Source organism: Aeromonas sp. QDB03, from assembly GCF_027707985.1.
GTDB classification, from domain to species: Bacteria; Pseudomonadota; Gammaproteobacteria; order Enterobacterales; family Aeromonadaceae; genus Aeromonas; species Aeromonas hydrophila.
This window is the reverse complement of the sequence record NZ_JAPCJG010000011.1, coordinates 1-57,051: the sequence shown is the minus strand read 5'-3', so window position 1 is coordinate 57,051 and position 57,051 is coordinate 1. Positions and strand designations below refer to the sequence as shown.

49 protein-coding genes, 4 tRNA genes and 1 riboswitch (1 of these 54 only partly in view) are annotated in these 57,051 nt (G+C 60.8%); of the genes, 21 read left to right on the top strand and 32 right to left on the bottom strand.

The annotated features are described in order from the left end of the window. The 6 genes from kdpA to PG900_RS19810 all read right to left on the bottom strand — a co-directional run. Positions 1–878, bottom strand: the 5' portion of a protein-coding gene (kdpA, locus tag PG900_RS19835; protein ID WP_270832103.1) for a potassium-transporting ATPase subunit KdpA. The gene continues 805 nt to the left of window position 1, outside the view; the window shows 878 of its 1,683 coding nt (coding positions 1–878); the start codon lies at positions 876–878; its stop codon lies off the left edge, out of view. A gap of 444 nt (positions 879–1,322) precedes the next feature. Next, positions 1,323–2,672, bottom strand: a complete 1,350-nt coding sequence (gene gorA / locus PG900_RS19830) for a glutathione-disulfide reductase (protein ID WP_017410503.1) — start codon at positions 2,670–2,672, stop codon at positions 1,323–1,325. A 76-nt stretch (positions 2,673–2,748) separates the two neighbouring features. Beyond that, positions 2,749–4,716, bottom strand: coding sequence for an ATP-binding protein (locus tag PG900_RS19825; RefSeq protein WP_270832120.1), 1,968 nt, complete (start codon positions 4,714–4,716; stop codon positions 2,749–2,751). Positions 4,717–4,838: 122 nt separating this feature from the next. Beyond that, positions 4,839–7,919 carry a multidrug efflux RND transporter permease subunit gene (locus tag PG900_RS19820; RefSeq protein WP_011704065.1) on the bottom strand — a complete coding sequence of 1,027 codons (3,081 nt, stop codon included), beginning with the start codon at positions 7,917–7,919 and terminating at the stop codon, positions 4,839–4,841. 15 nt (positions 7,920–7,934) lie between these two features. Beyond that, the gene (locus PG900_RS19815) at positions 7,935–9,041 is read right to left on the bottom strand and encodes an efflux RND transporter periplasmic adaptor subunit (protein ID WP_011704066.1); all 1,107 of its coding nucleotides are present in this window, start codon (positions 9,039–9,041) and stop codon (positions 7,935–7,937) included. A 32-nt stretch (positions 9,042–9,073) separates the two neighbouring features. Next, positions 9,074–9,637 carry a TetR/AcrR family transcriptional regulator gene (locus tag PG900_RS19810; protein ID WP_016348886.1) on the bottom strand — a complete coding sequence of 188 codons (564 nt, stop codon included), beginning with the start codon at positions 9,635–9,637 and terminating at the stop codon, positions 9,074–9,076. 260 nt (positions 9,638–9,897) lie between these two features. Between PG900_RS19810 and PG900_RS19805 the strand changes: the two genes are divergently transcribed. The 5 genes from PG900_RS19805 to PG900_RS19785 all read left to right on the top strand — a co-directional run bounded on the left by PG900_RS19805 (position 9,898) and on the right by PG900_RS19785 (position 11,050). Further along, positions 9,898–9,974: transfer RNA gene (locus PG900_RS19805), tRNA-Arg, on the top strand. A gap of 50 nt (positions 9,975–10,024) precedes the next feature. Then, positions 10,025–10,100, top strand: a tRNA-His gene (locus PG900_RS19800). 20 nt (positions 10,101–10,120) lie between these two features. Then, a tRNA-Leu gene (locus PG900_RS19795) sits at positions 10,121–10,206 on the top strand. 72 nt (positions 10,207–10,278) lie between these two features. Further along, positions 10,279–10,355: transfer RNA gene (locus PG900_RS19790), tRNA-Pro, on the top strand. Between the two features lie 185 nt (positions 10,356–10,540). Further along, entirely contained in the window at positions 10,541–11,050 is a 510-nt protein-coding gene (locus tag PG900_RS19785; protein WP_106553651.1) for an RICIN domain-containing protein, read from the top strand. An 83-nt stretch (positions 11,051–11,133) separates the two neighbouring features. Here PG900_RS19785 and PG900_RS19780 read toward each other — a convergent pair whose 3' ends face one another. From PG900_RS19780 to PG900_RS19750, 7 genes are all read right to left on the bottom strand, one after another. Then, positions 11,134–11,946, bottom strand: coding sequence for a Cof-type HAD-IIB family hydrolase (locus PG900_RS19780; protein ID WP_016348894.1), 813 nt, complete (start codon positions 11,944–11,946; stop codon positions 11,134–11,136). A 93-nt stretch (positions 11,947–12,039) separates the two neighbouring features. Further along, entirely contained in the window at positions 12,040–13,080 is a 1,041-nt protein-coding gene (locus PG900_RS19775) for an alpha/beta fold hydrolase (protein WP_270832101.1), read from the bottom strand. Further along, positions 13,070–13,813, bottom strand: coding sequence for a tRNA (guanosine(18)-2'-O)-methyltransferase TrmH (trmH, locus tag PG900_RS19770; RefSeq protein ID WP_270832100.1), 744 nt, complete (start codon positions 13,811–13,813; stop codon positions 13,070–13,072). The genes PG900_RS19775 and trmH overlap by 11 nt, the downstream gene beginning before the upstream one ends. Before the next feature lie 224 nt (positions 13,814–14,037). Further along, a complete protein-coding gene (gene spoT / locus PG900_RS19765; protein ID WP_011704079.1) occupies positions 14,038–16,155 on the bottom strand; it encodes a bifunctional GTP diphosphokinase/guanosine-3',5'-bis pyrophosphate 3'-pyrophosphohydrolase in 2,118 nt (705 codons plus the stop codon). 137 nt (positions 16,156–16,292) lie between these two features. Continuing rightward, on the bottom strand, positions 16,293–16,568 hold the full coding sequence (rpoZ, locus tag PG900_RS19760; RefSeq protein ID WP_005307060.1) for a DNA-directed RNA polymerase subunit omega: 276 nt from the start codon (positions 16,566–16,568) through the stop codon (positions 16,293–16,295). A gap of 79 nt (positions 16,569–16,647) precedes the next feature. Then, positions 16,648–17,274 (bottom strand): guanylate kinase, encoded by a 627-nt coding sequence (gene gmk / locus PG900_RS19755; protein WP_016348898.1) that lies wholly within the window; start codon positions 17,272–17,274, stop codon positions 16,648–16,650. 271 nt (positions 17,275–17,545) lie between these two features. Then, positions 17,546–18,628, bottom strand: a complete 1,083-nt coding sequence (locus tag PG900_RS19750; RefSeq protein ID WP_270832099.1) for a glycosyltransferase family 9 protein — start codon at positions 18,626–18,628, stop codon at positions 17,546–17,548. A 154-nt stretch (positions 18,629–18,782) separates the two neighbouring features. On the opposite strand from PG900_RS19750, the gene PG900_RS19745 reads away from it, so the two are divergent. Then, positions 18,783–19,496: a 3-deoxy-D-manno-octulosonic acid kinase gene (locus tag PG900_RS19745; RefSeq protein ID WP_039214098.1), complete on the top strand. Its 714-nt coding sequence runs from the start codon at positions 18,783–18,785 to the stop codon at positions 19,494–19,496. 70 nt (positions 19,497–19,566) lie between these two features. After that, entirely contained in the window at positions 19,567–20,430 is an 864-nt protein-coding gene (locus PG900_RS19740) for a GGDEF domain-containing protein (RefSeq protein ID WP_060390962.1), read from the top strand. A 7-nt stretch (positions 20,431–20,437) separates the two neighbouring features. Here PG900_RS19740 and PG900_RS19735 read toward each other — a convergent pair whose 3' ends face one another. After that, entirely contained in the window at positions 20,438–21,292 is an 855-nt protein-coding gene (locus tag PG900_RS19735; RefSeq protein WP_039214096.1) for a carboxylate/amino acid/amine transporter, read from the bottom strand. A 43-nt stretch (positions 21,293–21,335) separates the two neighbouring features. Here PG900_RS19735 and PG900_RS19730 point away from each other — a divergent pair, with 43 nt between their 5' ends. Continuing rightward, positions 21,336–21,794 carry a DUF6314 family protein gene (locus PG900_RS19730; protein WP_270832095.1) on the top strand — a complete coding sequence of 153 codons (459 nt, stop codon included), beginning with the start codon at positions 21,336–21,338 and terminating at the stop codon, positions 21,792–21,794. Between the two features lie 133 nt (positions 21,795–21,927). On the opposite strand, the gene PG900_RS19725 is transcribed toward PG900_RS19730, so the two are convergent. Together PG900_RS19725 and PG900_RS19720 are read right to left on the bottom strand one after the other, a co-directional pair. Further along, complete coding sequence (locus PG900_RS19725; RefSeq protein ID WP_016348904.1) at positions 21,928–22,089, bottom strand: hypothetical protein; 162 nt, start codon at positions 22,087–22,089, stop codon at positions 21,928–21,930. After that, entirely contained in the window at positions 22,074–22,973 is a 900-nt protein-coding gene (locus tag PG900_RS19720; protein ID WP_016348905.1) for a DMT family transporter, read from the bottom strand. The genes PG900_RS19725 and PG900_RS19720 overlap by 16 nt, the downstream gene beginning before the upstream one ends. Before the next feature lie 91 nt (positions 22,974–23,064). Between PG900_RS19720 and PG900_RS19715 the strand changes: the two genes are divergently transcribed. Then, positions 23,065–24,039, top strand: coding sequence for a LysR family transcriptional regulator (locus PG900_RS19715; RefSeq protein WP_011704088.1), 975 nt, complete (start codon positions 23,065–23,067; stop codon positions 24,037–24,039). Here the strand turns inward: PG900_RS19715 and trpS are convergent. After that, positions 24,018–25,031 (bottom strand): tryptophan--tRNA ligase, encoded by a 1,014-nt coding sequence (trpS, locus tag PG900_RS19710; protein WP_016348907.1) that lies wholly within the window; start codon positions 25,029–25,031, stop codon positions 24,018–24,020. The genes PG900_RS19715 and trpS overlap by 22 nt on opposite strands. A 191-nt stretch (positions 25,032–25,222) precedes the next feature. Further along, on the bottom strand, positions 25,223–25,657 hold the full coding sequence (locus PG900_RS19705; protein WP_010635648.1) for a universal stress protein: 435 nt from the start codon (positions 25,655–25,657) through the stop codon (positions 25,223–25,225). Positions 25,658–26,123: 466 nt separating this feature from the next. On the opposite strand from PG900_RS19705, the gene fabV reads away from it, so the two are divergent. After that, positions 26,124–27,311: an enoyl-ACP reductase FabV gene (gene fabV, locus PG900_RS19700; protein WP_270832094.1), complete on the top strand. Its 1,188-nt coding sequence runs from the start codon at positions 26,124–26,126 to the stop codon at positions 27,309–27,311. A gap of 15 nt (positions 27,312–27,326) precedes the next feature. On the opposite strand, the gene PG900_RS19695 is transcribed toward fabV, so the two are convergent. Further along, on the bottom strand, positions 27,327–29,117 hold the full coding sequence (locus PG900_RS19695; protein WP_270832119.1) for a GGDEF domain-containing protein: 1,791 nt from the start codon (positions 29,115–29,117) through the stop codon (positions 27,327–27,329). 209 nt (positions 29,118–29,326) lie between these two features. Here PG900_RS19695 and ftnA point away from each other — a divergent pair, with 209 nt between their 5' ends. Together ftnA and PG900_RS19685 are read left to right on the top strand one after the other, a co-directional pair. Beyond that, positions 29,327–29,851: a non-heme ferritin gene (gene ftnA / locus PG900_RS19690; RefSeq protein ID WP_016348910.1), complete on the top strand. Its 525-nt coding sequence runs from the start codon at positions 29,327–29,329 to the stop codon at positions 29,849–29,851. Between the two features lie 160 nt (positions 29,852–30,011). Beyond that, positions 30,012–31,196, top strand: coding sequence for an NAD(P)/FAD-dependent oxidoreductase (locus PG900_RS19685; RefSeq protein ID WP_270832092.1), 1,185 nt, complete (start codon positions 30,012–30,014; stop codon positions 31,194–31,196). Positions 31,197–31,374: 178 nt separating this feature from the next. Here PG900_RS19685 and PG900_RS19680 read toward each other — a convergent pair whose 3' ends face one another. Then, the gene (locus PG900_RS19680; protein WP_270832090.1) at positions 31,375–32,595 is read right to left on the bottom strand and encodes an MFS transporter; all 1,221 of its coding nucleotides are present in this window, start codon (positions 32,593–32,595) and stop codon (positions 31,375–31,377) included. 339 nt (positions 32,596–32,934) lie between these two features. Here PG900_RS19680 and leuE point away from each other — a divergent pair, with 339 nt between their 5' ends. Beyond that, complete coding sequence (leuE, locus tag PG900_RS19675) at positions 32,935–33,573, top strand: leucine efflux protein LeuE (protein WP_041216145.1); 639 nt, start codon at positions 32,935–32,937, stop codon at positions 33,571–33,573. A gap of 43 nt (positions 33,574–33,616) precedes the next feature. On the opposite strand, the gene PG900_RS19670 is transcribed toward leuE, so the two are convergent. From PG900_RS19670 to ecpA, 5 genes are all read right to left on the bottom strand, one after another. Beyond that, positions 33,617–34,303: a fimbrial biogenesis chaperone gene (locus PG900_RS19670; protein ID WP_270832088.1), complete on the bottom strand. Its 687-nt coding sequence runs from the start codon at positions 34,301–34,303 to the stop codon at positions 33,617–33,619. Between the two features lie 2 nt (positions 34,304–34,305). Then, positions 34,306–35,931, bottom strand: coding sequence for a hypothetical protein (locus tag PG900_RS19665; RefSeq protein ID WP_270832086.1), 1,626 nt, complete (start codon positions 35,929–35,931; stop codon positions 34,306–34,308). Continuing rightward, on the bottom strand, positions 35,931–38,378 hold the full coding sequence (locus PG900_RS19660; protein ID WP_270832085.1) for a fimbrial biogenesis outer membrane usher protein: 2,448 nt from the start codon (positions 38,376–38,378) through the stop codon (positions 35,931–35,933). The genes PG900_RS19665 and PG900_RS19660 overlap by 1 nt, the downstream gene beginning before the upstream one ends. An 81-nt stretch (positions 38,379–38,459) precedes the next feature. Continuing rightward, a complete protein-coding gene (locus PG900_RS19655) occupies positions 38,460–39,125 on the bottom strand; it encodes a hypothetical protein (RefSeq protein WP_201887395.1) in 666 nt (221 codons plus the stop codon). Positions 39,126–39,184: 59 nt separating this feature from the next. Beyond that, the gene (gene ecpA, locus PG900_RS19650) at positions 39,185–39,757 is read right to left on the bottom strand and encodes a common pilus major fimbrillin subunit EcpA (protein WP_043851709.1); all 573 of its coding nucleotides are present in this window, start codon (positions 39,755–39,757) and stop codon (positions 39,185–39,187) included. A 598-nt stretch (positions 39,758–40,355) separates the two neighbouring features. Between ecpA and PG900_RS19645 the strand changes: the two genes are divergently transcribed. Together PG900_RS19645 and PG900_RS19640 are read left to right on the top strand one after the other, a co-directional pair. Continuing rightward, complete coding sequence (locus PG900_RS19645) at positions 40,356–40,979, top strand: response regulator transcription factor (protein WP_041216171.1); 624 nt, start codon at positions 40,356–40,358, stop codon at positions 40,977–40,979. Positions 40,980–40,981: 2 nt separating this feature from the next. Continuing rightward, a complete protein-coding gene (locus PG900_RS19640) occupies positions 40,982–44,569 on the top strand; it encodes an ATP-binding protein (RefSeq protein ID WP_270832084.1) in 3,588 nt (1,195 codons plus the stop codon). Positions 44,570–44,604: 35 nt separating this feature from the next. Here the strand turns inward: PG900_RS19640 and PG900_RS19635 are convergent, their stop codons facing one another. Further along, positions 44,605–45,045, bottom strand: a complete 441-nt coding sequence (locus PG900_RS19635; RefSeq protein WP_166464658.1) for a hypothetical protein — start codon at positions 45,043–45,045, stop codon at positions 44,605–44,607. Between the two features lie 172 nt (positions 45,046–45,217). On the opposite strand from PG900_RS19635, the gene PG900_RS19630 reads away from it, so the two are divergent. The 3 genes from PG900_RS19630 (at position 45,218) to PG900_RS19620 (ending at position 49,052) form a co-directional block, all read left to right on the top strand. Further along, positions 45,218–46,891, top strand: a complete 1,674-nt coding sequence (locus PG900_RS19630) for a sensor histidine kinase (protein ID WP_162275801.1) — start codon at positions 45,218–45,220, stop codon at positions 46,889–46,891. A 129-nt stretch (positions 46,892–47,020) separates the two neighbouring features. Next, entirely contained in the window at positions 47,021–47,752 is a 732-nt protein-coding gene (locus tag PG900_RS19625) for a LytR/AlgR family response regulator transcription factor (protein WP_042064388.1), read from the top strand. Positions 47,753–47,861: 109 nt separating this feature from the next. After that, positions 47,862–49,052, top strand: a complete 1,191-nt coding sequence (locus PG900_RS19620) for an L-lactate MFS transporter (RefSeq protein WP_016348936.1) — start codon at positions 47,862–47,864, stop codon at positions 49,050–49,052. 74 nt (positions 49,053–49,126) lie between these two features. On the opposite strand, the gene PG900_RS19615 is transcribed toward PG900_RS19620, so the two are convergent. The 4 genes from PG900_RS19615 to PG900_RS19600 all read right to left on the bottom strand — a co-directional run bounded on the left by PG900_RS19615 (position 49,127) and on the right by PG900_RS19600 (position 52,053). Further along, positions 49,127–50,251, bottom strand: a complete 1,125-nt coding sequence (locus tag PG900_RS19615) for a 5-(carboxyamino)imidazole ribonucleotide synthase (protein ID WP_270801812.1) — start codon at positions 50,249–50,251, stop codon at positions 49,127–49,129. Continuing rightward, a complete protein-coding gene (purE, locus tag PG900_RS19610) occupies positions 50,248–50,757 on the bottom strand; it encodes a 5-(carboxyamino)imidazole ribonucleotide mutase (RefSeq protein ID WP_011704108.1) in 510 nt (169 codons plus the stop codon). The genes PG900_RS19615 and purE overlap by 4 nt, the downstream gene beginning before the upstream one ends. A 62-nt stretch (positions 50,758–50,819) precedes the next feature. Continuing rightward, positions 50,820–51,122 carry a P-II family nitrogen regulator gene (locus PG900_RS19605; protein WP_005306985.1) on the bottom strand — a complete coding sequence of 101 codons (303 nt, stop codon included), beginning with the start codon at positions 51,120–51,122 and terminating at the stop codon, positions 50,820–50,822. Between the two features lie 4 nt (positions 51,123–51,126). After that, positions 51,127–52,053: a sodium-dependent bicarbonate transport family permease gene (locus tag PG900_RS19600; RefSeq protein WP_270801814.1), complete on the bottom strand. Its 927-nt coding sequence runs from the start codon at positions 52,051–52,053 to the stop codon at positions 51,127–51,129. A gap of 111 nt (positions 52,054–52,164) precedes the next feature. Between PG900_RS19600 and PG900_RS19595 the strand changes: the two genes are divergently transcribed. The 3 genes from PG900_RS19595 (at position 52,165) to murI (ending at position 56,079) form a co-directional block, all read left to right on the top strand. Next, positions 52,165–53,067, top strand: coding sequence for a LysR family transcriptional regulator (locus tag PG900_RS19595; RefSeq protein WP_017410538.1), 903 nt, complete (start codon positions 52,165–52,167; stop codon positions 53,065–53,067). A 35-nt stretch (positions 53,068–53,102) separates the two neighbouring features. Beyond that, a riboswitch (cobalamin riboswitch) is annotated at positions 53,103–53,279 on the top strand. A gap of 52 nt (positions 53,280–53,331) precedes the next feature. Next, complete coding sequence (locus PG900_RS19590; RefSeq protein WP_024945455.1) at positions 53,332–55,167, top strand: TonB-dependent receptor domain-containing protein; 1,836 nt, start codon at positions 53,332–53,334, stop codon at positions 55,165–55,167. A 117-nt stretch (positions 55,168–55,284) separates the two neighbouring features. Beyond that, positions 55,285–56,079: a glutamate racemase gene (gene murI / locus PG900_RS19585; protein WP_029302539.1), complete on the top strand. Its 795-nt coding sequence runs from the start codon at positions 55,285–55,287 to the stop codon at positions 56,077–56,079. Between the two features lie 18 nt (positions 56,080–56,097). Here murI and PG900_RS19580 read toward each other — a convergent pair whose 3' ends face one another. Then, complete coding sequence (locus tag PG900_RS19580; protein ID WP_011704113.1) at positions 56,098–56,589, bottom strand: RNA recognition motif domain-containing protein; 492 nt, start codon at positions 56,587–56,589, stop codon at positions 56,098–56,100. 224 nt (positions 56,590–56,813) lie between these two features. Beyond that, on the bottom strand, positions 56,814–57,051 hold a 238-nt coding region (locus tag PG900_RS19575), incomplete at its 5' end, for a hypothetical protein (RefSeq protein ID WP_270832083.1).

Here is a 57,051-nt window from a genome sequence, read left to right as displayed (position 1 = left end):
AGCCCCAGCACCAGCATGATGGTCATGGCGATGAGGATGGCGCGGCTGTGGGCCAGATCCTTCACGTAGCGCCCCAGGGTGCAAACCATGGCGGCGGCCAGCGTCAGCAGGGCGACCATCTCCAGCCAGTTGGAGAGGGCGGTCGGGTTTTCAAACGGATGAGCCGAGTTGATGCCGAAGAAGCCACCGCCGTTGGAGCCGAGCTGCTTGATGGCGATCTGGGAGGCGGCCGGGCCGAGCGGCAGCAGCTGCTCCTGGCCTTCCAGCGCGTGGAACGGCAGGTAGGCCGACAGACTCTGGGGCACCCCCTGCCAGACCAGCAGCAGCGCCAGGATCAGCGCCATCGGCAGCAGCACGTAGAGACAGAAACGCACCAGATCCTGCCAGAAGTTGCCAAGGTGGGTGGTCTGCTGGCGGGCGATGCCGCGAAACAGGGCGATGGCGACGGCGGCGCCAGTGGCGGCGGAGACGAAGTTCTGGGTGGTGAGCCCCACCATCTGGCTGAAGTAGGAGAGGCTGGCTTCGCCGGAGTAGGCCTGCCAGTTGGTGTTGGTCATGAAGCTGACCGCGGTGTTGAAGGCGAGTTGCCAGTTCAGCCCGGGCAACTGCTGCGGGTTGAGGGGCAGCAGCCCCTGTGCCAGCAGGATCAGGAACAGCAGGCCGAAGCCGGCGCCGTTGAAGGCCAGCAGGCTGAGGGCGTAGGACTTCCAGTCCTGCTCGCGCCCGTCCGTGCCGCAGCAGGCCAGGGTGGCGCGCTCAAGCGGGGCCAGCCAGCGACTCTTGCCTTCAAACACTCGATACAGGTAGTTGCCAAGCAGAGGCGCTGGCAGCAGCACCAGCAGCACGAACGCGACGGGATAGATGATCTCTTGCCACATATCCGGTTCCTCACTCATGGGTGCGCGCGAGGGCGCGCAGCAGATAACCCGTGAGGGCGAGGACCAGTAGCAGATATAGCCAATTCATAACGACTCCGTTGAGGTAATTAGCGTCAGGGATCGATGCATATCCGTGTCGATCCCATAGGTCTCATTGACGCTGAAAGGGTATGTAAAACGGGCGTAAAGGCGCCATAAAGCCCGATTTGGCTGGCGTAAAATCGGCGTAAAAAGAAGGGGATTGGCAGAGTGGAGGGGTGGACTGCGATCAAAAAACCCGGCCTAGGCCGGGTTTGGTAGGTAAGTGGCTGAGACTGGTCTGAGAGTGACAGGCCAGTTTCAAACATGCTTATCGCATGGTCACAAACTCTTCCGCGCTGGTCGGATGAAGAGGGAGAACGCAGTTGTCGAGACAATCCTCGAGTTTCTCCCCTCACACGGCCATCAGCGCATAGTCACAAACTCTTCCGCGCTGGTCGGATGGATGGCGACGCAGTTGTCGAAGTCCGCCTTGGTGGCGCCCATCTTCATGGCGACGCCGAAGCCCTGCAGGATTTCGTCCATGGCGAAGCCGATGCCATGCAGGCCGACCACCTTCTCTTGCGGCCCGACGCAGACCAGCTTCATCCGGGTGGGCTGGCGATGCTGGGTCAGCGCCGAGTACATGGCGGTGAACTGGCTGCGGTAGACCTTGACCTGATCTTCACCGTATTCGGCGATGGCTTCCGGCTCGGTCAGGCCGATGGTGCCGATGGGCGGGTGGCTGAACACCACGGTCGGCACCAGATCGTAGTTGAGGTGCTCGTTCGGCTTGTTGTTGAACAGCCGCTCGGAGAGGCGGCGGCCCGCTGCGACGGCCACCGGGGTGAGCTGGATGCGGCCGGTGTTGTCACCGACGGCATAGACGTTGGCGACGGCGGTGTTCTGGAACTTGTCGGTCGGGATAAAGCCCTTCTCGTCCAACTCGATACCGGCGGCGGCCAGATTTAGGTTGTCGGTGGCCGGGACGCGGCCGATGGCCCAGATCAGGCAGTCGACGGTGAGGTGGCGACCATCTTCCAGCTGCAGGGTCAGGCTCTCATCGGCGTTCTTGACCACGGCTTTTGGAATGGCGTGGGTGTGCAGCTTGGGCCCTTCCTGCGCCATGATCTCCACCAGGGTCTCATGGATCATGGGGTCGAAGTTGCGCAGTGGCGCATGTTTGCGCACCACCAGATGGGTCTCGGAGCCGAGTGCCTGCATCACGCCGGCGATCTCCACCGCGATGTAGCCGGCCCCTACCACGGCAACCCGCTTGGGCTGGCTCTGCAGCTCGAAGAAGCCGTCGGAATCGATACCCAGCTCGGCACCCGGGATGGCCGGCACTTCAGGACGGCCGCCGGTGGCGATCAGGATGTGATCGGCGCTGTACTGCTCGCCATTCACTTCGATGGTGTTGCTGCTGACGAAGCGGGCGAAGCCCTTGATGACGGTGATCTGGTTCTTGCCCAGCACGTTCTGGTATGACTGATGAATGCGACCGATATAGGCCTGGCGGGACTCGACCAGCTTGGCCCAGTTGAAGTGGTTGAGGGTGGTGTCGAAGCCGTAGTCGGCGCCATATTTCAGGGCATCGGCGATCTGGCCGGCATACCACATGGCCTTCTTCGGCACGCAGCCGACGTTGACGCAGGTTCCACCCAACTCTTTGGCTTCAATCAGGGCAACTTTCTTACCGTACATGGCAGCTCGGTTGGCCGAGGCGATGCCGCCGCTGCCGCCGCCGATGGCGATATAGTCAAAATGCTGTGCCATTGCGAGGTTCTCCGCTCATTAAGAATGCAATCACAGCATGATGGGGATAAAGCGGCTGGCTCACAAGAGCCAGCGCTCAGTTATGTTGGATCGGCAGGCGAATATGGAACTGGGCGCCGTTGCCCGGCTCGCTGACGCAGCTGATGCGACCGCGCAGCAGCTGCACCACCAGGTTGTAGATGATGTGGGTGCCGAGCCCGCTGCCGCCCTGGCCCCGCTTGGAGGTGACGAAGGGGTCGAAGATGCGCGGCAAGATCTCGGGCGGGATGCCGCGGCCGTTGTCGCTGTAGTCGATCAGCAGCTCTTCACCCTGCTGTTCCACCTTGATGGTGATCTTCTTGGGCTTGTCCCAGTTGTCGAAGCCGTGGTTGATGGAGTTGAGAATCAGGTTCGAATAGATCTGGGTGAAGCTGCCGGGGAAGGAGAAGATCGACAGCTTGGGATCGCACTGGATATCCACCTCGCACTGGGCTTTCTTCAGCTTGTGGCCGAGGGAGACCACCACCTGGTGCAGGTTGTCGGCGAGGCTGAAGTTGTAGCGTGCCTCGGACGACTGATCCACCGCCACCTGCTTGAAGCTGGCGATGAGCTCCGAGGCGCGGCGCAGGTTGCCCTGCAGCAGCTGCATGGACTCGTCGAGGTTGACGGTAAATTCGGTGAGATAGGAGCGCGACAGCTGCTTGGAGTCGATGTGCTGCTTGAAGTCGGCCACCCGCTCCTGCAGGTAGGAGGAGGCGGTCACGCTGATGCCGATGGGGGTGTTGATCTCGTGGGCCACGCCGGCCACCAGTGAACCGAGGGAGGCCATCTTCTCCGACTCCACCAGAGTCTGCTGGGCCTGTTTCAGGTCGTCGTAGGCCTTGCCCAGCTGGTCGTTGGCATCGCTCAGGCTGCGGGTACGCTCCACCACCTTGCCCTCCAGCTGTTCGTTGAGCTGGATGATCTCCCGCTCCACCTTCTTGAGGCGGGTGATGTCGTAGCCAAAGCCGATCAGATACTTGAGGTTGGGCCCCTCGTAGAAGGGGGCGAAGGTCCACTGCAGTACCAGCTCGTGGCCCTGCTGGTCATGCATGATGACCTCTTTGTCCTCGATGGAACCGTGATCGGCCAGGATGGCCGCCAGCTCATCGCGCTGGACCTTGCTGACGAACAGATCCAGCCAGTTGTGCTGCAGTATCTCCTGCTGGTGGTAGCCAGTCAGCAGAATGGCCGCCGGGTTGATGCTGGCGATGTTGAGGTCCGGCTCCATGCAGCAGATGACCATGTTGGCCGAGTTGATCAGGGTGGCGGAGAAGTCCCGCTCCTGTTGCAGCTGCTCGGCGGCCTGATGGCGCGCCGCAAATTCGTCGTTCAGCCGGGTACGCATCTGGTTGAGGGTGGCAACCAGGGTGTCGAGTTCGTCGGGTTTCTTGCGGGGCAGGGGGCGCCCCTCCAGGGTCAGCTCGATGGCGAGCCGGTCCAGATTGAACTTCTGGGCATAGTTGGCGATGCGGTTGAGGTGCCGCACCACCAGGTAGTAGATGATGATCAGGATACAGAACGAGACCACCAGGGTCTTGATGGTCTGGCTGACCATGATCAGCACCGATTTCTCGATCAGGCGCTGGTAGATCTGCTCGAGGGAGGCGGCGACGAACAGCTTGCCCACCACTTCGCCCTGATAGGTGAGGTTGAACTCGCGGGAGATGTCGTAGCTTTCCCGCTCCACCCCCTGGGTCAGCAGAGGCACTTCCGAGTTGCCGAGCATCTCCTTCACCATCACGAACTGCATGTTGGGCAGGTTCATGATGCCTTCGATCTGTACCTTGACCTGCTCTTCGTCCAGGTTCCACAGGCTGGCGGCGATGGGCTGCAGGAAGGAAGCCTCGATCTGGCCGATGCTGTCCTCGATCACGGCCACGTCCTTGCGGTAATCCCAGGCAAGTTGCAACACCGTAATGATCATCGCCAATACGGTACTGCACACCAGAATGTAGGAGAGCAGGCGGTATGAGAGTCCGTTACGGCCGACGGCCTTAGCGGTCTTGGAGAAGAGTCCTGACATGGCGTCCTTGCGGTCTGGATATATTGCCATTTAGTTTAACTGCTTCATGCACTTATGTCGTGTTTCGTTAGCGTGATAAAAACAAGGCCCCGAAACGGGGCCTTGTTGATTAAGAACAGTTTTTAATGACTCCCTTTCGCCTTGGGCGGAATGGATTCGTCAAACACCGGCAGCGGTTTGTGTTCGGAGGCCAGGTAGGTGTAGATCACCGGCAGCACGAACAGGGTGAACAGGGTGCCGATGGCCAGACCGGCCACGATCACGATACCGATGCTGAAGCGCTGGGCAGCCCCGGCCCCCGTTGCATAGAGCAGCGGGATGAGACCGGCGATCATGGCGGCCGTGGTCATCAGGATGGGACGCAGACGTACCTTGGCGGCGGCCATCACGGCCTCCATCCGGTTGCGACCGTGCAGCAGCTGCTCCTCCTTGGCCACCTCGCAGATCAGGATACCGTGCTTGGTAATCAGGCCGACCAGGGTGATCAGACCCACCTGGGAGTAGATGTTCATGGTGGCGGCACCCCAGGCCAGCGCGATCAGTGCGCCACTGATGGCCAGCGGCACGGAGACCATGATCACCAGCGGGTCGCGGGCCGACTCGAACTGGATCGCCAGCACCAGGAAGATGATGGCCAGCGCCAGGGCGAAGGTGGCGTACAGGGCGCTGCCTTCGGTCACGAACTGGCGGGCTTCACCCATGTAGTCGTAACGGTAACCTTGCGGCAGCTTCTCGCTGGCGGTGGCATCCAGCCAGGCGATGGCGTTGCCCATGGTGGTGCCCGGCATCAGCACGGCACCTATGGTGGCCGAGTTGAGCTGGTTGAAGTGGGGCAGGGCGCGCGGTTCGCCGACCACCTCGATGCTGATCAGGCTGCCGAGCGGGATGGACTGGCCATCGGCCGCCCGCACGTAGTAACCCTTGATCGATTCGGGGTTGAGGCGGTATTTGCGCTCGACCTGCGGGATCACCTCGTAGGAGCGGCCATCCAGGTCGATCCGGTTGACGTAACCGTCCGACATCATGGTGCCCAGGGTAATGCCGATGTCCTGCATGGTGATGCCGTAGGCACCCGCCTTGTCCTTGTCGATCTTGATCTTCATGGTGGCGGAGTCGTACTGCAGGTCCAGCTCGGAGTAGACGAAGCGTCCGCTCCCCTGGGCTGCGGTCAGGATCTCGCTCGCCACCTGATAGAGGCTCTCGAAGTTGTTCGGCGTGGTGATGACGAACTGGATCGGCAGGCCGCTCGAGGCACCCGGCAATTCCGGGAACTGGAAGGTGGTGATGGACATGCCGGGCACGTTCTCGACCAGCTTGCCAACCCGCTCCAGCACCTCTTTCTGGCTCGCTTCACGCTGGCTCCACGGCACCATGGAGGCGATACCGAACGCCTGGTTGGCGTTGAACACCCCGGAGAAGACCTGGGAGAAGGCCACTTCCGGCTGTTCGTCCAGCACCTTGTTCACCTGCTCCATGGTGCCCTGGATGTAGTCCAGGTTGACGTTGGAGGGGGCGGTACCCAGCACGGCCATGACGCCCTTGTCTTCGTTCGGTGCCAGTTCGCTCGGAATGAACTTGAACAGCATCGGCAAGCTGGCGAAGACGATGACGGCGAACAGCACCACCACGATGCGCTTCTGCATCACGGCGTGCAGCATGGCATCGTAGCGGACCGTCATGCGGTCGAGCAGATGATGCACCTTGCTCTCGAACTTGCCCGGCTCCTCGTTGGCCTTGAGCATCTTGGCGCACATCATGGGTGACAGGGTCAGCGCTATGATGCCCGACACGAACACGGCGCCGGCCAGGGTGAGGGCAAACTCCTTGAACAGGGAGCCGGTAATGCCCCCCATCAGGGCGATGGGCGCATACACGGCGGCCAGGGTGACCGTCATGGCGATGACCGGCACGGCGATTTCACGGGTACCTATGATGGCGGCCCGGAACGGTTCTTCCCCCTCCTTGACGTGGCGATCCACGTTCTCCAGCACCACGATGGCGTCATCCACCACCAGACCGATGGCCAGCACCATGGCCAGCAGGGTCATCAGGTTGATGGAGAAGCCGAACATCTGCATCACCATCACCACCCCGATCAGGCTGAGGGGAATGGTGATAATCGGGATGATGACCGCCCGGAACGAACCAAGGAACAGGGTGATCACCACCAGCACGATGGCGGCTGCCTCGGCGATGGTCTTGATGACTTCGCTGATCGATTCGTTGATGGCAACGGTCGAGTCATAGAGGACGTTGGCCTCCATGGTGCTCGGCATGTTGCTCTTCAGGCTCGGCAGCATCTCCAGCACGTCGTGGGCGATGTTGATCGGGTTGGCGGTCGGTGCTGCGTTGATGGCCAGTACCACGGCCTCGCGGCCGTTGGCGGTGGCGCGATAGGTATCGTGGCTCTTCTCCAGGCTGACCTTGGCGATGTCTGCCAGACGGATCACCTTGCCGTCACGGGTGGCCACCACCAGGCGCTCGAGCTCCTCGGTAGTGTTGACCTGGGTCTCGGCATTGCCGTTGTAGAGGGTGAAGTAGCCGGTGGCCTGACCGGTGGCGGACTGATAGTTGTTGCTGTTGAGCACGCTCATCACGTCCGCGGCGGTCAGGTTGAACGCCGCCATCTTGGCCGGATCCAGCCACACCCGCAGGGCGTACTTGGTACCACCGTACATGTCGACCTTGGAGACGCCGCCGACGGTGAAGAGCTGGGGCTTGATGACCCGCTCCAGGTAGTCGGTGATCTGGCTGGCGTTGAGCTCTGGGCTGGTGAAGCCGATATAGAGCACCGCCGTGGTCGAGCCGGTCGACATGGTCACCGAGGGATCTTCCGACTCCTTCGGCAACTGGGAACGCACCGAGTTGACCTTGGCCAGAATGTCGGACAGGGCCGCATTTGGGTTGGTGTTGAGCTTCATGTAGGCAGTGATGGTCGAGCTGCCGAGCTGGGTGGACGACGTCATGAAGTCGATGTTGTCCGCCTGGGCGATGGCCTGTTCCAGTGGCTGGGTGATGAAGCCCTGGATCAGGTCGGCACTCGCGCCATAGTAGCTGGTGCTGACCGTGACGACCGTGTTGGTCATCTCGGGGTATTCCCGCACCTGCATCTTGAACACGGCCTGGACACCCAGCAACGCGATCAGAAAGCTGATCGAGATGGCCAGGATGGGCCGCTTGATGAATATATCGGTAAAGCGCATCTGTCTCTCCGCGTTTTACAGCATGGGAACCTGGTCCGGAACCTTCAGGCCCTGGTCCTGCACGATTTTCACTTTGGCGCCGTTGCTCAGGCGTACCTGGCCGGACATGACCACTTCGTCACCCGCCTTGATGCCGGAGACCACGTGCGCATCGTTGCCCTTGCGCTCGCTAACCTTGACCACCACCTGCTCGACGCGCTTCACGCCATCCTTCTCCTTGACCAGGTAGACGTTCTCGCCATACAGGGTAAAGGTGATGGCGGTCTGCGGCAGCACGATCTGGTCCTTCTGGGCCGGCAGCAGAATGCTGGCGCGGGCAAACATGCCGGAGCGCAGCTGGCCGTCGTTGTTGGGGATGTCCGCCTGCACCTGGATCAGGCCGCTCTGATAGTTGACGGCCGGCTCGATGGCGCTGATGTGGCCCTTGAACTGGCGATGCGGGTAGGAGTCCACGTTGATCAGGATGTCCTGATTCAGGCGAATGCGGGAGATATCGGTCTGCGGCACGGTGAAGCGCAGGCGCATCACGCTGGTGTCTTCCAGGCGGACGATGTCGGTACCCGGTTGCAGGTACTGACCGAGGAAGACGTTGCGCAGGCCGACTACGCCGGCAAACGGTGCGCGCACTTCGCGGCGGGCGATGGTCGATTTCAGACTCTCGATATCGGCCTCGAGGGAGCGATAGGTCGCCTCGGTGTCGTCCAGCTGGTCGCGGGAGATGGATCCCTTGGTGAACAGGTTCTGATAGCGATCGAACTTGGCCTTGGCCGCCGGCAGCTTGGCCATGGAGGCGCGCAGGTTGGCCTTCTCGACGCTGGCATCCAGGCTCAGCAGCAGCTGATCCGGTTTGACGGTATCACCCGACTCGAAGGAGATGCTGTCGATGGTGCCGGATTGCTCGGTCGACAGGGTTACCCCCTGGTTGGGTTCGATGAAACCGATGGCCTCGATGGTCGGCACCCAGTCGCGGGTCTCCACCTTGTGGGTGGTGACCGGAAACTCGGGCTCCGGCATGTTGGCCATGTAGTTGGCTATCATCTTTTGCTTGAACAGGTTGAAGCCAATCACGCTGCCGAACAGGGCCAGCGCGATGAGCAACATGATGCTCATCCACTTTTTCATGAACTCTCGCTCCTGAGATATGAGTGCAATGTTTAAGGGGTCAAAATAGCTCGCCAGCAGGCCCGGATCACGGCTTCCAGCTGGTCTTGCGTCAGTTCGAATTGGTGCACCTGGCTTTGCAGCGCCATATTTGCCACGCAATCCAGGCTCAGCACCTGCAGTACCCGGACGGGCAGGTCGATAAACAGACCCTGTTCCAGACCCCGTTCGAAGAAGCGATCCAGCGGGGCCCAGGCAGCCTTGATGACCGGGTCCTGCTCCAGCTCTGCTCCCAGCGGGGACGTTTCATACTGCAATTTGCATTTGAGCGCGTTCGGTTCGTCGACAAAGATGGCGTGGATGTTGAGCCACAAACGCCGAAATTGTTCGAACGATACCTCCTCTGTCTGCACGCCTTCCATGACCAGGGGATGACACTGGAGGATGGTGTGCCGATAGAGTTGGCGGATCAGGTCATCCTTATCGCTGAAATAGCGATAGATGGTGCCTGCCGCTACCCTGGCTTTCTTGGCCACCACGGCAATGGAGAGACCGTGGAAACCCTGTTCGCCGAGTACTTCATGAGCCGCATCGAAAATGCGTTCTTTCTTGTTCATGACGGGATGATCACAACGGCTGAATGAACGTTCATTCATTCTAGGGGGGCTTTGAGGCAAGTCAAGTTTTGCCCATCATCGGATTGCTATGTGGGGGGAGCCAAAAGTAGCGGAGCTGGGCTGGATCCAGCCTGAATGGAACAAAAACGCTTAAAAAAAGCCAGAAACGATGGAAAAACAAGCGGTTGATTCTGCGAGATAAAAAAATAGTAGACAAGGTGGGTCCCCATCATTAATATTGCGCCCCGTTCGACAGCGTAGCGCCCGTAGCTCAGCTGGATAGAGCGCTGCCCTCCGGAGGCAGAGGTCACAGGTTCGAATCCTGTCGGGCGCACCATCAAAAGTGCGCCGGTTAAGCGGGCGAGTTGAAGAACGAAAACAGCTGTGGTGGCTGTAGCTCAGTTGGTAGAGTCCCGGATTGTGATTCCGGTTGTCGTGGGTTCGAGCCCCATCAGCCACCCCATTTTACAGCTTGTCAGGTATGCGAAGGTGGCGGAATTGGTAGACGCGCTAGCTTCAGGTGTTAGTGCCCCCCGGGTGTGAGGGTTCGAGTCCCTCTCTTCGCACCATACTTGCTGTATGACGAGGATGACCGTTCATGGTCGTCTTTGTGTTTTGAAAAGAAAGCTTTTTTAAAGCCTCGGTGATTAGCGCAGCCCGGTAGCGCATCTGGTTTGGGACCAGAGGGTCAAAGGTTCGAATCCTTTATCACCGACCACATTCTGAAAAACCCCGCTCAGGCGGGGTTTTTTGCTTTCTGTCGTCTGCCAGCCTGCTGCCGCAGGTTTCTGTCACGTCTGTTTACATTTCTGTTGGCACTTTCTCGCTGTCGCTTCGGGTATGCTGGGATGCAGACCCACGGCAAGTGGGCGTTATTGAACACAATTCAGGCCAACATGTCATATGCACCCAAATTCTTTTCGCGTCAGCACACTGGCGCTGGTTGTCGTGGCCCTCAGCGGCTGCTCATACAAACCCAAACCCGACGAGATCCTGATGGGGGCTGCCCCCATGCAGAGTACCGCCACCTCTGCGCTGGTAACTGATGCCGGATTCTGCGTGGCCCTCAATGACCACAATCAGCTGATCACCCAGCCTTGTGACCAGACTGCCCGCCAGCAGTTCAGCTGGGATGCCGGTGCCTTGCAGCTTGACCAGCGTTGCCTGGTGGCCAAAGGGGTGAGCGAGCTGACCATGGCCGAGTGCCAGGATGAGAGCCGGCAATGGCAGTGGCAGGACGATCGGCTGTTCAACAGCAAGGCTGACCGCTGTCTGGATGTGGCCGGCCGTCGTCACAAGCCGGGCACCCCGCTGCGGCTGGCCGACTGTTTCGGTGGGGCTAACCAGAGCTTCGCATGGCAAAACAAGGGCAGCATGTTCGACAAGCTGAACCTGAAAAGCCTCATCTGGTAGGGCGTCAGGCAACAAGAAGGGAATTTAGCGGATGTGAACCTCATGGATACGGCCGAGGCGTGTATCCATGAGGTTCAGAAGCATCAGGCGACGTTGACGCCCTGCAGGGCGAACAACTGCTCCAGATAGACGGCGACGCCATCCTCGTCGGAGCTCAGGGTCTGTTCGTGGTCGGCCAGCGCCAGCTTGAGGCGGTCGTGGGCATTGCCCATCACCACGCCGCGGCCGACCATGCTCAGCATCTCGAAGTCGTTCATGCCATCGCCGAAGGCCACCGCCTGGGACATCTCCAGCCCGTGCTGCTCCAGCACGGCGCGCACGGCATTGCCCTTGTGCACCCCGGCGTGCATCACCTCGAGGCAGTCCGGCAGGGAGAAGGTGACGTTGAGCCGATCACCATAACGCTGGTTCAGCTCTGCCTCGATCTGCAGCAGCTTCTCGTGCTCGCCGATGTAAAACACCTTGTTGACCTTGTCCAGCGGGTGGCTGGCGAGATCGGTCAGGCGATAGCTGAAGCCGGATTCATGATGGAACTGCAGCAGCCAGGGCATCTCCTCTTCCACCAGCCACTCGTCGCCGTAGTAGAGGTTGATGTGGATGGAGGGGTCGCGCTCCAGCGCGATCAGCTCGGCCGCCACGCTGTCCGGCAGGGCCTGGTTGAAGATCAGCTGGTCCTGCTTGTCGTGCACCACGGCGCCATTGGAGGTGATGAGATAGATGTCGAGCCCGAGCGTGTCGCGGATGCTGCGCACATCCACATGGTGACGGCCGGTGGCCACCACGAACTTGATCCCCTGATCCACCAGACGGTGCAGGGTATCGCGGGTGCGGGGGGAGATCTGGTGCTGCCCGTTGAGCAGGGTGCCATCGAGATCGGATACAACGACCTTATACATCATCACCTCGGGGTTACGAATGAAAGCGGGAGCAGTGTACAGCAACCGCTCCCGCGACCCCATTTATTTAGGGATACAAAAAATAACCAGCCGCTAGTAGCGTGCGAAGAAGGCCAGAATCGCGTTGAGCGCGGCCTGGCGCTGGGGATCGGCCTCCATGAACAGCTCGTGCCAGGCCCCTTCTATGCGCAGCGGCTTGCCTCCCTCGCAGCGAGCGAGCGCACAGAAGGCGTCCTGCGCGGCGTTGTCCACCACGCCGTCGTCACCGGCCTGCAGCAGCAGCAGCGGCGTCTTGATGGCGCCTGCCTCGGCCACCGCGGCGTCCGCCCCCGTCAGCCCCTGATAGATCCAGTGGGCGGTGGCGCCTCCCAGCTTGATCTGCGGGCGCTGCTCATAGAGCTCGCGGAAGGCCTGATAGCGGGCTTCGCTGTGGCTCAGACCGTTGTCGGCAAAGTCGTGGCTCTCGTACGGACCCTGGCCCGGGCCGTAGGGAGGCTCGCCCAGCCAGCCGCCAACCGTGCCGATGGTGGCTGCCAGCCCCTTGGCCAGCCACTTGGGCAGGCTGCCGAGATTGATGCCCATCATGGGGGAGGAGAGCACGGCCGCCTCGATATCATCGGGCCAGCGCTCCAGATAGCGGGCCGAGATGGCGCCGCCCATGGAGTGGGCCAGCAGGAACAGCTTGGCGGGCTGGTCCTGGGCGATCACCTCGTCATGAAACTGCTTGAGATCGAGCACATAATCGTCGAACTGGTCGACATATCCCTTCTCCTGGTCGGCCAGCAGCCGATCGGACAAGCCCTGGCCGCGGTGGTCGATGAGGTAGAGGCTGTAGCCTTGGCGCCACAGATCCCAGGCCAGCTCCTGATACTTGAGGTAGCTTTCGACCCGGCCGTTGACGATGAGGATGGCGCGATCGACCTTGGCCTGGCGCAGGGCGGCATAGCGGATGGTGACCCCGTCCTTGCCCTTGAAGGCGCTCTCGACGGCGTGCTGGCGCCAGAAGTCGGGCAGCGTCTGCTGATGAAGGGTGGCGACGTCGGCTTCCGACGTCAGCTGATAGGGATTGTTCACGGCGAGGGCTCCGGCAGAAAACAGGGTCAGGGCCAGCAGGGGCAGGTGGTTAAGCTTCATCAGCGTACTCTTCCGAAGGATCATCCGATTGCTGGGCGGCCCATCCTTTGCGCGTCAGCTGCATCTGTTGCCACCACTGCTCGTCCGCCAGGATTTCGCCGGCCGGGCCGAGCTGGGGGTAGGGCATCTCTTTCTCTTTGCAGAGCTGGGCATAGATGGGGTAGCCCCCCTCGAACAGTATGCTGTTCTGCTCCTCCAGGTCGAGCGGACAGCCGCGCTGGTAGCAGCCGGCCAGTTCGCGCTGGCGCTGGGCCTCATAGAGGATGGCGGCGGCGGCCACCGAGACGTTGAGAGACTGCACCATGCCCACCATGGGGATGACGATATGGTGATCGGCTAGGGCCAGCGCCTCTTCGCCGATGCCGTGCTTCTCCTGACCGACCAGTATGGCGGTGGGCTTGGTGTAGTCGATGGCGCGAAAATCCACCGAGCTGTCGGAGAGGTGGGTCGCCAGGATCTGCATGCCGGAGGCTTTCAGCTCGGCCACTGCGCTGTCGATGTCCGGGTGCAGCTTCACGTCCACCCAGTTCTGGCTGCCGCGAGCGGTCCCCTTGCGCTTGTGGATCCAGGTTTTGGGCCAGACCGCGTGCACCCGATGGATGCCGATGGCATCGGCGGTGCGCACGATGGCGGCCAGGTTGTGCGGCTTGTGGACCTCTTCCATGCAGACGGTCAGATCGAGCTGGCGCTGGGCCAGCATGTCGGTGATGCGCTTGAAGCGTTCAGGAGTCATATCGGTTTCTATGTCGTGAGGTGTGTGCACGCATCGCTTGCATGCACAGGATCAAATCGGGCTGGCGCCGGGCCAGCCTGTCGTAAATTCGTTTGACGCGTTTCGCGGTCATGTCGGCTCTGCCGAAGCCGGGTTTGTCCACTCGCCAAGTTGAACGGGTGTGCCTGCGGCGGTGGGCCAAGCTTGTCTCTTGAAAAGCAGCAGGCGGCTTGCGCCGCCTGTGGTCAGTTTTTCTGTCGGCTCACCTTGAGCACGTTCGGCATCACCCGGATCTTGCGCATGATGTTGGCAAGGTGGATTCGGCTCTTGGTGGTGATGAGCAGGGTGACCAGATAGACCCGGCCATCCTTCTCCTCGGTGCTGATGGCGTGAATGTTGGCGCCGGTAGCGGCAATCACGTTGGCCAGCTCCGCCAGGGCGCCCTGGTGGTTGACGATCTCGATGCTGATGCCGGTGCGGAACTCCTGTTCCTGCTCCTTATCCACTTCCCACTGTACCGGCAGGTACTTGTCCGGCTCCTTGCTGTAGCCCTTGATGTTGCGGCAGGCTTCCTGGTGGATCACCAGCCCCTTGCCCGGGCTGATGTGGGCGATGATGGCGTCCCCCGGGATCGGGCGGCAGCAGTTGGCGAAGGTGACCAGCATGCCGTCGGCCCCCTTGATCGGCATCTTCTTGCTGCTGGACTTGGGCTGTTCTTCCGGTGGCAGCTCATCCCCCAGCATGCGGCGCGCCACCATCACGCTCATGGCGTTGCCGAGGCCCACGTCGGCCAGCAGGCCCTGCAGGTTCTCGTGCTTGGTGTCGGCCAGCACCTGCTTGATGCGCGGTTCCGGGATGTCTTCGATGTTCTTGGCGCCCAGCGCATGGTTGAGCAGGCGGCGACCCAGTACCACCGACTCTTCGGTGCGCAGGTTCTTGAGGAACTGACGGATCTTGGAGCGGGCCTTGGTGGTCACCACGAAGTTGAGCCAGGCCGCGTTGGGGCGAGCCCCCGGCGCCGTGATGATCTCCACCGTCTGGCCGGAGTGCAGCGGGCTACTCAGCGGATAGGGGTGGCGATCGACCCGCGAACCGACGCAGGCGTGGCCGATGTCGGTGTGCACCGTGTAGGCGAAGTCCACCGGGGTCGCCCCGGCGGGCAGCTCCATGATGCGCCCTTCCGGCGTGAACACGTAGATCTCGTCGGGGAAGAGGTCGGTCTTGACCCCCTCGATGAATTCAAAGGAGCTGCCGGCACTCTGCTGCAATTCCAACAGACTCTGCATCCAGCGCTGGGCGCGGATCTGGGCGGTAGTACCCGAGCTGTCACCATCCTGCTTGTAGGCCCAGTGGGCGGCGACGCCCTTGTCGGCCATCTGATCCATGAATTCGGTGCGGATCTGCACCTCCACCGGCACCCCGTGCGGCCCTACCAGGGAGGTGTGCAGCGACTGGTAGCCGTTGGTCTTGGGAATGGCGATGTAATCCTTGAAGCGGCCGGGGCGGGGCTTGTAGAGACTGTGCATCTGGCCCAGTACCCGGTAACAGGTATCTATGTCCTTCACCCTCACACGAAAGGCGTAGATATCCATTACCTCATGAAATTGCAGCTCTTTTTTCTCCATCTTGTTGTAGATGGAGAACAGGTTCTTCTCGCGGCCGCTGACCTGGGATTCGATGCCTGCCTCGCGCAGCCGGCCTTCAATCTCGCTCTGGATGGAGTCGATGATTTCGCGGCGATTGCCGCGGGCGCGGCGCACCGATTCGCGCAACACGCGCGAGCGCATGGGGTAGAGCGCCTCGAAGCCCAGCTCTTCCAGCTCGTTTTTCATGGTGTGAATACCGAGGCGGTTGGCGATGGGAGCGAAGATTTCGAGGGTTTCCCGGGCGATGCGGCGGCGTTTGTCTGGCCGCAGGGAACCCAGGGTGCGCATGTTGTGGGTGCGGTCGGCCAGCTTGATCAGAATGACCCGGATATCCTGGGTCATGGCCATCACCATCTTGCGGAAGTTCTCGGCCTGGGCCTCCTTGCGATCGCGAAACTTCAGCTTGTCGAGCTTGGAGACGCCCGCTACCAGCTCGGCGACGGCATCGCCAAACAGTTCGGCCAGATCGGCCTTGGTGACAGGGGTATCTTCGATGACGTCGTGCAGCACGGCGGCCATCAGGGTTTCATGATCGAGGCGCATGTCGCCGAGAATGCGGGCAACGGCAACCGGGTGGGTGATATAGGGCTCGCCGCTGGAACGCATCTGTCCCTGGTGAGCATCACGGGCCACCACATAGGCTTGCCTGAGCTTCTCCACCTGCTCGGGTGGCAGGTAGGAACTGGCTATTTCTTTAAGATTTTCAAATAAATACAAGACAGTCCCCGCAGCGGTGAAACGGCAATCCGTGGATATAGAGGGTATAGTCCTGAGTTTGCGAGGTTTTCGAGCGGTTGTAAATGGGGGAGAACAGTCGGCACCCGGGCGGGCGCCGACTATAAGAAATAACTGACTTAACCGCGGCCTTCGGCGATGGCAGCAACGGCAGCCAGCTCGGCGGCTTCCTGCTCTTGCTGCTCGTAACGGTCCTGGGTGTCCATCACCTGGTTGTTCACCAGACCCAGTTCGATCTCGCGCAGGGCGATCACGGTCGGCTTGTCGTTCTCTTCGTCAACCAGGGGATCTTTGCCTTGAACCGCGATTTGGCGGGCGCGGCGGGCGGCGACCAGCACCAGGTCAAAACGGTTACCTACCTGTTTTACAGCATCTTCTACAGTAACGCGTGCCATGCAGGACTCCAGTGTTTGGGCTTTCTCGGTTTAAAAAAGCGGTGTTTAAAAATGACGCAAAAGTTTACTTGTTTTTGGCCTATTCTGCCAGTAGCTGTTGCAGCAAGTTTTGTTGGGCCTGCTGCTGCTGGCGCAATTCCAGCCGTTGGCACTCGATGACGGCCCTCAGCTGGAACAGTGCCTGCTCAAAGTCTTCGTTGATGATGACATAGTCATACTCGTCATAGTGCACCATTTCGGCAATGGCTTTCTCCATCCGGCCCTTGATCACCTCGGCGCTGTCCTGGCCGCGGCCGATCAGGCGACGCTCCAGCTCTTCGCGGCTGGGCGGCAGGATGAAGATGGACTTGGTCGGCATCTGTTCACGGATCTGGCGGGCGCCCTGCCAGTCGATATCGAGGAACACGTCGATCCCCTGCGCCAGGCAGGCTTCGATGGCGGCGCGGGAGGTGCCGTAGTAGTTGCCGAACACCTCGGCCCACTCCAGAAAGTCGCCGCGCTCGATCAGCGCCTTGAACTCTTCCACCTTGACGAAGTGGTAGTGCACCCCGTGCTCTTCACCGGGACGGGTGGCGCGGGTGGTGTGGGAAACCGACAGCTGCATCTTGCCTGCGCTGTTGTGCTGGGTCAGCAAGGCATTGAGCAGGCTGGATTTACCCGCTCCGCTCGGGGAGGAGATGATATAGAGAGTGCCTTGTTGCGCCATGTCTGTACCTTTAAGCGAGACCGTGTTTTGGTTGTAGCAGAGGCCGCCGTCTTGTGCCCGAAAGGGAGACAGCCAAATCCGAAACGCGGAAAATTCTTGAATTAAGAGGGATGTAAAGGCGGCGAATTTTAACAGAAGGTGGCGGATAAAAAAACGGCCGGAATCATATTCCAGCCGATCAAAGTATTCGTAGCTTGCTGCGGGAGCGTCACCCACATCAGCCGCCATTCTGCCTGCCGCCGTGCGGGCGGGCCAGCAGATTATCCCTGCTTCACTGCTCGGAAATTCCGAGTTGCTGCCCGGCGGGCAACTGGCGATCGGCACAGAGCCGGTCGAAGGCGGCGATGACCCGCTCGTGGGTTATCTTGCTCATGGCATCCGGATCCTTGAGGCGGGTGCGCCAGCCGAGCTCGGCCAGCGGCTTGCCGGTCTCCTGCTCGACCAGCTCCTGATAGACGCTGACCGCGTAGTCACGGCACAGATAGGGGCCGGTCCGATCCGGGTTGTGGTGGGCATAGAGACCGAGCACCGGCGTGCCCACCAGGGTGGCCATGTGGGTGGGGCCGGTATCGGGGGCCAGCACCAGGCTGGCCTCCTTGATCAGCGCCAGCAACTGCTTGAGGTTGGTCTGCCCCACCAGATCCACCGGCTTGCTGTGGCTCAGCCGTTGAATATCGGCGGCCAGATCCCGCTCCAGTTTGGCCGGCCCGCCGCACAGATAGACCTGAAAACCTCTGTCAGCGGCATGATCCGCCAGCGCGGCATAGCCGGCGGCAGTCCAGTTCTTGAATGCCTTGCTGGCGGCGGCGCAGATGAGCAGGGTCGGCTTGCCGTCAATCTTCTTTTTCGCCCAGGCCTGGTGTTCGGCGCTGATGGGCAGTTGCCAGTCCGGGGTCAGATCCTTTATCCCGAGCTCTTTGGCAAAGGCGAGAAAGCCGTCCAGCACGTGGGGTGAGGCGGGGGATGGCACCTTGTGGTTGGTGAACAGCCACTGGCCGTCGCTGGCCCGCTCCCGATCAAACCCGAGTTTGACCTTGGCCCGGATGCCGAGGGTGGCGATGCTGGCCCGCATGGCCGCCTGCAGGTGCAGCAGGGCATCGAATTGGCGCCCCCTGAGGGTCTGCCAGAGCTCGTGATAGCCGCGCCAGCCCTTGCTCTTGTCGAAGGCGATGACTTCGACCCCGGGCAGATCGGCAAAAAGCGTCGCTTCAATCTTGCCGGTGATCCAGGTGATGCGGGTCGTCGGCCAGGCCCGCTGGATGACGCGCACCAGCGCCAACGCGTGGCAGCAGTCGCCGATGGCGGAGAGCCGCAGGATGCAGATGGAGGAGGGCGTCGTTTGGAGCAGCGGCATGATGTGGCGCAATGGTGGCAAAATGGATGGATGGCATTATGCAAACTCCCCCGTGGATTGTAAAATTGCGCACGACCGGCAGCCGGTGCTCCTGACAGGGCCCCTGTTGCCCTTGCCTTGTGTAGCCATGACTGACCGACCGGAATCGCCAAAAATGCAAATTCAGACCGAACACAACCAGATCTGCTGGTACGCCGAAGGGGCGTTTCGCGACCCTTCTCCCGAGCTGTTTGATCCGGCCTGGTGGCAGACACATCGCCAGGTGGTGGGGTCTTCCATCGGCCGCGGAGTGACCTGGTTCGTCAAGGATGAATCCCGCCACCTGGTGCTACGTCACTACTATCGCGGTGGCATGGTGGGCAAGGTGGTGCGGGATCGCTTCTGGTTCGAAGGGGTCGAATCGAGCCGGGCCATGGCCGAATACACGCTGCTGGCCAAGTTGAGCGCTCAGGGATTGCCGGTGCCGCGCCCGTTTGCCGCCCGGATGGCCAAGCAGGGCCCCTTCTATCGGGCCGACATCCTGATCGAGCGCATCCGTGGCGCCAAGGATCTGGTCGCCCTGCTCAAGCAGGGGTCGATCGCCGGCGAGGTGTGGCACAAGGTGGGCCAGACGGTGCGTCGGTTGCACGACGCCGGGGTCTATCACGCCGATCTCAACAGCCACAACCTGCTGCTCGACAAGGAGGACAAGGTGTGGGTGATCGACTTCGACAAGGGAGCCATCCGCTCTCCCGGCAACTGGCAGCAGGCCAACCTGGAACGGCTGCTGCGCTCCTTCAACAAGGAGTCCCAGTTGCATACCAGTTTTCACTTCGTACCGGAGAACTGGCAGGCCTTGATGAACGGCTATCAAGGAAAAGCGCGCTGACCCTGTTGCTCGGCGCGAGAGCCAATGTTACTTATTGAGAAGGTCTTCAGATTCGGTGTCGAGGCGCTCGATGGACATGCTCAAGGCTCCCCTCAGGGAGGCAATTACCCGGTTTGATCTGGCGCTGATGGCGGATGCCATCGCCTTGCTGGAGGCAGGGCTCTGGAGCTGGAGCCCGCAGCAGGGCGTGCAGCGGGATCTCTCCTGTCTGCGGCTGCTGGGATTGAACGAAGCCGGTCTGGACGATCTCGGCTGGCTGGATCGCGTGCATCCCGACGACGTGGGGAACCTGCAGGAGGCGCTGACCGCCTGCCAGAGCGGGCGGGTGGCCCAGATCCGGCTCGAATACCGCATCCTGCATCACGACGGCCACTATGTCCGGCTGGAAGAGCGGGCCAGGCGCGATGTTCACGGCCAGGTGCTGGGGGTGGTGCGTCTGCTCGACTCACAGACACTGCTGGTGGAAGAGCGACACGGCACCGATCCCCTCACCGGGCTGGAGAGCCGCAGCCACTTCGAGCTGTTGCTCGATGAGCGGCTGGCCAGCGAGAGCGGCAGCTTCAGCCTGCTGCAATTCAGCGTCGACCACAGGGCCAAGATCCAGCAGCTGTTCGGCGAGGTGGCCTGCGATGCCATGCTGGCCAAGCTGGCCCGCATCGTGCGTCACGAGCTGCGGCGGGAAGACCCATTCGCCCGCTGGGACGAAGACGGCTTCATCCTGATGCTCTCCCAGACCGATCGGCTGAGCGGGCTCGAGATTGCCGAGCGGCTGCGGCTCGAGATCGCCGATGCCAGCCTGCTGCCGCAGCGACCGGTGACCGTCAGCATCGGCCTGGTGCAGAGCCAGGCCGGCGAGCAGATCGATCACCTGCTGGCCCGGCTGGCTACCTGCCACGGTCAGGCCAGACGGGAGCACAACACTGTCGTTGGCTGATTTTTAGTCAGCGCTCACTCACCCCATGGCGCTGGCATACCCAGAGGGAGGCCAGCATCAACAGGCCGCCCAGGGTGAGCCTGAGCAGGTCGGTATCCTTGCCCCACAGCAGCAGATTGACCAGCAGACCCGCCGGGATCAGGGCGTTGTTCATGATGGCCAGCACACCGCTGCTGACCTGGGTCGCCCCCTTGTTCCACAGGAAGTAACCAAGCCCGGAAGCGCCAATCCCCAGCCACAGCAGAATGCCCCACTGCAGGGTACTGGTGGGGTATTGCGGCGTGCCCAGCAGCCACCAGGCGGGCAGGGCCACGGCCAGGGCGCCCAGATAGAAGCAACCGAATACGGCGAGCTGGGGGGGCTGTTCCTTCTCCCGTGCCAGCAGCACCTTATAGCCGACCTGGCCGATGGCGAAGCAGATGTTGGCACCTTGCACCACCAGGAAGCCCAGCACGTAGCTTTCGGTCAGCCCGTCGAAGCGGATGACGGCCGCCCCCAGCACCGCCAGCAAGGCTCCCCACAGATAGGTGGGCTTGAAGCGTCGCTCCAGCAGGTCATGGATCAGGGTGACGTAGATGGGGGTGAAGATGGTGAACACCAGCACTTCCGGCACCGTCAGCAGCAGGAAGGAGTGGTAATAGAACAGATACATGATGCCGAGCTGGGTAGCGCCGAGGGCCATCAGCTTGGCCACCAGGTCGGGCCGCAACCAGCGCCGTCTGAGAAAGGGCAGAAACACCAGGCTGGCGAGCACGATGCGGGTCAGTACCGAGAAGTAGGCATCCACCTGACCGGCGAGGTAGACCCCGATCAGGCTGAAGGAGAATGACCAGAGCAGGGTAACCCCTATCAAGTAGTTCATGTGGTTGATTTGTCGTCAGTTGTCAATTTTGAAGGGGGCTATGATGGCCGAGATGGAAGCCGTGATCCAGCGTTTATGGCGCCAGTTGCCACAGATCGGAGCATTTGCCTTTACCGCGAGCAACGGGGAGGGCTCCGCCACCGACTGGTGCGGCAGCGGCGAGGGGGAGGTGACGGTGACCGATCATCAGGGTGGTTGGCTGTTTGCCGAGCACGGCCGCTACACCACGCCCCATGGCCGGGTGCTGACCATGCACAACCGCTTCTGGTGGCAGCGTGGCGAGCAGGGGATCCGGCTCTCCCACCTGCGTTACGAGCAGCCGGTGGTGCTGTTCGAGCTGCTGCCGCAGGGGGATGGTCGCTGGCTCACCGCCGAGCCTCACCTGTGCGGCCAGGATCACTACAGTGCCGAGCTGACCGAGATCGATGACGGTTTTCTACTGAGCTGGCAGATCACAGGGCCGCGCAAGAACGAGCGACTGAGTTATCGCTATCGGGTGTGACGGGCGGCAGGGCAAGGCAGCCATAAAAAAACCGGCGCAGAGCGCCGGTAGAAGGGACAAATCGGAGGTTTTTTTGAAAAACGGTCCCAAAAACAGGAGAGATACACTCTCGTCACACATTCAGAAATTGATGTCAGGCACTCAGCGCATAGCTCAGCATGGCTTGCAGCTTGCTGTCGAAGAACCAGGGCAGCAGCACCATCAACAGTCCGAGCAGACCCATCAGCCGCTGGCGATATTGCCAGCCGGCGATCACCACCAGGCCGCCGCAGAGCGTGGTCAGGATGCCTGACATAGGGCAGCCTCCCGCTGGACGCGGCGCTGCTGAGCCCACTGGTTGAGGGCGACCGAGCCCAGGATCAGGGCCAGTGCCACGCCGGTGGTGGACTGGATCTGTTCGCCGAGGAACAGGGCACCCAGCATGACGCCAAACAGCGGCACCAGGTAGTTGCTGAAGGAGGCGAAGGTCGGGCCCGCCTTCTGGATCAGCGCCATGTAGAGGAAGTAGACCAGACCGGTACAGAACACCCCGAGCACCGCGACGGCGCCGATGGCATGCTGGCTCGGCATGGTGAGCGCGCTCAGATCGGTGACGAACGGAGCGGCCAGCAGCAGCTGGATGGCCGAAGAGATCAGGATGTTGCGTGCCACGACCACCGGGTGGTCCTTGGCGAAGCGCTTGATCATCAGCAGGCCGATGGCGAAGCAGCTGGCTCCGAACAGGATAGCCATGGCGCCGAGCAGGCCGGCATTCATGCCGCTGGCCAGTTTCGGCCAGAACAGCACCAGCACGCCGACGAAGCCGATGACCACGGAGACGAGACCGCCCTTGGTGATTTTTTCACCGGAAACCAACAAGGGTGCCATCAGGATGGTGACAAACGGGATACAACCCATTACCACGGCGGCGATGGCGCTATCCACATACTGTTGACCCCAGGCCACCATGATGAAGGGCAGGGTGGCATCGAGCAGGGCGATCAGCATATAGGTACGCCACGGGGTGTGTTCGCTCTTGAGACGCATGAACAGGCAGAGCAGACCCAGGGTCAGGCTGCCACACAAGGCGCGACCTGCTGCCACCATGATGGGTGGCAATTCGGTCACGGCCTGATGCATGAAAATGAACTGGGAGCCCCACAACAGGCCAATCGCCAGCAACAACAGATAGCTACGCATTTTAATCTCCGATGTAATTCGCCTGCGCATTCTATGCAATCTGCTACTATGCCAAAAATGAATTGTCGTCATCCAACCATGGCCAATATCGATGGAACTGCCCCTTTCCCGCCTCGACCTCAACCTGCTCACCGTGTTCGACATGCTGATGCAGGAGCGCAACGTCACCCGTGCCGCCGAGCGGCTGCACCTCTCCCAGTCCACCGTCAGTCATGCGCTGGGGCGGCTGCGAACGGCGCTGGACGACCCCCTGTTCGTGATGAGCCGGCGCGAGATGATGCCGACCGAGCGCGCCAAGGCGCTGGCCGGCCCGGTGCGCCAGGCGCTGGCCATGCTGGAGCAGGGGTTGCGGCAGGCCAAGGGGTTCGACCCCGCCAGTGCGCGGCGGATCTTTCGCATCGCCACTCCGGGCTCGGTGGAACATGGCCTGGTACCGGCGCTGGTGGAGCGGCTGCACCGGCATGCCCCGCACTGCCGGCTGGAGGTGTGCGAGCTGGCCGACAGCGACTACGAGCGGGAGCTGGAGAAGGGGGAGCTGGATCTGGTGATCGGCTTCGCCGATGCCAATCACCTCTCGCCCCGGCTGTGGCGCGAGCCCTGGTTCAACAACCCGCTGGTCTGTCTGTCGCCCCTTGGCAGCGAACTGCCGGACGTGCTGGGGCCGGACGATCTGGTCAGCCGGCCCCACATCCACACCTCCAGCTGGGGCCACAGCCAGGCCATGGTGGATCTCTGGCTGGCCCGCTTCGGGGTGGAGCGTGAATTGGGTGTCCGATTACCGAGCTTTATGGCGGTGCCGCCGCTGATGGCCACCGGTCGCTATCTGGTGGTTGTGCCCGAGATGATCGGGCGCCACTTCTGCCGCTACTACCCGCTGCGGCTGCACCAGCTGGACCCCGACATCCCCATCGTCTATCTGATGGCGGGCCACCCGCTCACCGCCCATGACGAGGCGATCGGCTGGTTCAAGGGGCTGTTGCACCGGCTGGCGTTCGAGCGCTACGGCGCGGATGCGCTCGGCAGCCCGGCACAGCGCGGGGCGGATCAGTTCAATCCGGCGAAGTAGTCGAGCCCCATCGCCCCCTTCACCTCGGCCAGCACCTCGTCGGTCAGGGCGCGCGCCTGCTCGGTACCCTGCTGCAACAGGCGCAGCAGCTGGCGCTTGTCGGCGATGGCCGCCTCGCGCCGTTCCCGCATCGGGGCGAGCAGGGTCTGCAGGCAGTCGTTCAGCACCTGCTTGCAGCGCATGTCCCCCAGCCCGCCGCGCTGATAGTGGGCCTTCATCTCGGCTACCAGTGCCTTGTCGGGATGGAAGGCATCGAGATAGGCGAACACCGTATTGCCCTCCACCTGACCCGGATCGCTCACCTTGAGGTGGTTGGGGTCGGTATACATGGCGAACACCGCCTGCTTGATCTCCTCCGCCGACATGCCGAGCTCTATGGTGTTGCCGAGGGACTTGGACATCTTGGCCTTGCCGTCGATGCCGGGCAGACGACCGGTGTCGCTCAGAATGGGCTGGCACTCGGTCAGCACCTCTTTGCCAACCAGGGTGTTGAAGCGGCGCACGATCTCGTTGGTCTGCTCCAGCATCGGCAGCTGATCCTCGCCCACCGGCACATGGGTGGCACGAAAGGCGGTGATGTCGGCGGCCTGGCTGACCGGGTAGATCAGGAAACCGGCGGGCAGGCTGCGCTCGAACCCTTTCTGCTGGATCTCTGCCTTGACGGTGGGGTTGCGCTCCAGCCGGGCGACGCTGACCAGGTTGAGGTAATAGGTGGTGAGCTCGGCGAGGGCGGGCAGGGCACTCTGCAGGCAAAAGGTGGTCTTGGCCGGGTCGAGGCCGGCGGCCAGGTAGTCGGCCATCACCTCCAGCACGTGGTCGGTCACCTTGGCCGGGTTGTGGCCGTTGTCGGTCAGCGCCTGCAGGTCGGCGATCATCACGAACTGGCGGTAATGGTGCTGGGCTTCGACGCGCTGGCGCAGCGAGCCGACATAGTGGCCGATGTGCAGTTTGCCGGTGGGACGGTCGCCGGTCAGGATAACGGGGTTGTGCATGTCACTCTCTCCAGTTGGGTGAGCCGGGAGGCGACAAAGGGATGAAAACAATGACCGCCTCTCGGCGGTCACGGTGTTTTCTTTGGGAAATCTTACATAGAAAAGCAGTGCCGCCTGTTTAAGAGCAGCACCACCAGTAGTTGTGATTGAATGAGGTCATATTCATGGCAAATCAAACTACGCCTGTTTGATCACTTCTGCAAGGGGACGACCAGCAGATCGCAGGGCACGGTATTCATCAGCTGGCGCGCGCTCGAGGTGAGCAGGCTCCAGAAGCTCTGGCGATGGCCACACACCAGCAGATCGATCTGATAATCCCTGACCGCCTGGTTGACCCGCTCGCTCAAATCACCGCAGATCACCAGCTTCTTCTCGATGGGGTAGTCCACCGAGGCCAGGAAGGCCTCCAGCTTCTCTTTCGCTTCGGCGATCACCTGATCCTGCACGTTGTCGATGTCGATATCGATCATCTCGGTGTAGAGATCCTTGAGGTCCACATCGACATGGATCACCGACAGCTTGGCGCCGTTGGAGCGGGCCCGGTCGACCGCCTTCTCGATCACCTTGCGGTTGTCTTCCGACAGGTCGATCGCGGCCAGTATGTGTTTGTAATAGGTTCCATTCATGGGAGTTCTCCTCACTGATCCTGAGTCCACTATACCAATGTCTGCTGAAACTAAAATGGTGTCCCCGGCACAGTTTTGGGATTTAAACGAGTTTCTTATGGAGCTTGTCGCCGACGACAGCTAATAAACTGGCTATAAATCGAACAGGAGTTTGAAGCAGGTCACACCCGCCGGCTTGCCCGCGGCCGGTGACAGGCATAGGATGTGCCCGTGCTTCGCAATGAACACAAAACAACAAAAAGCATCTGAATACCGCTTTGGGGAGCCTCGCGCTCCCTTTTGTTTTTCTGCCGCCTTCTCGCCGATATTCCGCCCGACATCAAGGTAATCCCGTCTCGCTTGGTTATGCTGTAGCCAGTTCCATTGGCAGACCGTCGCTGGCCATTGAACACCGTTTCCCGGTTGGATACGGGCCGGTCTGCGACCGTCATTTCGCGTATCGTATTGATTCCTTGGAGACTCCTTGATGATCATTCACCCACAGATCCAGGGCTGCGTCGCCCGCAACTGTCACCCCATCGGCTGCCGCGCCGCCGTGTTGCAACAGATTGCCAGCGTCAGGGCGGCGGGCTCCTTCAACGGGCCGAAACGGGTGCTGGTGCTGGGCGCTTCGTCCGGCTTCGGGCTGGCGTCGCGCATTGCCCTGACCTTCGGAGCCGGGGCCGACACCGTCGGCGTGTCATTCGAGCGGGGCCCTTCTGACAAGGGGCCGGGCAGCGCCGGTTGGTACAACAACATCTGGTTTCGCAAGGAGGCGGAGCAGGCCGGCCGCATCGCCATCAATCTGATCGGGGATGCCTTCTCCATCGGGATGCGCCAGCAGGCTATCGACACCATCCGCCAGCAGCTGGGGCAGGTGGATCTGGTGATCTACTCGCTGGCGAGCGGCATCCGGGTGTTGCCTGACGGCACGCAAGTGCGCTCCGTGCTCAAGACCACCGGCCAGCCATTCAGCGGCTGGGGACTGGATCTGGAACAGGACACCCTAGTGCAGCAGTCGCTGGATCCGGCCACCCCGGAGGAGATCCGCGACACCGTCAGCGTGATGGGCGGCGAGGATTGGCAGCTCTGGCTGCAGGCGTTGCAGCAGGCGGATTGCCTCGCGCCCGGCGCCCAGACCGTGGCCTACTCCTATATCGGCCCCGAATCGACCTACCCCCTCTATCGGGACGGCACCATCGGTTATGCCAAGGAGCATCTGCACGCCACCGCCGAGACCATCAACCTGCAGCTGGCGGAGCTTGGCGGCCATGCCTGGGTGTCGGTCTGCAAGGCGCTGGTGACCAAGGCGAGCGCCTATATTCCGGTGCTGCCGGTCTATCTGGGCCTGCTGATGGGGGTGATGAAGGAGCGCGGCGTGCACGAAGGCTGCATCGAGCAGATGCAGCGGCTGTTTGCCACCAAGATGTACGGCCCGCAAGGGGTGGTGGCCGACGGCAACCGGCTGATCCGGATGGATGACCACGAACTGGACCCGGCCATTCAGGCCGCCGTCTCGGCGCTCTGGTCCAAGGTGACGCCGGACAACTTCCACGCGCTGGGGGACTTTGCCGGGTTGCGCCAGGACTTCATGCAGCTCAACGGCTTCGAGCTGCCGGGCGTCGACTACGGCGCGCCGGTGGATCTGGCCTCGCTGACCGAGCTGCTGCCCTGAGCCAGGGGGCTGAAGTCAGGCCACGCTGCTGGCCAGCGCCTCCGGCTGTTCCGGGTTGCTCGGCTCTGCGGCCAGAATGGTCTGGTTGCGGCCCTGGCGCTTGGCCTGATACATGGCCATGTCGGCCCGATGGATGAGCTGGCCCAACCCGTCATCGGCGGCCGAGCGGCCGGCTACCCCGATGCTGATGGTCATGCGGGGTTTGTCGATCTGGCCGATGCGCTGGCGTAGCTGCTCTGCCAGATACCAGCAATCCGCCGCCGGCAGCGGCACCGCTACCAGAAACTCCTCGCCGCCCCAGCGCCCGACCAGTTGCAGGTCGGGCGCCCAGGATCTCAGCTCCCGCGCCAGCCGCTGAATGGCCCTGTCTCCCGCCTGATGGCCGTGACGGTCGTTGATCTGCTTGAAGTGATCGATGTCGATGATCAGCAGGGTGAGCGGGCCCTCTTGCTGCCACTGGGTGGCCAGCCGTTCCAGCAGGGCGCGGCGATTGGGCAGTTCGGTCAGCTGATCGAAGGTGGCCAGCTTGTAGAGGTGGCGCGAGCTGCGGTGCAGCCGGTGGGTGGTGACGCCCAGCAGCAGCAGGGCACTGGCCAGCAGACCGACCAGCGCCAGCTGGTAGTGGCGGGCACTCTGCTGATGCAGCAGCTGCTGGCGCTTGTTCTCGTTCTCCTGTTGCAGCACCCGGTTGCTGGCCTCGCTGCGGGCCAGATCCATCTCGGCCTGGAAGGCGGCGGCATGCTGGCTCAGGGTCTGGTTGAAGTGCTGCTTGTAGTCGTTCACGTATTCATTGAGCGCCTGGTAGGCCTCGGGGTAGCGTCCCTGATCCGCCAGCAAACTGGCCTGCAAGGCCTTGCTGCTGGCACCGGCAGGCCCCTGGCTGGTCAGCAGTTGCAGCGCCAGCTGCTTCTCGCCGCTGCCCTGCAGCGCCCTGGCCCGGGTCTCCAGCAGGCGCACCCCGGCTTCCGGGTAGCCCAGTTGCTGATAGAGCGCCTGCGCCTCGTCCAGGGCGCGCAGGGCGCCGGCCCAGTCGCGCTCGGCATTGAGCGCCATGGCCTGATAGCCGAGGATGATGGCACGGTAGTCCGGCGCCAGCGCCGGGTTGGCCAGCAGATTGTCCAGCAGCCGTCTGGCCTGGGCGGGGCGCTCGGTATCGATATAGAGCCGCGCCATGTTGGCCCGGATGATGATCTGGCTGTTGGGCTCGTCCAGCTGCACCATGCGCTGTAGCGCCTCCAGATAATAACTTTCGGCCTCCCGCGCCAGATTGAGGTCGGCGTAGAGGTTGCCGAGGGTCATCAGCAGGCGGGCGCACTGCAGGCTGGCGATGGTGGAGTCCGGTATCGTCTGCTTGAGGCGAAAGGCGGTCTTGAGCTCGGCGATCGCCGCACTGAGCTGCTGGGTGCGATAGAGCGCGAGCCCGTTGAGGGCGTGCCACTCCGAGGTCTGCTGCGGATGGCCAGCGACGGCGGGTTTGAGCTGCTCCAGCAGGGTGAGCGCCTGATCCGGCGCTTCGGTATCCAGGGTGAGGGCGATCTGCTGCAAGCGGAAGTCGAGCAGGCGCAGGGTCTCCTGCTGGGCACTGGCCAGCCCGCGGGCACGGGCGTTGTCGAGCAGGGCTTGCGGATAGCGCCCCAGCGCGGCCTGGGCCAGGGCTCTGGCGTAAAACTGCTCCATGTCCTGCTGCGGGTTGGCATCGAGGCGTTGCAGATAGCCGACGGGATCGCGCGCCGCCTGCAGTTCAGCCTCTTTCAGCAAGGAGGGAGTGGCCTGCAGCTGGGTCATCCAGAGCAGCGCCAGTGCCATTATGAATCTCATTGAATCCTTTCCCCGACCACTGGCGCCATCATAATGGCTGAATCCACTTACACCATGTTTCTTTGCTTCTCTATAACCGTATGGGGGATAGGATGAGGCGAAAAGCTGTCACAACTGAGAGCTTGGGCAGCGGTATCTGGTTGCTTCATAACGAAACTGTGGCGACAATCGTGACCAAATCACAGTGGAGAATCATCATGTTGGCCAAAGCCATGATCGAGAAGTTGAACGAGCAGATTAATCTTGAATTCTATTCCTCCAACCTCTACCTGCAGATGAGCGCCTGGTGCGAGGACAAGGGCTTCGAGGGGGCGGCCAACTTCCTGCGTCAGCACGCCGTCGAGGAGCGTCAGCACATGGAGCGCCTGTTCACCTACGTGAGCGAGACCGGTGCCATGCCGCTGCTGGGTGCCATCGATGCTCCTCCCCACGAGTTCAAGTCGCTGGGTGACATCTTCCGCACCACCCTCGAGCACGAATACCACATCACCAAGTGCATCAACGGTCTGGCCCACGTGGCGTTCACCACCCAGGACTACTCCACCTTCAACTTCCTGCAGTGGTACGTGGCCGAGCAGCACGAAGAGGAGAAGCTGTTCAAGAGCATCGTCGATCGCCTGTCGCTGGTGGGGGAAGACGGCAAGGGCCTCTACTTCATCGACAAGGAGCTGGCCGAGCTGGCCAAAGGCGCTCCTGCCAGCATCATGGATGGCAACGCCTGATAGTCGTGGACACTTAGTGTTCAGCCAGTACAATGACGGCCCCTCTCAACAGGGGCCGTTTTCTATTGCGGCAGCCATGAAACCGCGGTGCTGGTTTTTGCCGGATACAATGACGGTCTTCGTATAAAGGGGCCGTTTTTCTTTTGATGAGTGAGTGATGATGAAGCAGTTTGATGTGGTGGTGATCGGCGCCGGGGCGGCCGGATTGATGTGTGCGGCCCAGGCCGGTTATCGGGGCCGCTCCGTGCTGGTGCTCGACAACGCCAAGAAGCCGGGCCGCAAGATCCTCATCAGCGGCGGCGGCCGCTGCAACTTCACCAACCATCAGGCCGGTCCCCACGCCTTCCTCTCGGCCAACCCCCACTTCTGCAAGTCGGCGCTGGCGCGCTACACCCAGCAGGATTTCATCGAGCTGGTGGACCGGCATGGCCTGAGCTATCACGAGAAGACCCTGGGCCAGCTGTTCTGTGACGAGAGCGCCAAGGAGATAGTCGACATCCTGCTGACCGAGTGCGACTGGGCCGGCGTGGCCCTGCAGTTCCAGACCGAGATCCTCACCGTCAGCAAGCGCGAAGAGGGGTTCGTGCTGACCACCAGTCAGGGGGAGATCAGCTGCCACTCGCTGGTGGTGGCCACCGGTGGCCTCTCCATGCCGAAACTTGGTGCCACCCCCTACGGCTTCAAGCTGGCTGAGCAGTTCGGTCTCACCGTGCTGCCGACCCGCGCCGGGCTGGTGCCCTTTACCCTGCATCAGGCCGAGAAAGAGGCCTTCGCCGATCTGGCGGGGGTCAGCCTGCCGGTGGCGGTGACCGCCGAGGATGGCACCTGTTTCAAGGAGGCCATGTTGTTCACCCATCGTGGCCTCTCTGGCCCGGCCATCCTGCAGATCTCCTCCTTCTGGCTGGCGGGGGAGAAGATCCACATCAACCTGCTGCCGGAGCTCGACATCGCCGCCACCCTCAGGGAGTGGGCCCAGGCCCATCCGGCGCAGGAGCTGAAAACCGTGCTGGGGCGAGAGCTGCCCAAGCGCTTCGTCGACAAGCTGGTGGAGCTGGGCCAGCTGGTCAGCAAGCCGATGCGCCAGTACAACGAGCGGGAGCTGGAGGCCGTGGCTACCCTGCTGGGGGATTGGCAGATCCTGCCCAATGGCACCGAGGGTTATCGCACCGCCGAGGTGACCCTGGGGGGCGTGGATACCAATGAGCTCTCCTCCAAGACCATGGAGGCGCGCAGGGTGGCCGGTCTCTACTTCATCGGCGAGGTGGTGGACGTGACCGGCTGGCTCGGCGGCTACAACTTCCAGTGGGCCTGGTCTTCCGGTTGGGTAGCCGGCCAGTACTGCTGATAGAGGCTGCTTCTATATCGTCGATGAGCGCGATAGCGGCCTTTGGGGGGCAGGGGCTGTAGCCCCGGCGGCTGGGGGGGCTGGCCAGTACTGCTGACCAACCATAGTTCACATCCACTTCAGACGCGGCCGCTCAGGCCGCGTTTTTTATGGGTGGTATCCCTCGCGGGGTGGCCCGTTATCCCTTTCTAAGGGTTGGCAAGAACGCGGTCAGCAAGCCGATGAGCGGCAGGTAGGCGCAGACCTGGTACACGGTTTCGATGCTGGTGGCATCGGCGAGCTGGCCGAGCAGGGCCGCCCCTATGCCCCCCATGCCGAAGGCGATACCGAAGAACAGGCCTGAGATGGTGCCGACCTTGCCGGGAACCAGCTCCTGGGCGTAGACCAGGATGGCGGAGAAGGCCGAGGCCAGGATCAGGCCGATGATGACCGAGAGCACCGAGGTCCAGAACAGGTCGACATGGGGCAGCAGCAGAGTGAAGGGGGCGACGCCGAGGATGGAGATCCAGATCACCCGCTTGCGGCCGATGCGATCGCCAATTGGCCCGCCGAGCACGGTACCCGCCGCGACGGCAAACAGGAAGGCGAACAGATAGAGCTGGGCGCTGTCCAGCGACAGGCTGAACTTGTCCATCAGGTAGAAGGTGTAATAGCTGCTCAGGCTGGCCATGTAGAAGAATTTGGAGAACATCAGCAGGCCGAGGATGGCCAGCGACCAGCCGATCTGGCGGCGGCTCAGACCGTGGCCGAGGTGCGCTTTCATCCGCTTATGGAAGTTGGCGGCGTGGTGGCTGGACCAGCGCCCGACCAGGCTGAGCACGATGACCCCGACCAGGGCGAACAGCGAGAACCAGGCTGCACTGCCCTGACCCTGCGGCACTATGATCAGCGCGGCGAGCAGCGGGCCTATGGCCGACCCCAGGTTGCCGCCGATCTGGAACAGGGACTGCGCCAGCCCAGGCTGACTGCCGGCCGCCATGCGGGCGACCCGGGAAGATTCCGGGTGGAACACCGATGAGCCGATGCCGATCAGCATGGCCGACAGCAGCACGGCGCCAAAGCTGGCCGCCTGCGACAACGACAGCAAGCCGATCATCGTAAAGCCCATGCCGAACGGCAATGAATAGGGCATGGGCCGGCGGTCGGTGTAGAGGCCGATCAGCGGCTGCAACAAGGAACCCGTGAACTGGTAGGTGAGGGTGATGAGGCCGATCTGGGTGAACGACAGGTTGAGGCCGAGCTTGAGCAGTGGATAGATGGCCAGCAGTACCGACTGCATCATGTCGTTCAACAGGTGCGAGAAGCTGATGGCGGCGATCACCGGATAGGTGGTGCGATTCAAGGCGTCGTGCGCGGTAGCGGCGGCGAGTGGCTGATCGGTACTGAGGCTCTTTTCCATGAGGGCGGGTTCTGTGAGTCTGGGTATGGCTTAACATGCCTGATCCCGACGCGTCTGGACACAACAAAGTGGGGCAGGAAGAGGGCCGTGAGAGAATGGGGCAACCGATCACGGATCGGTACTTGTGCTCGGCGGGCGGCGGATTAGTATAGAAACCTCGTCGTCGCATACCCGCCATGGAGGGAACATGTTCGAAAGCCTGGGAGTCATCAACGTCCGGACCTGCCTGAGCGGGCTGTTTTCCAACTCCAGAGGGGCGCGCCATGTTTGAGAGCCTGGGAGTCATCAATGTCTGGACCTACTTGACCGGGCTGTTTTCCAAGTTCAGAGGGGTGCGCCATGTTTGAGAGCCTGGGTGTCATCAATGTCTGGACCTATCTGGTCGGGCTCTTCTTCATCATCATAGCGCCGGGGCCCAACTCGATTTATGTGCTGCGTACCGGGGCGAGCCGCGGCGTTGGCCCGGGCTATCAGGCGGCCCTCGGGGTCTTTGTCGGCGACGCCATTCTGATCTTCTGCGCCTATCTGGGCATCGCCTCCCTCATTCGCACCACCCCGCTGCTGTTTACCCTGGTGCGCTACCTGGGGGCCCTCTATCTGCTCTATCTCGGGGTGAAGATCCTGCATGCCAACTTCATCGCCAGGCGGGAAGGGCAGGCGCCCGTGGTTGAGCATGGCGAGCGCTACTTCTCCAAGGCGCTCACCTTGAGCCTCACCAACCCCAAGGCGATCCTGTTCTACGTCTCCTTCTTCGTGCAGTTTGTCGACTTCAACTACGCCCACACCTGGGTCTCCTACCTGGTGCTGGCGAGCATGCTGGAGGCCATGAGCTTCGTCTATCTGACCTTGCTGATCTTCGGCGGCACCCTGATGGCCCGCTTCTTTGCGCGCAAGGTACGTTTGGCCCGGCTCGGCAACGGCCTCATCGGCCTGTTCTTCATGGGCTTCGCCGCCCGACTGGCCACGTTGTCATCCTGATGGCCAGGGCTCTGCCCAATCCCGGTCGCCCGCTCGCGAGCGGCTAGTCAGGCCAGCACTCCTTGCCGACCCGGATGAACCGGGATTGGTAGACGATCAGCTTCTGGTTGCCTGCCTGGCCGATCCCGGGGTTCTGGTAGGTTTCGCCGGGCAGCAGGTATTTGTTGTCGGCCTCGCTGTCCGCCTGCAGACATCCCCGTTTCACCATGAATTCGAAGTAGGTGTTGCCGGTATTGGTGATGCTGCTCTTTGCCGGGTCCAGCTGGTATTGAAAACGCACCTGGCGCGGGCGCACCACCAGGGTCGATTGCAGCGCGAGTTTCATCTCCAACGCACCACGGCGTCTGGCCTGGCCACTGTCATCAAGCTGGGCCGCCGGTGACTCGGTGAAAGTGATGCGATAGTAACGCTCCTGACCATCCGCCGGCCCCTTGTAGTAGAGCTTGACGTTCTGCATGCGCTTGGCGTGCAGTGTGAAGCGCTTGGGGGCGAACAGCAGCTCGCCGGGTACCGTCGGAACGCTTGTCCCCGTGGCCGTGGGATTGCTGATTTTTTCCATCTGCACTTCGTAGACCTTGGGCGAGCCGCTGTTGTTGGTGACGGTCCGGGCGATGAATTCTTCGTTCGGTGCCATGGCAATCGTCATGGCGCCGATGTCGATGGCCATGGCCTGTGAGCTCAGCGTGCCGGCCAGCAAGAGCCAGAGAATGCGATGCATGTCGTTCTTCATGGTCAGCGCCAGGTTCCTTTGATGGTAATGGTACCGCTTTGCTGTACTTCCCCTTCCCACAAGTCGTTGCCAATGGTTCGTTGCACCATGGGATCGGTCAGATCGAATTCCAGCGCCAGTTTGTAGAATCGGGTAATGCCTTTGCCGTTGACGGGATCGTTCCACTCTTGTGGTGGTTGGTTGTCTTTTATGCCCAAGGCACGGATATCTATCGAGTGTCCGCCACATTCAATGGCATGCTGGGAAGCGGCACCATGAGTCCCTGAATCAAACACCAGCCTGGTCGGAATTGGCACGGCCTGCTCGGATGATACCTTCTCGGCCGGGTAAAAAGTGCAATGCCCTTGATAAGGAACGCCTTGGTCTTGCGAAATAGATATTTCGAGCAGATCGGCACTAATAGGGCCACTATCAGAAATATTGTAGGGGAAATTCAGAATATCTTTTCCAACGCTGCCTTCCCTGTAAGGTGTGGTTATACCATCGGATGACAGAATCGATACGCTGAAGTCCCGTGGCTTGATATGTATCTCGGTTGTGCCACTGAACTCATAGTATCCACTCTCAGGTGCATACCCATTTTTCATATTGAAGTTGATCAGGCTACGAGTAAGTTGTTCTTGCAGACCCAACCTCACCACTTGTTTGAAGAAATTGCTTGATAGGAACAGATATACAGAGGATTGCCCCCTGAGGTAGCTGATATTATGGCGATAACCCTTGTATGCCCAATTCTTGAGATCCGCACTCATTTGCAAATCAGTGACGCCAATGGCGCTATTCAATGAGCTATTTCTGACATTGGTATACATATACGGTTCGATATAATTTTGGCTGCCATCGTCATTGAAGTTGTAATCAAGGAACCGACATAAAATGCCGTCTTGATTGCCTAGACGATAGTTTTCACAGCCTTGAGAACCAGGCAAGACATAAGGTACGCCATTGCTGTCAACAATGACTTCGCTAATCGCGTTGGTTTGTACGAAGCGCAGATGACCAGCCTTCTTGTGCTGCATGTTTCTCACGTACCAGTAGCCACTGTTCTGATTGATACAGCGCTCTCCAGCCGCCGCGTCGTATTTGAGCGTGGTCATGCACAAGTTCATTTCTCTGTTCAGAATGGCTCCAACTGGCATGGTGCGCAGATAGTCAAAAAAACTCGCGCTGAGCTTGCTGTGCCCCCATCCCGCGGATGCGCCAATGAGACCGAAAAAGCCAAGGTCATCTACCACGGCGGGTTTGTTGACCGCTTCTGCCGTGTCGGGATCACAGCGGGTATATGTCATGATGCAGCGCTGGTTGACATAAGGACGACGGATCGGGCCGTTTTCCCACATGTCGACGTTCCAATTGTTAATATCGGTGTTGTATCCATTATCAACATACGCCAGGCTCACTTGCCCATTCCCTTTAAGGGAGGTCCAAGCATTTGCACCGGTCAAACGTGGATCTAATCCGTCGGTAGGTGCCACAAACAGGTTGTTGTCTTCCTGGTTCTCAATAAACAGAAAGTTTCGTAGCGGAGCATTTGGCCAGACAGTTTTGGATACTGCGGCACTGGCCTGCGAGGCCCAGCTGGTGGCAATTACCATCGCCAACAGCCATTTATATGCGGGATTCATCATCAGTACTCTCTCACCATGGCATAGGTGGGCAGCCCCTGGCAGGTAATAATGCCTACCCAGGCGGCGCCGCTGTGTTGTTCAAGATCGAGCTCGGCTTCACAGAAGTCATTCCCCTGGCGGAAAGTCAGCATGGGATTGGCTTTATCCACATCCAGCGAGAATTCACCCTCCTCGTTGGTCACAGTGGTGCCGATATGGTTGTCGATGCGGGCATTGGCCAGCAAGGAACCGTCTTCCGCCCTGAGTATGCCGAAGACAGTCACCATCTCCTTGATGGTGCTGCTCGCATCCAGGGTGGCCACGTTGCCGGGAAACAGGGTGTAGCGCTGCTTGCCGGTATTGATGTCGTAGCTGTCCTTGCCCCGCTTGCTGTTGAGCAGCTCTATCTCGTATTCCCCGTAAGGGGGGAGGGCGAGGAAGGTCTGCTCGCCCTGCAGGGGGTAATCCTGTCCGTTGACCTTGGCGAGCATCTGCCCTTGGCGATCGATCCCGGTATTGATGATCAAGCCGGACCCCGAGGAGTTGCGGCTAGAGGCGACCAGTGCATCCTCGGTGGTGACCAGGGCACCGCGCGCAATCAGGTTGCCATTCATGTCGCCACCATGGCCGCGGCCCAGCGTCATGGTGCCGCCGATGACCCTGTTCTCGAACCCGAGTGTGCCGGAGAGCGCCATATTGTGTTCATCACTGCCGTGCATCATGCGCGAGGCATTGAACGAGGCCAGATTGATGACGCCGTCCATGCGTTTCTGGTAGTTGAGGTTGGCCGTGGTCTGGCCCTGCTCGTTGCTGCTCATGCCAAAGCTGAACAGGTTGTCGAACGGGATCGAGTAATCCAGCGTGATGCTCTTGTTGTTGAATCCGTTGAGCGTGCCGCTGTCGCTCTGCAGGCTGGCGCGCAGCGACAGGTTGCCGTATTTGCCGGCATAAAGGTGCTGGTAGTAATCGGCATAACTGCGATCGCTGTTCATCTGGCGGTCGTGCAAGGTGTTGAAGGTGAGCTGGCCGAAACCGCTGACCCAGCCACCCAGATTGAGCGTGATGCCGGCAGAGTAGAGTTCGGCGTTGCTTACCGTCAGGGCGCTGCCGGTCTCGAGTTTCTCCTGGCTGAGCCAAAGAGAGGCATTGTCATGGGCCTGCAGGGCGAGGCTGGATGCGAAGCGCCACGATTGGTCGGAGGCCAGCATGGTTTGCAACTGGGCACTGACACGATCGGTTGCCTGCCAGTTTGCACGGGCTTCGCCTACCGCAGCATCCTTGAAGGCATAGGTTGTGGTGGCCAGCTCCAGGGTATCCAGCGAACGTGCCAGCGATACTCCCAGCAGCGGTGAATCACCGTTGTTCTGGGCGCCTTCCATCATGCCTCCCCACCATTGCCATCCCCACTCCTGAGTAAAGCCCAGACTGCCGCCCAGCTTGGTGACGCGCTGGGTCGTGGTGCTGGTCAGCCGTCCATCGACATAGACTTCGACCGTGACGTTGTAAACGCCACTGGGGAACGCCGAGGTGTCGATATTCTGGTTGCCGATGGCCAGGTTCTGCAGGCTGATCAGACGATCCTCACGGTACACCCTGACCTCGCCATTGGCAGGCATGAAGACTTGTACCGGGGTGGTGGACGCGTCGGCCTTCTGTTTACGTGACTGGGCCTGGTTGCCATACGATGCCCCATAAATGCGGCCAGTACTCAGACCGGTCACCACCCCCAGCGTCTGCAGATCCCAGGTCGAGACCATGCCGGCCGCGATGCGGCGATCGTCAAGATCCCGCTCGTACATGGCACGATAGATGTCACCGCTCTGTTCTGGCTCCCCAAGGTTGTAGAGGGAGGCGTCCAGCGCCATGTGATGGGCACCCATCCCGACGGTACTGTCCAGTTGTAGGAAGTTGGAGTCGCTGTGACCGTTTTGCCGATTGCTGTTGAAGGAGTAGCCCAGATTGTAACGATGCACCCCGGTCAGGGCGTCAACGGTCGGGGTCAAGGTCACCCGGTTGTCCGGTTGCCTGGCCTGGCCGAATGCATCGCGTGAAACCCGGATCGTCAGCAACATGGCCACCAGGTCAAGCTGCATGCTGGCATTGGCATCTATCTGCAAGCTGCCCTCGGCAGAAAACGTGCGCTTCTCTTCACTGGCGAGCATGGCGGTCAGCTGGTCGTTGAGCAGACCTTGCTGCTGGCCAGCACCAAAATCGATGTGTAGCAGATGCAGCTTGCCGTCCTGCAGCAGCAGGGTGGTATTGCCGATCGGGTTATCGGTCAGGGTGTCGAGCCGGTTTTTTTCATCCGTGTACTGCAGACGAACGGGAACGGCCAGCCCTTCTGCCAGAGCCTGGGCAAAACTGGCCGGAATGATGACGTTGGCGATCTTGAGTGGCGCCGCGCTGTTGGCCGAGGCGGAGACCACCATCAGCAATGAGAGCGGCAACAAGCAGGTTTTCTTCAACATATCACGCACCATGGTTTCAGATTTCGGCAAAACAACACCGCCACTCGACCGGGTGGTGAAGGCAGTACCAGCACAAACGGGTTATTTGACGACGACGAATTCCTGACCCAGCCAGAGGCCAAGATGACTTTGTGGATCCTGCATATCGACTTTCTTGAAGCGGCGCTGCTTGCCGGGCAGGTCGTAGTAGGTCTCTTTGCACTGCGCCTGTGCCTTGCGGTCCAGACAGGGGCCGTAGGCCACGGTGCGGTAAGAGGCATTCCCCTGATTGCTCAACATTCCGTTTTGCAGGTTGTAGGCGAAGTGCTGCTGGCGTGGCGTGACCACCAGAATGGTGCCTATCTGGGCAGAGGTGGTGGCAACCGCCTGGCGGCGATTGTTGCTTTGGTCGTCCATCGACAGGGCGGTGTCCAGCCAGCGGATGCGGTAGTAGCGCTCCTTGCCATCCTGCGGTCCCTTGTAAAAGAAACGCACGTTGTTCTTGGCATGGGCGGGCAGCATCAGTCGGCTGGGCGAGAGCATCAGCTCGCCGGCCACTTCCATCGGGATCTCCTGGCCACCCTCTTCGGGTGAAGAGATGCGGCTGATGGAGATGGTGACCAGCCTGGCTTGAGCACTGCCATTCTCGATCTCCTTGGCTACATCCTGGTTGCCTGCATCGATGAAGGTGGTGACGGAACCAACGTTGATGGCCTGGCTGACCCCGGGAATAAACAGCATCCATGCCATCAGCATTTTCAGGTTCATGGGAACTCCTGTGATTGCAAAGGGCCCCGCAGGGCCCCGAATACTATGCGTCGCGGCAATTAGGACCAGTTGGCAACGAACTCGACGTTGACTTCCCCACTCCACAGGCCATCCGGCAGGGTCTCGAAAGCCGCTTCTGTGCCGTTGACGGTCGCGCTCTCGATGTTGAAGGTGAACGAGCCCTGGGCGGTGCTGCGCTGGGTGTCATCCTTGAAGCTGCTGGCCAGCGGAGAGAGGTTGCCGCCCGTGATGCCGGCTGCGGTATCGATCAGCGTGGTATAGGCGGTGGTGCTGACGGGAGCACCTTGCCACAGCACGCCGACGTCGACGGTGGAGCCGCCGCTCAGGTGGTTCAGGGTGCCGCTCAGCTTCTTGGCCTTCAGCGTGAAGTCGGTGGCGCTGGCATCACCCTTGATGGCAACGTCGAACAGGCCGTTCACGGTGTTGAAACCCTTGATCCCTTCCGCGTATTGGAAAGAGAGGCTGTCGAGCGGCGTGACAACCAGCGCCGACTCGGTGTCCTTTTTGGCGGTTGCCTTCCAGGTGGCAACGGATTTTGCTTCTACAGCGGCCTGAGCGGCGGCAGCGAAGCCCAGTCCTGCAACAGTCAGCGCAATCAGAGTCTTTTTCATCTTGATATTTCCTACACATTTCCTGATGGGGGCATTTGCCACCCGTTTGATTTCACGCACCCAGGGTGCATTCCCTTTCCACCTTGCCGGACGGGTTTGTCCAGGCAATCTTGCCGATCGCCGAAGGGTAATGTTTCGTCAATCAGCTCATCTTTTCGCCGGCAAAGATACTGGACGGACCTGCTCGGATCGATTGAATGCTGTGTAGGAAAAGTCCTAAAAGATGGTTGTTGTCTGCAACTTAAAATAAGCCTTGTCCATTCTCTTATCAGGGTTTTTGTTTTTCTTATGATTTTGATTTTTAAGAGTTTTGGTGCTTTTCTTATCTAGATGGTGCGTCCCTCTGACGGGGGAGGATGGGAGGGGTTGCCGTACAGGAATGAGTACAAGAAAAAACAGAGATTCAAAAGAATATATAGCTCTGTAAGTATTTGATGAGCATAAATAAAAATATCAGATAAAAATGAATGAGGTACGAAGAGAGGAGTCGTTACTTGAATTATGTAACATATAATTAATATTCAAGCGCCATATGGTACACGTGCTGACTTTGTAGTTAATATACGTTGAATCAAATGGAGTAATGACAGGAAAGTATATGGCAAAAATATTGGTAGTAGATGATCATCCCGCCATCAGAATGGCTGTAAATATCCTGCTGCAGCAGGATGATCATCATATTGTTGCCGAAGTTGATAATGGTGTTGATGCAGTTTCGATGGCGCGAAAATATCAGCCTGATATGGTCGTTTTGGATATCGGGATTCCCAGGCTGGACGGAATTGAGGTGATCAAAAGACTGAAAGAGATGGATGCTGATATCAAGGTGGTCATATTGTCGGCACAAGCCACGCATCATATTATGGTGCGTTGCCTGCAAGCCGGTGCCAACGGTTTCATATCCAAGCTGGATGATCTTTCCTTGCTGAAAACTGTGCTGGTAAAGATAGGGAAAGGTCAGCTTTATTTCCCTCGCGATGTGATTGCTGGCGCCAAGAATGCCCATGAAGTCGATCGGAAAGATCTCTTGTCGGCACTCTCGGATAGAGAGATGAGCGTCTTGTTGCAGATATGCCAGGGGCAAACCAACAAGCAGATTGCAGAGAGCATGCTGCTGAGCGAGAAGACGGTCAGCACCTACAAGAGTCGGCTGATGCAAAAGCTCAATGTCACCACCATGGTTGATCTGATCAGCCTGGCCAAGCGTCAAGAGTTGCTGTGACCATGAGGCATTGGTTTGCAGCTCTGCTGGTCTGTTGCTGCGCTTCATGGGTTTCGGCTCATGAGCTGGCGGCGCCCTATCTGCATGTCTATGCACGCAATGACAGCGAGTACCTCGAGAAGCAGACCCTGCCGCTGCATGCGGAAGATTGGCTGTGGTTGAGAAATCGTGGCCGGTTGGTGCTCGGGGTACCCATGCCCGACAATCCTCCGATGGACATCACCCTGCGTGCCAATGCTTACGAAGGCGTCACCGCCGACATTGTCGGCATGCTGAGTCATCTGTTGCGTGTCGAGATCGTCGTAAAGAATCTGCCGTCTCGCGCCGCGGCCATTGCTGCGCTCAAGCGGGGAGAGGTCGATCTGCTGAGCACCTCCAATGCCTATGAAGAAGAGCAGCAATTATTGTTGACCGACAAATATATGCCGGATGATCCGGCCATATATAAGAATATACACGTAAAGGAGCGTGATATAAGAACGGTGGCTGTCCCGGAGTATTATCTGCCGGCGCTGGATGTGATGCGCTATCTGCCCAAGGTTCAGATAAAAATGTATTCCTCTCGTTATAGCGCACTTTCTGCGGTTGCATATGGCCAGGTCGATGCCGTCATGCTGGACATGATTTCCGGGAACTTCATCGTCAATAAATTTTATCAAGACAGCATTCAATTACTGAAACCTCTTTATATAGATACTCATGGTTTTTCTTTTTCGCTGGAAAGGAAAAATCAGCGGCTGAAAAAAATCATCAATATTGCGCTGGATGAAATTCTGGAAGGCAAGCGGGAGGAAATTGCCAAACGCTGGAATGGCGGCGGCCTCTCTATCGGGGCCAGCAAGATCGAGCTGACCAGCGAGCAGTGGGCCTGGCTGGGTCAGCAGAAAAAAATCCGGATGGCCGTCAACAGCGGGGTGCCGCCGCTGAGTTTTCTCGACATCAATGACACCTTGCACGGGGTGGTGGCCGATTTGCTGCAGGTGTTGCGAGCGAAGCTGGGGGTGGAAATAGAGGTGGTGCCGGTCAAGACGCCAGGACAGATGTTGCAGTTGCTGGATGGTGGGCAGGTGGATATCGCCGTGTTGAGCCCATCGGAAGAGCGCCGCAGTCGTTACCTGTTCAGCCGTGCCTTTGTGCTCGACCCGCTGGCCTATGTGGTGGGGGTCCGCCATGAGGCGACGGCACCGGAGACGCTGCTCAAGACCGGCACGGTCGCCATTATCAAGGACTTCATCTCCGAACAGGCGATAGAGGAGGAGTATGGCAAGCTGACCAGCAGAAAGTTCGAACGGATCGAAGATGCGCTGCGCTGCGTGGCGAGCGAGACCTGCGACGTGACCGTGTTGCCGTTGCGGGTCGCCAAGTACTACATCAACAGCAAGTTTCCGGACAGTCTGCTCATCACGGGCGAGTTGTTTGACTCCATCCCGATCGGGGCGGCGTTTGCCGTTTCGCCCAAGCAGCATATGTTGCGTGACATTCTAGATCGGGTGATTGCCATCATTCCGCCAGATGAGCTGGAGGGACTCTCCAATCGCTGGCGCGTCAGTACCCAGCAGGAGGCCATCACCTGGCAGGAGCTGGTGCGGGAATTTGGCGGCATCATTGCCTTGATCATGCTGCTGACCATCTGGATCGGCCTATGGGGCCTCTCTTTGCACAAACAGGTGCGCCAGCGCCGGGCAGCCGAGATGGCTTTGAGTGCCCAGCTCAAGTTCATCGAAGATCTGGTGGATGGCACACCTCATCCAATCTACGCCAGAGATCGAGAGGATCGGCTGGTGCTCTGCAACAGCACTTATGCCAGCTTCTTTGGCGAGGAGAAGAGCCGTCTGCTGGGCTCCACCATGGCGGACGATGTGCAGCGCTGGCCTTTTCTGGCTCCCCTGTTTGAGGATTTGAGCACCGCGCGTGCGGTGCGCTGTGCCAGGCAGGGGGATCATCGCCTCTCCATGGCGACAGGGCCCGTGGTCGTTTATCACTGGGTACAGCCCTACTATGACCTGGAGGGAAATGTTCAGGGCGGGATCGGTGGCTGGATCGACGTGAGCGAACGGCTGCGTCTGCTCGAAGAGCTGGCCCTGGCCAGTCAGGATGCCCAGGAAGCCAATCGTGCCAAGTCGACCTTTCTGGCCACCATGAGCCACGAGATCCGCACGCCCATGAATGCCATCATTGGTTTGCTGGAACTGACCCTGCGCCGCGATCGACTGCATGAAGAGGACAAGACCTCACTCTCCATCGCCCATGGTTCGGCCAGGGATCTGCTGAGCCTGATTGGCGATATTCTGGATATATCCAAGATCGAGTCCGGCCGGCTTGAACTGAGGCCGGAGCCCCATGAAATCACGGCGCTGACGGCCTCGGTGGTCACCGTATTCACTGCGCTGGCCAGACAAAAGAGCCTGCAACTGGAACTCGCCGTCGGCGAGCCCCGCTGGGTACAGATAGATGGCATCTGCTACAAGCAGATCCTCTCCAATCTCATCAGCAATGCCATCAAGTACACCGAGCAGGGATCGGTGCGGGTCGAGTTGCAATCAAAAACCAGCGACGGCTGGTGTACCTTGCAACTGGTGATCCGGGATACGGGCATAGGGATTGCGCCTGCGGAGCAAGCCAGGCTGTTTCAGCCTTTTGGTCAGGCCAGGCAGCCCGAGCACATCCAGCGCTCCGGGACCGGTCTCGGACTGATGATCTCCCGCTCGCTGTGCGAGTCGATGGGAGGCTCGCTGCTGCTGGAGAGCGAGCCTGGCCACGGCACATGCATCAGCATCGAGATGAAAGTGCCGCTGGCGAGCACCGTCGAATCAGTTACGCCCGTGGCATTGGGCACGATGACAGGGCATCACCGGCGACTGCGGGTCATGATAGTGGACGATCACCCCACCAACCGGCTGCTGGTCAGCCAGCAACTGGCATACCTCGGGCATGATGCCACGGCTGCCGAGTCGGGGCGGGAGGCGCTGGCACTGTTTGCCAACACACCCTTTGACGTGGTGATCACCGACTTCAACATGCCTGGCATGAGCGGCTTTGAACTGACCCGCCAGTATCGTGCTCTGGAGCTGAGCCGGGGTACGCATCGTTGCCTCATCCTGGGGTTGACGGCGGATGCCCGCCAGGAGCAGGTGAGCGAGGGGCTGACTGCCGGCATGGACGACTGCCTGTTCAAGCCGGTAGGGCTGGAAGAGCTGGAGCGCTGCCTGTGTCGCCACATGCAGCATGAGGAACAGCGGGAAATCGAGCGCTGCGTGCAGGAGATCAAGCAGTGTCTCGGACCATTGACCGGCAATCAGCCTGCGTTGATGCTGCCCTTGTTGCATGAGTTTGTGCGGGCCAGCGACGATGATCTGCTGGGCCTGCAGCAAGCCGCAGAGGGTGGTGAACTGGCCCGTTTTCTCGACTATGTGCACCGTCTGAAGGGCGGGGCCAGGATCATGGGAGCGATGAAACTGGTTGCCGTGTGCAGCGAGACAGAATCTGCCGGGCTTGGGCCGCAGGGATTGCCGAGGGCATTGCAGCCGTTGCAGCATGCCTACGGGATCGTCAGACAGGCCATCATGCAAATGCAGGCCGAACCGGAATGAAAATGAAGGCATGACGGGCATGCCTTCGTGGATGGTCAACCGTGCCAGTAAACCAGCAGTTCATAGGCTGCTTCACCGGTCTGGTCCGGTTTGGCAGCCGGAGCCAGATAGCTGAGGAAGTAGCGGGTGGCCTGGGTCAGAGGCAGGGCATGGTGTTGTGGCAGTGGCTGGCCGTTGAGCGCCAGCTTGAAGTCGGTGCCGGCCTGTTCGGACAAACTGGCATACAGGGTGCGAGCCTGCAATTGGTAGGTGGTGTTGAAGTCCGGATTGCTGAGGTTGATGGCCTCGGTCTGGACCGGGCTGGATGTGGAAACGGAATTGACCGGTTGCTGACCCGGGTGGGTGAGCGAAATTTCCATCCCGGTACTCTTGCTGGCGGTGGCAGGCCAGGTGAGCTGATTGGTTTGTGTGTCGGCCTGAGCCGCCATCGCGCAGCAACCAGCCAGTAGTGCCACCAGAACTCCTTTCTGAGACATATGATTATCTCCTGGATATCGAGGTTACCCCGCTGCCGGGGGTCACTCATCTATCGACCCGCCCGCGGCGAAGCTTAATCTGTACCCCACTATTCGGAATGAGCTGACACGGGATACGGGATATGATCCCGCGCCTTGTCCTCCCTTTAGTCATAGATATGGAATCCCTGCTTTGCTCGAAAATCAGATGATGTTGTTGGCGGTGTTCGAACGGGCGGCGCTGATGCTGATGACCCTGTTCTTCCTGACCCGTACCCGGCCGTTCCAGCGGCTGTTCCAGAAGCGGGACCACACCCCGGCCGAGCTGGTGCTGGTGGCGGCCATCTTCTGCCTGTTTGCGGTGTTCAGCACCTACACTGGCATTCCGGTGGAGGGGGCCCTCATCAACGTGCGGATCATCGCCATCATCTCCGGCGGCATCCTGTTTGGCCCCTGGGTCGGCATTCCGGCCGGGGTCATCTCCGGTCTGCACCGCTATCTCATCGACATGGATGGCCACACCTCGATCCCGTGCCTCATCGCCAGCATCATCGCCGGCCTGCTCGCCACCTGGCTACACCTGCGCTGTCGCAAGTCGCGGCTCTGGCTCTACGGCATTCTGGCGGGGATGTTGTGTGAAGGGCTCACCATGCTGCTCATCTGGCTGCTGACCGAGCCCCATGCGGTAGGCGTCGAGATCGTCAGCCATATTGCCTACCCGATGATCGCCGGGGCGCTCTGCATCGGCCTCATCATCAAGCTGGTGCAGGATCTGGATGACGAGAAGGAGCTGATTGCCGCCAAGCAGGCCAAGCTGGCTCTGGATATCGCCAACAAGACGCTGCCCTTCTTCCAGAACATCGATCGCCACTCCCTGAGCCAGGTCTGCGCCATCATTCGCAGCGAAATCAGCGCCGATGCGGTGGCCATCACCGATACCCGCGACGTGCTGGCCTATGTGGGGGTGGGCAAGGATTACTACGAGCTGGACGAGCACCATGCCATCAGCGACATGACCCAGCGGGCGGTGCTGCTGGACCAGATCATCATCAACAACGATCTGCGCCAGTATCACCTCTCCGATTTCCACTCGGTCATCATTATTCCGCTGCGGGAAAACGGCTCGGTGAGTGGCACCCTCAAGATCTACTACCGTCGCACCCACAGTATCACCAGCTCCCTCAAGGAGATGGCGGTGGGCCTCTCCCAGCTCATCTCCACCCAGATGGAGGTGTCGCGCATCGAGCAGCTCAAGGAGATGACCCGCAAGGCGGAGTTCACCGCGCTGCAGAGCAAGATCAACCCGCACTTCCTGTTCAACGCCCTCAATGCCATCTCGTCGCTGATCCGCATTCGGCCCCAGCAGGCGCGCCAGCTGATCGCCAATCTGGCGGACTACCTGCGCTACAACCTCAACAAGGGGGATACCCTCATCGACATCCAGGAGGAGCTGCAGCAGGTGCGCGACTACGTGGCCATCGAGCAGGCCCGCTTCGGTGACAAGCTGGAGGTGGTATTCGAGGTGGATGACGTGCACATCCAGGTGCCGAGCCTGCTGTTGCAGCCGTTGGTGGAAAACGCCATCCTGCACGGCATCCAGCCCCGCAGCGCGCCGGGTCGGGTCACCATCGAGGTGAAACAGCTGGCAGGCGGCATCCGGGTGGCGGTGCGCGACACGGGTTACGGCATCAGCCAGGAGGTGATCGACGGGGTCGCCGCCGGTCGGGTGGAGAGCCGCAGCATCGGCCTGATGAACGTGCATCAGCGGGTCAAGTTGCTCTATGGCGATGGCCTGCACCTCAAACGGCTGGAGCCGGGTACCGAAGTGAGTTTCTATCTGCCGGATCAGGAGTCGATGCCATGCTGAGTGCCATCATGATTGAAGATAAGTGTGTGCTGCGAGAGGCGTTGTCATGCTGAAAGCCATCATTGTCGAGGATGAGTATTTGATGCGGGAGGCGCTGGCCTCTCCTGCATTCCCTCAGGGGGCAATGCCATGCTGAAAGCCATCATAGTGGAAGATGAATATCTGGCTCGCGAGGAGCTGGCCTACCTGGTGGGGCAGCACAGCACCATCGAGATAGTGGCGAGCTTCGAGGACGGGCTGGAGGCGTTCAAATACCTGCAGGATCACGAGGTGGATGTGGTCTTCCTCGACATCCAGATCCCCTCCATCGACGGTCTGCTGCTGGCCAAGAACCTGCACAAGTCGAGCCACCCGCCCCACATCGTCTTCGTCACCGCCTACAAGGAGTTTGCGGTGGAGGCGTTCGAGCTGGAGGCGTTCGACTACATCCTCAAACCCTACAACGAACCGCGTCTCATCAGCCTGCTGCAAAAGCTGGAGCTGGCGGGCAAGTCGCAGGCGGGGCAGGGGAGCGAGCCGGGCACGCCGCACAATCGCACCGTCAATCTGGTGAAGGGGGAGCGCATCATCGTCACCCCCTGCGAGCAGATCTACTACGCGGAAGCCGACGAGAAGCTCACCTATGTCTACACCCGCGATGATCGCTACGTGATGACCATGACCCTCAGCGAGTTCGTAAGCCGGCTGCCCGCCGAGGGGTTCTTCCGCTGTCACCGCTCCTACTGCGTCAACATCAACAAGATCCGCGAGATAGTGCCCTGGTTCAACAGCACCTATCTCATCCGGCTCCATGACCTGCCGTTCGAGGTGCCGGTCAGCCGCAGCAACATCAAGGCGTTCCGTCAGCTGATGCGGCTCTGATTGTCATTCATTCCCGCCGATCTGCATTTCATGCCTTAATCGGTCGGCGGGAGTGGCGTCTTGCCTATAGTGGCCCCAGTTTCCTTAAGGCCATTGACCGAGACGCATCATGACCAAAGAGATGAATCGCACCCGCTACCTCACCCTGTTGGGGACCATCATCACCCAGTTCGCGCTGGGATCCGTTTACACCTGGAGCCTGTTCAACGCCCAGCTCTCCGACAAGCTGGACGAGCCGGTCAGCCAGGTCGCCTTCGCCTTCGGCCTGCTCAGCCTCTCCCTGGCGGTGGCCTCCTCCCTGGCGGGCAAGCTGCAGGAGCGGTTCGGGGTGCGCAACGTCACGCTGGGGGCTGGCGTGCTGCTCGGCATCGGCTTCTTCCTCACCGCCCACGCCAGCAACCTGGCGATGCTCTACCTCTGTGCCGGCATCCTGGTCGGTTTTGCCGACGGTACCGGCTACCTGATGACCCTCTCCAACTGCGTGAAGTGGTTCCCGGAGCGCAAGGGGCTGATCTCCGCCTGCTCCATCGGTGCCTACGGCCTCGGCAGCCTGGGCTTCAAGTACATCAACCTGCTGCTGCTCTCCAGCAACGGCCTTGAGACCACCTTCCAGCTGTGGGGACTGATCGCCATGTCCATGGTGCTGGTGGGCGGCATGCTGATGAAGGATGCGCCCAAGCAGGCGGCCGCCGTGCAGCAGAGCGAGAGCCGCGACTTCACCCTGGCCGAGGCGATGCGCAAGCCGCAGTACTGGATGCTGGCGCTGATGTTCCTCACTGCCTGCATGAGCGGTCTCTACGTCATCGGCGTGGCCAAGGACATCGGCGAGAACATGGTGGGCCTGCCGGCCGTGGTTGCCGCCAACGCCGTCGCCATCATCGCCATGGCCAACCTGGGTGGCCGGCTGGTGCTGGGCATTCTCTCCGACAAGATGTCCCGCATCCGGGTCATCACCATCGCCCAGCTGATCACCCTGGCCGGGATGGCGCTGCTGCTGTTCGTGCCGCTCAACGCCAACCTGTTCTTCGTGGCGGTGGCCTGCGTGGCGTTCAGCTTCGGCGGCACCATCACCGTCTACCCCTCGCTGGTGAGCGACTTCTTCGGTCTCAACAACCTGACCAAGAACTACGGCGTCATCTATCTGGGCTTTGGTCTGGGCAGCATCATCGGCTCCATCGTGGCCTCCCTGTTCGGCGGCTTCATGGCGACCTTCAACCTGATCCTGGTGTTGCTGGTGGTGGCGCTGGTGCTCTCCCTCACCATCCGCCTGCCGGCGCCGGTATCGGTGGAGCGGGCCTGATCACCCGCCTGTCGCAGCAAGCAATGAAAAGACCCGGGCCAGGCCCGGGTCTTTTTTTGTGCGCGGCTAAGCGCTCAGCGTGGCGGTAGCCCCAACAGCTGGCGCACCCGGTGGCAGGTCTCTTCCACCGTCGGCCAGTCGGCGGCGGTGATGGTGACATGGCCCATCTTGCGGCCGGGGCGGGGTTCCCCCTTGCCGTACAGGTGCAGATGCACGCCGGGCAGTGCCAGCAGGGCGGCCCAGTCTGGCGTGCCGGCCTGCCAGAGATCCCCCAGCAGGTTGAGCAGCATGGCGGGGCGCACGGCGATCCGCGCCGGCAGCGGCAGATCGCACAGGGCGCGCACCTGCAGCTCGAACTGGCTGCACTCGGCGTTGTCGAGGCTGGGGTGGCCCGAGTTGTGGGGGCGTGGCGCCAGCTCGTTGACCAGCAGTTTCCCTGCCACCAGGAAGAACTCCACCGTCAGCACGCCGACGTAGTCGAGGGCGGCGATCAGCTGTTCGGCGATATGTCTGGCGTCGGCTTCCAACGCCGGTACGTTGGCCGGGGAGCGGGTCTGGTCCAGAATGCCGCCGCTGTGCCAGTTCTGCACCAGCGGCAGGGCACCGATGGCACCGCTCGGGCTGCGGGCCAGGGTCAGGGAAAACTCACCCTCCAGCGCCAGCCGCTGTTCCAGCACGCAGGGTACGCCGCTGGCGGCCAGTGCTGCCGGCAGCTGGTCGGCGGCCTGAATGGTCCACTGGCCTTTGCCGTCGTACCCCTCGCGGGCGGTCTTGAGGATGGCGGGGAAGAGGGAGGCGGGCAGCGCCGGCAGCGGCTCGCCCGGCTGCAGGGTCTGGTTGGGGGCGACCGGGATGCCGGCTCTGCTCAAGAAGGCCTTCTCTTCGCGGCGATCCTGACAGATGCGCACGGCGCCGGCGGCCGGGCGTACCGGCTGGTACTGCTCCAGCAGCGCCAGGGCGGTAGCTGGCACGTTCTCAAACTCGCAGGTGACGGCGGCGCAGCGGCTGGCCAGATCGTGCAGGGCGGTCGGGTCGTCATAGGCGGCAACAATATGGTGATCGGCAGCCGCGCCGGCGATGCTGGCGGGATCGGGGTCCAGCACCACCACCTTGTAGCCGAGGCGATGGGCGGCCATCACGAAGTAGCGGCCGAGCTGGCCGCCTCCCAGCATGCCGAGGGTGGCGGGTGGCAGTATCATGCCGGGTCCTCCAGCGTGAGGGCCAGCACCCGGTCGCGTTCGTTGGCGCGAAAGCCGTCGAGCTGCTGCTGGTAGCGTGGGGCATCGCCGTCTTGCGCGACGGAGAGCAGGGAGACCGCAAACAGGCCGGCGTTGGCGGCGCCCGCCTCGCCGATGGCGAAGGTGGCGACCGGTACCCCCTTGGGCATCTGCACGATGGAGAGCAGGGAGTCCATCCCCTTGAGCTGACGGGTCGGGATGGGCACACCCAGCACCGGAATGGTGGTCTTGGCGGCCACCATGCCTGGCAGATGGGCTGCGCCGCCAGCCCCGGCGATGATGGCGCGCAGGCCACGCTCACGGGCGCTGGCGGCATATTCGAACAGCAGATCCGGGGTGCGGTGGGCCGAGACCACGCGCGCCTCGTAGGGGACGCCATGCTCCTTGAGGATGCGGGCGGCGGCCTGCATCACGGGCCAGTCGGAGTCGGATCCCATTACCAGGCCGATCAGGGGAGGGGTATTCATGGCTATGACTCCTTGCAGTCAAACGTTTGTCTCTGGTTGGCAAAAAGAGCCGGCAAGCCGGCTCAGAATTTTTCGGGTCGCACGATTTCGACCGGTTGCAAAAAGGCGACCATGGCATAGTCGGGGTAGTAGCGACTCTGCAGGTGGGCGAGCAGGCGTTCCGCCTGTTCGCGGCTGCAGATCGCCTCCAGCCGGATGTTGCCGCTCTCGCTCCAGCTGGCGTTGCGCTCACCGTGGTCACCGCGGCCTCTGGCATCGGTAATGGTGTAGCCGCGCAGCCCCTCGCGGGTGAGGGTGCGCAGCAGGGTGGGTTCCAGGTTCGCTTCCGTGATGACGGTGAGCAGGGTGCGGATCTCGGTCTGCATGTGGCTACTCCGTGAAGTGGCGGGCCCAGCTGTGGTAGAGCGGGATCCCCAGCATGATGTTGAACGGGAAGGTGACCCCCAGTACGGCGCTGAGCGACAGGCCCGGATTGGCCTGAGGCACGGCGATGCGCATGGTGGCTGGCACGGCGATATAGGAGGCGCTGGCTGCCAGGGTGGCCAGCAGGGTCAGGCCACCGAGGGAAAGCGCCATCAGCTGGCCGATCACCAGGCCGAGGCCAGCCGAGGCGAGCGGCATCAGCAGGGCGAAGCCGAGCAGGAACAGGCCGTGGCGGCGCAGGTCCTGGCATTGGCGGGCGACGATGAGGCCCATCTCGAGCAGGAACAGCGCCAGCGCCCCTTTGAACAGGTCGACGAACAGGGGTTTGAGCGGAGCGATCCCGTCGGGACCGGCCAGGTAGCCGATGGCCATGCCGCCCAGCAGCAGGGTGACCCCCTTGCCGAGGAAGGTTTCATGGGCCAGCCGGCGCCAGCGGGTCTGCCGGCTCACTCCCTGGGCCAGCACGATGCCGACCAGGATGGCGGGGATCTCCATCACCGCCAGGAAGATGGAGAGCTGGGATTCGAAGCTGATGCCGCGCTCGGTGAGCCAGTTCACCCCGACCGCAAAGGTCGCCACGCTGACCGAGCCGTAGTGGGCGGCGGTGGCGGCGGCATCGACCCGGTTCATCTTGAGGCGCAGCACGGCAAACCCGGCCAGGGTCTGCAGCATGCCGAGCAGGATCACCAGTGCCAGTTGCGGTAATAACGGTTGCAGTGATTGCTGCGCTAGGCCGACGCCGCCTTTGAGGCCGATGGCCAGCAACAGAAAGAGGGAGAGAGTATCGTAGAGCGCGGGCGGCAGCTTGAGCTCGGAGCGCACCAGACCGGCCAGCAGGCCAAACAGGAAAAAGAGTACAACAACATCCAGCATGGGAGTTCGCAGGAAGCAATTCACAGGGTGGTTGCATGCTAGAGTGCAAGATGTTTCGATAAAATCAGATTTTGATTGATGATTGTTCGGTAGAAACTGATAAGGGACCCGATGCTCAACTATAAACAGCTCTATTACTTCTGGCACGTGGCGCGCAGCGGTAGTGTGACGCGGGCCGCCGAGCAGTTGCACCTCACGCCGCAGACCGTCAGCGGTCAGGTAGCCGAGCTGGAGCTCTCCCTCGGGGTGGCGCTGTTCAACCGGGTAGGGCGGCGGCTTGCCCTGACCGCCGCCGGTCGCCAGGCGCTCGAACAGGCTGGTGCCATCTTCTCGCTCGGCGCCGATCTCGAGCATACCCTGCGCCATGCCAGCCAGGAGCTGACCATGCAGGTGGGGATCGCCGACTCCGTGCCCCGCACCCTGGCGTTCGAGCTGCTGGCGCCCGCCATGGCGCTGGCCACCCCGCTGCGGCTGGTGTGCCATGAAGAGCGGGCGGAACAGCTGTTCAGCGAGCTGGCCAGCCACAAGCTGGACATGGTGCTGATCGATCGCCCGCTCCCCCCCGACAGCGGGGTACGCGGCTACAACCACGAGCTGGGGCGCAGCCCGCTGGCGCTGTTTGCCAGCCCCGAGCTGGCCGCCAGGGCGCGGCAGGGTTTTCCTGCTTCCCTCGAAGGGTTGCCGCTGCTGATCCCGGGGGAGAAGTCGGCGACCCATGACAGCTTGCTGGCCTGGTATCGGCAGCAGGGCATCCATCCCCATCTGGTCGGCCAGTTCGATGACTCCACCCTGATGAAGTCGTTCGGCAAGGCGGGGATGGGGATCTTTCCGGCGCCGCTGGCCATGGCCGACGAGATTGCGCGACTCTACGGTGTCGAACGGATTGCAACCCTGACCGAGGTGACGCTCTCCTACTATCTGGTGTCGGCCGGTCGTCACCTCTCCCATCCCGGGGTACAGGCGGTGATGGAGGGGGCGAAGCAGCGGCTGGCTGCGCTGGGTGGCAAGAAATAGAAATCTGGATGGCTATACATCCACCTCTGCTCTGCCTATAATCCCTGCGCTTTGGCGCATCATGCTTAATAGGGAATCCGGTGAAAATCCGGAGCTGGCGCGCAGCGGTAAGGGGGAACGAAGCGACATCAGGGCACTGCCACAGGTGGGAAGCCGTCGCCGTAGGCCATCAGCCCCCCAGCCCGAAGACCTGCCAAAGTTCGTATTTCGGGCCGAGAGAAACCGGCCACGAAGTAGATGCTTACGCGAACTTAAGGATCTCTCATGTCCAAGAAATTATTGGCGGCTGCCCTGTTGCCAACGGCGGCTTTTGCCCAGACCACCATCCCCGTCAATCCTACCCTGGTCATCACCGCTAATCGGGTGGAGCAACCCATCAGCTCGGTACTGGCTCCCGTTGTGGTGATCGATCGCGCCGAGATCGAGTCCCGCCAGGTGCAGAGCCTGCCAGCGTTGCTGAAGACGCTGCCCGGTGTGCAGATCACCACTCTGGGTGGTCGAGGCCACATGAGCAGCCTGTTCATCCGTGGTACCAACTCCAACCATTCACTGGTGCTGATGAATGGGCGCCCCATCGCGGCCATGGTGGCCGGTACGCCGGATCTCAGCCAGATCCCGCTCGGCAATATCGAGCGCATCGAGTACATCCGTGGCCCACGTGCGGCCGTGTATGGCTCGGACGCCATCGGCGGCGTCATCAACCTCATCACCAAGACATCCGCCAAGAATGGCAGCGAGACCCACCTGAAGGGCGGTGTGGGCAGCAATGGCTACGGCCAGGGCCAGCTGCGTACCGTGCAGGCTCTGGGCCAGCAGACCGACATGAATATGATGATTGGTTACGAGCGCACCGATGGGTTCGACGTGGTGGCCAATGCCCAGCAGCCGGATCGGGATGGCTTTGACAGCTTGAACGGCCAGTTCGGACTGAATCATGCTTTCAACGACGCATGGAGTGCCGACTTCAACGCCCAGGGCTATGACAACCAGACCGAAATGGATGATGCGTATCAGTCGGCCGATCAGAGCCGGGTGCAGGCGTTCCAGTACGATGGCGGTCTCAAGTATCAGAGTGGCGCGCTGAGCAGCCGGCTGGAGGCCAGCTACGGCGAGAACAAGCTGAAGAGCTGGCTGGAGAGCAAAGGGGAGTCCAGTGCGGAGCCCATCCACACCGGGCTGACCCGCTTCTCCTGGATCAATAGCTGGAGTGGTGTCGAGGGGCTCAACCTGACCGGTGGTGCCGACTGGCAGCAGGAGCAGCTGAAATCCGATACACGCAGCTATGGTCAGGCATTCAATGCCCCGGATCGCGACAACACGGGTCTGTTCGTGGTGGGCAGCTACCGCTGGCAGGCCCTGTTGTGGGAGCTCTCTGGTCGTACCGATGACAACAAGCAATATGGCCGCCACAACACCTGGTCCGCTGCCAGTGGGCTGGATCTTGATGACAACCATAATGTGCGTCTGAGTTATGGCACTGCCTTCAAGGCACCGACCTTCCTCGATCTCTACTATCCGGGTTATGAGAACCCCGCGCTGAAACCGGAAGAGAGCAAGAATCTGGAGCTGGGCTTCAACGGTCGCTACACCGGTTGGGATTGGTCGCTGAACCTCTACCGCAACCAGATCCAGAATCTGATTGCCTGCCAAAGCGCGTCCTCAACCTGCCGACCGGACAATACCGACGCCGAGATCCGCGGTGTGGAAGTGGCGCTCGGTCTGGAAACCGGACCACTGCGGCACGACCTGAGCTTTGACTACACCCGGGCCGAAGACAAGAACGATGGGGATCAGCAACTGCTGCGTCGTGCCAAGCAGAAGGCCAGCTGGCTGACTCAGGTACAACTGGGCCCGGTCGATCTCTCCACCGAACTGCTTTATGTCGGCAAGCGGGATGACAAGAACTTCAGCAGCTTCCCGGCGGAGCGGGTTGAGCTGGGTTCCTACACCCTGATCAACCTAGGGGCGAGCTATGGGGTGACGCCTCAGTTCACGCTGGGTGGCCGCATCGACAACCTATTTGATCGTGATTACGCCCCGGCCTATGGCTATGCGTCGGCAGGTACCGAGTTCAAACTGACGGCGGACTACCGTCTCTGAGCGGCAGCGCTGCTTATATAAGAGAAGATAAAAAGCGAGGCCCCGCCATTGGTGGGGCCTTTTCTATTGGCGGTCGGCGGGAGTATGATCGCCGACTTGCAGCAAAGGGGAGCTCAAGTGGCCAATATTCTCGTGTTCGACTCCGGTATGGGTGGGCTGACCATCTACCGCGAGATCCGCCGCGCATTGCCGGCACACAACTATATCTATTGCTTCGACAACGCCAACTTCCCCTATGGTGAGCTGAGCGAAGCCGCCCTCACCGAAGCCTGCACCAGGCTGGTCAGCCACATGGTGGTCGAGCATGATATCGATCTGGTGGTGATTGCCTGCAACACGGCCAGCACCATCGCTCTGCCGTCCCTGCGTGCGGCCATGACTGTACCGGTCGTCGGCGTGGTACCCGCCATCAAGCCCGCGGCCGCGCTTACCCGTAGTGGTTGCATCGGCTTGCTGGCAACCCCGGGTACCGTCAGCCGCGAATATACCCACGAGCTCATCGCCCAGTTTGCGCCGGGCAAGCGGGTGCTGCTCAAGGGGGCGACCGAGCTGGTCGTCGAGGCCGAGCACAAGCTGGCGGGTCTGCCGGTCAATATGGCGCTGTTGCGGGAGGTGCTGGCAGACTGGCTGGAAGGGGAAGAGCATCCGGATACTCTGGTGCTGGGTTGTACCCATTTCCCGTTGCTGGATGAAGAGATACGGCAGCTGATGCCTGCGTGCCAGCTGGTGGATTCCGGCAGCGCGGTCGCCAAGCGGGTGGCTCACCTGCTGGCCGGTTTGGTAACGACACCGACACGGCTGGAAGATGTCGGGGGTAAGGCCTATTGCACCCGGCTGGATGCCCAGACCCAGAAACTGACAGCCCCCTTGCAAGCTTGGGGGCTGTCATCACTCGAAGAGGTCAGGTTCTAACGGATTACCGGCCAGCGGTCAGGCATCCACTTCACTGCCTTCTCGCTCATCTTTGTCCCGCTTGTCATTGGCTTCACGTACTTTAAGGGTACGCTGTTGATACTCCTTGTCATTGAGTGCGGCGATCGCCTTGGCGGCATCGGCAGCGGGCATCTCCACGAAACCGAATCCTCTGCGCTTGCCAGTGGCCTTGTCCTTCATCAGGCGGACCGAGATCACCTGGCCCTGCTCGGCAAACAATTCGCGCACGGCTATCTCATTGGCACGGTATGGCAGATTGCCTACATATAAGGTGCAGGTCTCCTGACTGGAGGCCAGCTCAGCCACACCCGCCGGTGCACGGTTCAGGAACAGCGGTACCACGAAACCGCCGATGGCCAAGCCCACAGCAAAAATCACTTCGGCTTTCAAAGAAAATTGCAGGGCCTGGGCAACCAGATAACCAACCAGCGCCAACACCAGAGCAAGGATGGCCGCCTGCACATAAACGGGAAACTTGGATAAATTCATCTTTAAAGACCTTTTGTAAATGAAAGCAAAAAAGGTGCAACACTCTATTCACCTCCATGGTAACCAGCTTTCCAGCTGGGCGCTACCATGGACCACTTGGGACATATTATCCGTTCCAGTATGGCATCCCTTGAGAGGGGAAGATCCACCTAAATGATGATAAAACCGGTCTGAAATCATCGGTTTGTGGATAACATTGTATATATACACTGAGTAAGCTGTTTCTAATTGGATAATTTGAAGTTTCCGTGACTTTCTTCAAAAAAAGCCTTGTCATCGCGGCGCGGCTCCCTATAATGCGCCCCTACCAGCACGTGCGGAACACGCCAACCTGATGAGCCAGCTTCCCTGCGAAGTGGGCGCCGAAAGAAAAGCGAAAACAATCGCTTGACTTTCGAAGTGAGAAGCGTAATATGCGCCTCCTCAACGCGACAAGCGTGACGCTCTTTAACAATTTGAATC

What these genes read in the sequence shown, in the direction of transcription:
- PG900_RS19595 (WP_017410538.1), top strand. Translation starts at nt 52,165, where the DNA reads ATGCTCAACTATAAACAGCTCTATTACTTCTGGCACGTGGCGCGCAGC.
- PG900_RS19715 (WP_011704088.1), top strand. Translation starts at nt 23,065, where the DNA reads ATGGAACTGCCCCTTTCCCGCCTCGACCTCAACCTGCTCACCGTGTTC.
- PG900_RS19615 (WP_270801812.1), bottom strand. Translation starts at nt 50,251, where the DNA reads ATGATACTGCCACCCGCCACCCTCGGCATGCTGGGAGGCGGCCAGCTC.
- PG900_RS19775 (WP_270832101.1), bottom strand. Translation starts at nt 13,080, where the DNA reads ATGAAGCTTAACCACCTGCCCCTGCTGGCCCTGACCCTGTTTTCTGCC.
- PG900_RS19645 (WP_041216171.1), top strand. Translation starts at nt 40,356, where the DNA reads ATGGCAAAAATATTGGTAGTAGATGATCATCCCGCCATCAGAATGGCT.
- ecpA (WP_043851709.1), bottom strand. Translation starts at nt 39,757, where the DNA reads ATGAAAAAGACTCTGATTGCGCTGACTGTTGCAGGACTGGGCTTCGCT.
- PG900_RS19810 (WP_016348886.1), bottom strand. Translation starts at nt 9,637, where the DNA reads ATGAACAAGAAAGAACGCATTTTCGATGCGGCTCATGAAGTACTCGGC.
- PG900_RS19580 (WP_011704113.1), bottom strand. Translation starts at nt 56,589, where the DNA reads ATGAATTTATCCAAGTTTCCCGTTTATGTGCAGGCGGCCATCCTTGCT.
- gorA (WP_017410503.1), bottom strand. Translation starts at nt 2,672, where the DNA reads ATGGCACAGCATTTTGACTATATCGCCATCGGCGGCGGCAGCGGCGGC.
- PG900_RS19720 (WP_016348905.1), bottom strand. Translation starts at nt 22,973, where the DNA reads ATGCGTAGCTATCTGTTGTTGCTGGCGATTGGCCTGTTGTGGGGCTCC.
- PG900_RS19705 (WP_010635648.1), bottom strand. Translation starts at nt 25,657, where the DNA reads ATGAATGGAACCTATTACAAACACATACTGGCCGCGATCGACCTGTCG.
- PG900_RS19825 (WP_270832120.1), bottom strand. Translation starts at nt 4,716, where the DNA reads ATGTCAGGACTCTTCTCCAAGACCGCTAAGGCCGTCGGCCGTAACGGA.
- PG900_RS19640 (WP_270832084.1), top strand. Translation starts at nt 40,982, where the DNA reads ATGAGGCATTGGTTTGCAGCTCTGCTGGTCTGTTGCTGCGCTTCATGG.
- fabV (WP_270832094.1), top strand. Translation starts at nt 26,124, where the DNA reads ATGATCATTCACCCACAGATCCAGGGCTGCGTCGCCCGCAACTGTCAC.
- PG900_RS19625 (WP_042064388.1), top strand. Translation starts at nt 47,021, where the DNA reads ATGCTGAAAGCCATCATAGTGGAAGATGAATATCTGGCTCGCGAGGAG.
- PG900_RS19725 (WP_016348904.1), bottom strand. Translation starts at nt 22,089, where the DNA reads ATGTCAGGCATCCTGACCACGCTCTGCGGCGGCCTGGTGGTGATCGCC.
- PG900_RS19665 (WP_270832086.1), bottom strand. Translation starts at nt 35,931, where the DNA reads ATGATGAATCCCGCATATAAATGGCTGTTGGCGATGGTAATTGCCACC.
- ftnA (WP_016348910.1), top strand. Translation starts at nt 29,327, where the DNA reads ATGTTGGCCAAAGCCATGATCGAGAAGTTGAACGAGCAGATTAATCTT.
- PG900_RS19730 (WP_270832095.1), top strand. Translation starts at nt 21,336, where the DNA reads ATGGCCGAGATGGAAGCCGTGATCCAGCGTTTATGGCGCCAGTTGCCA.
- PG900_RS19695 (WP_270832119.1), bottom strand. Translation starts at nt 29,117, where the DNA reads ATGGCACTGGCGCTGCTCTGGATGACCCAGCTGCAGGCCACTCCCTCC.
- leuE (WP_041216145.1), top strand. Translation starts at nt 32,935, where the DNA reads ATGTTTGAGAGCCTGGGTGTCATCAATGTCTGGACCTATCTGGTCGGG.
- purE (WP_011704108.1), bottom strand. Translation starts at nt 50,757, where the DNA reads ATGAATACCCCTCCCCTGATCGGCCTGGTAATGGGATCCGACTCCGAC.
- PG900_RS19620 (WP_016348936.1), top strand. Translation starts at nt 47,862, where the DNA reads ATGACCAAAGAGATGAATCGCACCCGCTACCTCACCCTGTTGGGGACC.
- PG900_RS19815 (WP_011704066.1), bottom strand. Translation starts at nt 9,041, where the DNA reads ATGAAAAAGTGGATGAGCATCATGTTGCTCATCGCGCTGGCCCTGTTC.
- PG900_RS19670 (WP_270832088.1), bottom strand. Translation starts at nt 34,303, where the DNA reads ATGAAGAACGACATGCATCGCATTCTCTGGCTCTTGCTGGCCGGCACG.
- PG900_RS19735 (WP_039214096.1), bottom strand. Translation starts at nt 21,292, where the DNA reads ATGAACTACTTGATAGGGGTTACCCTGCTCTGGTCATTCTCCTTCAGC.
- PG900_RS19655 (WP_201887395.1), bottom strand. Translation starts at nt 39,125, where the DNA reads ATGAACCTGAAAATGCTGATGGCATGGATGCTGTTTATTCCCGGGGTC.
- PG900_RS19820 (WP_011704065.1), bottom strand. Translation starts at nt 7,919, where the DNA reads ATGCGCTTTACCGATATATTCATCAAGCGGCCCATCCTGGCCATCTCG.
- trmH (WP_270832100.1), bottom strand. Translation starts at nt 13,813, where the DNA reads ATGACTCCTGAACGCTTCAAGCGCATCACCGACATGCTGGCCCAGCGC.
- PG900_RS19680 (WP_270832090.1), bottom strand. Translation starts at nt 32,595, where the DNA reads ATGGAAAAGAGCCTCAGTACCGATCAGCCACTCGCCGCCGCTACCGCG.
- PG900_RS19750 (WP_270832099.1), bottom strand. Translation starts at nt 18,628, where the DNA reads ATGCCGCTGCTCCAAACGACGCCCTCCTCCATCTGCATCCTGCGGCTC.
- rpoZ (WP_005307060.1), bottom strand. Translation starts at nt 16,568, where the DNA reads ATGGCACGCGTTACTGTAGAAGATGCTGTAAAACAGGTAGGTAACCGT.
- trpS (WP_016348907.1), bottom strand. Translation starts at nt 25,031, where the DNA reads ATGCACAACCCCGTTATCCTGACCGGCGACCGTCCCACCGGCAAACTG.
- PG900_RS19780 (WP_016348894.1), bottom strand. Translation starts at nt 11,946, where the DNA reads ATGTATAAGGTCGTTGTATCCGATCTCGATGGCACCCTGCTCAACGGG.
- PG900_RS19600 (WP_270801814.1), bottom strand. Translation starts at nt 52,053, where the DNA reads ATGCTGGATGTTGTTGTACTCTTTTTCCTGTTTGGCCTGCTGGCCGGT.
- PG900_RS19660 (WP_270832085.1), bottom strand. Translation starts at nt 38,378, where the DNA reads ATGTTGAAGAAAACCTGCTTGTTGCCGCTCTCATTGCTGATGGTGGTC.
- gmk (WP_016348898.1), bottom strand. Translation starts at nt 17,274, where the DNA reads ATGGCGCAACAAGGCACTCTCTATATCATCTCCTCCCCGAGCGGAGCG.
- PG900_RS19685 (WP_270832092.1), top strand. Translation starts at nt 30,012, where the DNA reads ATGAAGCAGTTTGATGTGGTGGTGATCGGCGCCGGGGCGGCCGGATTG.
- PG900_RS19635 (WP_166464658.1), bottom strand. Translation starts at nt 45,045, where the DNA reads ATGTCTCAGAAAGGAGTTCTGGTGGCACTACTGGCTGGTTGCTGCGCG.
- PG900_RS19605 (WP_005306985.1), bottom strand. Translation starts at nt 51,122, where the DNA reads ATGCAGACCGAGATCCGCACCCTGCTCACCGTCATCACGGAAGCGAAC.
- PG900_RS19785 (WP_106553651.1), top strand. Translation starts at nt 10,541, where the DNA reads ATGCACCCAAATTCTTTTCGCGTCAGCACACTGGCGCTGGTTGTCGTG.
- PG900_RS19740 (WP_060390962.1), top strand. Translation starts at nt 19,567, where the DNA reads ATGGACATGCTCAAGGCTCCCCTCAGGGAGGCAATTACCCGGTTTGAT.
- PG900_RS19590 (WP_024945455.1), top strand. Translation starts at nt 53,332, where the DNA reads ATGTCCAAGAAATTATTGGCGGCTGCCCTGTTGCCAACGGCGGCTTTT.
- PG900_RS19745 (WP_039214098.1), top strand. Translation starts at nt 18,783, where the DNA reads ATGCAAATTCAGACCGAACACAACCAGATCTGCTGGTACGCCGAAGGG.